The organism is Nonomuraea sp. B12E4, assembly GCF_039871825.1.
In the GTDB taxonomy this organism is placed as follows: Bacteria; Actinomycetota; Actinomycetes; order Streptosporangiales; family Streptosporangiaceae; genus Nonomuraea.
In genome coordinates this window covers 228,858-284,940 of sequence record NZ_JBDPME010000005.1, presented here as the reverse complement: position 1 = coordinate 284,940, position 56,083 = coordinate 228,858, and the positions used below count along the sequence as shown (strand labels likewise).

54 protein-coding genes, 3 tRNA genes and 2 pseudogenes (1 of these 59 running past the window's edge) are annotated in these 56,083 nt (G+C 71.0%); 36 read left to right on the top strand and 23 right to left on the bottom strand.

The annotated features are described in order from the left end of the window. The 5 genes from ABGB18_RS14940 to ABGB18_RS14920 all read right to left on the bottom strand — a co-directional run. Window positions 1–584 carry the 5' end (the start) of a sugar ABC transporter substrate-binding protein gene (locus tag ABGB18_RS14940; protein WP_347696073.1) on the bottom strand. The gene continues 721 nt to the left of window position 1, outside the view, so only the first 584 of its 1,305 coding nucleotides appear in the window; its start codon is at window positions 582–584; its stop codon lies beyond the left edge, outside the window. 9 nt (window positions 585–593) lie between these two features. Further along, entirely contained in the window at window positions 594–1,412 is an 819-nt protein-coding gene (locus ABGB18_RS14935; RefSeq protein ID WP_347696072.1) for a carbohydrate ABC transporter permease, read from the bottom strand. Then, window positions 1,409–2,323, bottom strand: a complete 915-nt coding sequence (locus ABGB18_RS14930) for a sugar ABC transporter permease (RefSeq protein ID WP_347696071.1) — start codon at window positions 2,321–2,323, stop codon at window positions 1,409–1,411. The genes ABGB18_RS14935 and ABGB18_RS14930 overlap by 4 nt, the downstream gene beginning before the upstream one ends. Next, window positions 2,320–3,378, bottom strand: coding sequence for a LacI family DNA-binding transcriptional regulator (locus tag ABGB18_RS14925; RefSeq protein ID WP_347696070.1), 1,059 nt, complete (start codon window positions 3,376–3,378; stop codon window positions 2,320–2,322). The genes ABGB18_RS14930 and ABGB18_RS14925 overlap by 4 nt, the downstream gene beginning before the upstream one ends. Window positions 3,379–3,643: 265 nt before the next feature. Further along, complete coding sequence (locus tag ABGB18_RS14920) at window positions 3,644–4,912, bottom strand: MFS transporter (protein ID WP_347696069.1); 1,269 nt, start codon at window positions 4,910–4,912, stop codon at window positions 3,644–3,646. Between the two features lie 23 nt (window positions 4,913–4,935). Between ABGB18_RS14920 and ABGB18_RS14915 the strand changes: the two genes are divergently transcribed. From ABGB18_RS14915 to mihF, 3 genes are all read left to right on the top strand, one after another. Continuing rightward, entirely contained in the window at window positions 4,936–6,180 is a 1,245-nt protein-coding gene (locus ABGB18_RS14915; RefSeq protein ID WP_347696068.1) for an ROK family protein, read from the top strand. A gap of 189 nt (window positions 6,181–6,369) precedes the next feature. Beyond that, window positions 6,370–6,774, top strand: coding sequence for a heme-binding protein (locus ABGB18_RS14910; RefSeq protein ID WP_347696067.1), 405 nt, complete (start codon window positions 6,370–6,372; stop codon window positions 6,772–6,774). Window positions 6,775–6,875: 101 nt separating this feature from the next. Continuing rightward, window positions 6,876–7,181, top strand: a complete 306-nt coding sequence (gene mihF, locus ABGB18_RS14905; RefSeq protein WP_138697789.1) for an integration host factor, actinobacterial type — start codon at window positions 6,876–6,878, stop codon at window positions 7,179–7,181. 151 nt (window positions 7,182–7,332) lie between these two features. On the opposite strand, the gene ABGB18_RS14900 is transcribed toward mihF, so the two are convergent. Beyond that, window positions 7,333–7,980, bottom strand: a complete 648-nt coding sequence (locus ABGB18_RS14900) for a response regulator transcription factor (protein WP_347696066.1) — start codon at window positions 7,978–7,980, stop codon at window positions 7,333–7,335. Further along, window positions 7,971–9,218: a sensor domain-containing protein gene (locus ABGB18_RS14895; protein ID WP_347696065.1), complete on the bottom strand. Its 1,248-nt coding sequence runs from the start codon at window positions 9,216–9,218 to the stop codon at window positions 7,971–7,973. The genes ABGB18_RS14900 and ABGB18_RS14895 overlap by 10 nt, the downstream gene beginning before the upstream one ends. 185 nt (window positions 9,219–9,403) lie before the next feature. Here ABGB18_RS14895 and ABGB18_RS14890 point away from each other — a divergent pair, with 185 nt between their 5' ends. The 4 genes from ABGB18_RS14890 (at window position 9,404) to ABGB18_RS14875 (ending at window position 14,474) form a co-directional block, all read left to right on the top strand. Further along, window positions 9,404–10,681, top strand: a complete 1,278-nt coding sequence (locus ABGB18_RS14890; protein WP_347696064.1) for an acyltransferase — start codon at window positions 9,404–9,406, stop codon at window positions 10,679–10,681. Window positions 10,682–10,729: 48 nt separating this feature from the next. Beyond that, window positions 10,730–11,230 (top strand): N-acetyltransferase family protein, encoded by a 501-nt coding sequence (locus ABGB18_RS14885; protein ID WP_347696063.1) that lies wholly within the window; start codon window positions 10,730–10,732, stop codon window positions 11,228–11,230. Window positions 11,231–11,277: 47 nt separating this feature from the next. Continuing rightward, a complete protein-coding gene (locus ABGB18_RS14880) occupies window positions 11,278–13,785 on the top strand; it encodes a DUF3516 domain-containing protein (RefSeq protein ID WP_347696238.1) in 2,508 nt (835 codons plus the stop codon). A 191-nt stretch (window positions 13,786–13,976) separates the two neighbouring features. Continuing rightward, window positions 13,977–14,474: a DUF2087 domain-containing protein gene (locus tag ABGB18_RS14875; protein WP_347696062.1), complete on the top strand. Its 498-nt coding sequence runs from the start codon at window positions 13,977–13,979 to the stop codon at window positions 14,472–14,474. Between the two features lie 32 nt (window positions 14,475–14,506). Here the strand turns inward: ABGB18_RS14875 and ABGB18_RS14870 are convergent, their stop codons facing one another. Next, entirely contained in the window at window positions 14,507–14,707 is a 201-nt protein-coding gene (locus ABGB18_RS14870) for a hypothetical protein (RefSeq protein ID WP_347696061.1), read from the bottom strand. Window positions 14,708–14,718: 11 nt separating this feature from the next. Next, on the bottom strand, window positions 14,719–15,672 hold the full coding sequence (locus tag ABGB18_RS14865; RefSeq protein ID WP_347696060.1) for a helix-turn-helix domain-containing protein: 954 nt from the start codon (window positions 15,670–15,672) through the stop codon (window positions 14,719–14,721). Between the two features lie 41 nt (window positions 15,673–15,713). Here ABGB18_RS14865 and ABGB18_RS14860 point away from each other — a divergent pair, with 41 nt between their 5' ends. Further along, window positions 15,714–16,493, top strand: coding sequence for a phytanoyl-CoA dioxygenase family protein (locus ABGB18_RS14860; RefSeq protein ID WP_347696059.1), 780 nt, complete (start codon window positions 15,714–15,716; stop codon window positions 16,491–16,493). Window positions 16,494–16,557: 64 nt separating this feature from the next. On the opposite strand, the gene dusB is transcribed toward ABGB18_RS14860, so the two are convergent. Further along, complete coding sequence (gene dusB / locus ABGB18_RS14855) at window positions 16,558–17,652, bottom strand: tRNA dihydrouridine synthase DusB (protein ID WP_347696058.1); 1,095 nt, start codon at window positions 17,650–17,652, stop codon at window positions 16,558–16,560. 93 nt (window positions 17,653–17,745) lie between these two features. Between dusB and ABGB18_RS14850 the strand changes: the two genes are divergently transcribed. The 5 genes from ABGB18_RS14850 (at window position 17,746) to ABGB18_RS14830 (ending at window position 21,251) form a co-directional block, all read left to right on the top strand. Continuing rightward, window positions 17,746–18,381 (top strand): ACT domain-containing protein, encoded by a 636-nt coding sequence (locus ABGB18_RS14850; protein WP_347696057.1) that lies wholly within the window; start codon window positions 17,746–17,748, stop codon window positions 18,379–18,381. Between the two features lie 61 nt (window positions 18,382–18,442). Beyond that, window positions 18,443–18,514 (top strand) — tRNA-Gly (locus tag ABGB18_RS14845). A gap of 17 nt (window positions 18,515–18,531) precedes the next feature. Beyond that, a tRNA-Cys gene (locus tag ABGB18_RS14840) sits at window positions 18,532–18,605 on the top strand. 1 nt (window position 18,606) lies between these two features. Beyond that, window positions 18,607–18,681 (top strand) — tRNA-Val (locus ABGB18_RS14835). 425 nt (window positions 18,682–19,106) lie between these two features. Further along, window positions 19,107–21,251 carry an NACHT domain-containing protein gene (locus tag ABGB18_RS14830; RefSeq protein ID WP_347696056.1) on the top strand — a complete coding sequence of 715 codons (2,145 nt, stop codon included), beginning with the start codon at window positions 19,107–19,109 and terminating at the stop codon, window positions 21,249–21,251. A gap of 207 nt (window positions 21,252–21,458) precedes the next feature. Here ABGB18_RS14830 and ABGB18_RS14825 read toward each other — a convergent pair whose 3' ends face one another. After that, on the bottom strand, window positions 21,459–22,136 hold the full coding sequence (locus ABGB18_RS14825; RefSeq protein WP_347696055.1) for a DNA-binding response regulator: 678 nt from the start codon (window positions 22,134–22,136) through the stop codon (window positions 21,459–21,461). Window positions 22,137–22,230: 94 nt separating this feature from the next. Between ABGB18_RS14825 and ABGB18_RS14820 the strand changes: the two genes are divergently transcribed. After that, complete coding sequence (locus tag ABGB18_RS14820; RefSeq protein WP_347696054.1) at window positions 22,231–23,163, top strand: oxidoreductase; 933 nt, start codon at window positions 22,231–22,233, stop codon at window positions 23,161–23,163. Between the two features lie 272 nt (window positions 23,164–23,435). Here the strand turns inward: ABGB18_RS14820 and ABGB18_RS14815 are convergent, their stop codons facing one another. Beyond that, on the bottom strand, window positions 23,436–24,326 hold the full coding sequence (locus ABGB18_RS14815; protein WP_347696053.1) for a hypothetical protein: 891 nt from the start codon (window positions 24,324–24,326) through the stop codon (window positions 23,436–23,438). Window positions 24,327–24,413: 87 nt separating this feature from the next. Between ABGB18_RS14815 and ABGB18_RS14810 the strand changes: the two genes are divergently transcribed. The 6 genes from ABGB18_RS14810 (at window position 24,414) to ABGB18_RS14785 (ending at window position 32,454) form a co-directional block, all read left to right on the top strand. Next, window positions 24,414–26,036, top strand: coding sequence for a serine/threonine-protein kinase (locus ABGB18_RS14810; protein WP_347696052.1), 1,623 nt, complete (start codon window positions 24,414–24,416; stop codon window positions 26,034–26,036). Window positions 26,037–26,040: 4 nt separating this feature from the next. Continuing rightward, window positions 26,041–27,615, top strand: coding sequence for a protein kinase (locus ABGB18_RS14805; RefSeq protein ID WP_347696051.1), 1,575 nt, complete (start codon window positions 26,041–26,043; stop codon window positions 27,613–27,615). Between the two features lie 3 nt (window positions 27,616–27,618). Continuing rightward, window positions 27,619–29,202 carry a serine/threonine-protein kinase gene (locus tag ABGB18_RS14800; RefSeq protein WP_347696050.1) on the top strand — a complete coding sequence of 528 codons (1,584 nt, stop codon included), beginning with the start codon at window positions 27,619–27,621 and terminating at the stop codon, window positions 29,200–29,202. A 46-nt stretch (window positions 29,203–29,248) separates the two neighbouring features. After that, a complete protein-coding gene (locus ABGB18_RS14795) occupies window positions 29,249–29,980 on the top strand; it encodes a hypothetical protein (protein WP_347696049.1) in 732 nt (243 codons plus the stop codon). A gap of 57 nt (window positions 29,981–30,037) precedes the next feature. Continuing rightward, window positions 30,038–31,222, top strand: a complete 1,185-nt coding sequence (locus tag ABGB18_RS14790) for a DUF1266 domain-containing protein (RefSeq protein WP_347696048.1) — start codon at window positions 30,038–30,040, stop codon at window positions 31,220–31,222. Between the two features lie 248 nt (window positions 31,223–31,470). Then, entirely contained in the window at window positions 31,471–32,454 is a 984-nt protein-coding gene (locus tag ABGB18_RS14785; protein ID WP_347696237.1) for a LacI family DNA-binding transcriptional regulator, read from the top strand. 103 nt (window positions 32,455–32,557) lie between these two features. Here ABGB18_RS14785 and ABGB18_RS14780 read toward each other — a convergent pair whose 3' ends face one another. After that, entirely contained in the window at window positions 32,558–34,051 is a 1,494-nt protein-coding gene (locus ABGB18_RS14780; RefSeq protein ID WP_347696047.1) for an alpha-N-arabinofuranosidase, read from the bottom strand. 288 nt (window positions 34,052–34,339) lie between these two features. Here ABGB18_RS14780 and ABGB18_RS14775 point away from each other — a divergent pair, with 288 nt between their 5' ends. Genes ABGB18_RS14775 through ABGB18_RS14765 form a run of 3 tightly spaced genes read left to right on the top strand, consistent with a single transcriptional unit; the run spans window position 34,340 to window position 37,421 of the window. Then, window positions 34,340–35,671 (top strand): extracellular solute-binding protein, encoded by a 1,332-nt coding sequence (locus ABGB18_RS14775; protein WP_347696046.1) that lies wholly within the window; start codon window positions 34,340–34,342, stop codon window positions 35,669–35,671. Continuing rightward, window positions 35,671–36,591: a sugar ABC transporter permease gene (locus ABGB18_RS14770; RefSeq protein ID WP_347696045.1), complete on the top strand. Its 921-nt coding sequence runs from the start codon at window positions 35,671–35,673 to the stop codon at window positions 36,589–36,591. The genes ABGB18_RS14775 and ABGB18_RS14770 overlap by 1 nt, the downstream gene beginning before the upstream one ends. Continuing rightward, on the top strand, window positions 36,588–37,421 hold the full coding sequence (locus ABGB18_RS14765) for a carbohydrate ABC transporter permease (RefSeq protein WP_347696044.1): 834 nt from the start codon (window positions 36,588–36,590) through the stop codon (window positions 37,419–37,421). The genes ABGB18_RS14770 and ABGB18_RS14765 overlap by 4 nt, the downstream gene beginning before the upstream one ends. An 18-nt stretch (window positions 37,422–37,439) precedes the next feature. Here ABGB18_RS14765 and ABGB18_RS14760 read toward each other — a convergent pair whose 3' ends face one another. Then, complete coding sequence (locus tag ABGB18_RS14760; RefSeq protein ID WP_347696043.1) at window positions 37,440–38,132, bottom strand: DUF6348 family protein; 693 nt, start codon at window positions 38,130–38,132, stop codon at window positions 37,440–37,442. Window positions 38,133–38,271: 139 nt separating this feature from the next. On the opposite strand from ABGB18_RS14760, the gene ABGB18_RS14755 reads away from it, so the two are divergent. The 5 genes and pseudogenes from ABGB18_RS14755 to ABGB18_RS14735 all read left to right on the top strand — a co-directional run bounded on the left by ABGB18_RS14755 (window position 38,272) and on the right by ABGB18_RS14735 (window position 42,186). After that, window positions 38,272–38,508 (top strand): hypothetical protein, encoded by a 237-nt coding sequence (locus ABGB18_RS14755; protein ID WP_347696042.1) that lies wholly within the window; start codon window positions 38,272–38,274, stop codon window positions 38,506–38,508. After that, window positions 38,505–39,689 (top strand): glycosyltransferase family 4 protein, encoded by a 1,185-nt coding sequence (locus ABGB18_RS14750; RefSeq protein ID WP_347696041.1) that lies wholly within the window; start codon window positions 38,505–38,507, stop codon window positions 39,687–39,689. Before ABGB18_RS14755 ends, ABGB18_RS14750 begins: the two co-directional genes overlap by 4 nt. 52 nt (window positions 39,690–39,741) lie before the next feature. After that, window positions 39,742–39,987 (top strand): annotated as a pseudogene (locus ABGB18_RS14745) (SAM-dependent methyltransferase); the annotation flags it as partial. Window positions 39,988–40,099: 112 nt separating this feature from the next. Further along, window positions 40,100–40,948 (top strand): D-alanyl-D-alanine carboxypeptidase family protein, encoded by an 849-nt coding sequence (locus tag ABGB18_RS14740; RefSeq protein ID WP_347696040.1) that lies wholly within the window; start codon window positions 40,100–40,102, stop codon window positions 40,946–40,948. A gap of 158 nt (window positions 40,949–41,106) precedes the next feature. Next, complete coding sequence (locus tag ABGB18_RS14735; protein ID WP_347696039.1) at window positions 41,107–42,186, top strand: oxidoreductase; 1,080 nt, start codon at window positions 41,107–41,109, stop codon at window positions 42,184–42,186. Window positions 42,187–42,356: 170 nt separating this feature from the next. Here ABGB18_RS14735 and ABGB18_RS14730 read toward each other — a convergent pair whose 3' ends face one another. Further along, complete coding sequence (locus ABGB18_RS14730; protein ID WP_347696038.1) at window positions 42,357–42,986, bottom strand: alpha-ketoglutarate-dependent dioxygenase AlkB; 630 nt, start codon at window positions 42,984–42,986, stop codon at window positions 42,357–42,359. Between the two features lie 171 nt (window positions 42,987–43,157). Here ABGB18_RS14730 and ABGB18_RS14725 point away from each other — a divergent pair, with 171 nt between their 5' ends. After that, complete coding sequence (locus ABGB18_RS14725) at window positions 43,158–43,925, top strand: VOC family protein (RefSeq protein ID WP_347696037.1); 768 nt, start codon at window positions 43,158–43,160, stop codon at window positions 43,923–43,925. Between the two features lie 204 nt (window positions 43,926–44,129). Here ABGB18_RS14725 and ABGB18_RS14720 read toward each other — a convergent pair whose 3' ends face one another. From ABGB18_RS14720 to ABGB18_RS14695, 6 genes are all read right to left on the bottom strand, one after another. Continuing rightward, the gene (locus tag ABGB18_RS14720; protein ID WP_347696036.1) at window positions 44,130–44,675 is read right to left on the bottom strand and encodes a CGNR zinc finger domain-containing protein; all 546 of its coding nucleotides are present in this window, start codon (window positions 44,673–44,675) and stop codon (window positions 44,130–44,132) included. A gap of 90 nt (window positions 44,676–44,765) precedes the next feature. Then, complete coding sequence (locus ABGB18_RS14715; protein ID WP_347696035.1) at window positions 44,766–45,239, bottom strand: SRPBCC family protein; 474 nt, start codon at window positions 45,237–45,239, stop codon at window positions 44,766–44,768. Then, entirely contained in the window at window positions 45,232–45,579 is a 348-nt protein-coding gene (locus ABGB18_RS14710) for a metalloregulator ArsR/SmtB family transcription factor (protein WP_347696034.1), read from the bottom strand. Before ABGB18_RS14710 ends, ABGB18_RS14715 begins: the two co-directional genes overlap by 8 nt. A gap of 28 nt (window positions 45,580–45,607) precedes the next feature. Then, window positions 45,608–46,360: an SDR family oxidoreductase gene (locus ABGB18_RS14705; protein WP_347696033.1), complete on the bottom strand. Its 753-nt coding sequence runs from the start codon at window positions 46,358–46,360 to the stop codon at window positions 45,608–45,610. A 78-nt stretch (window positions 46,361–46,438) separates the two neighbouring features. Further along, window positions 46,439–46,801 carry a DUF2203 domain-containing protein gene (locus ABGB18_RS14700; protein WP_347696032.1) on the bottom strand — a complete coding sequence of 121 codons (363 nt, stop codon included), beginning with the start codon at window positions 46,799–46,801 and terminating at the stop codon, window positions 46,439–46,441. 10 nt (window positions 46,802–46,811) lie between these two features. Then, entirely contained in the window at window positions 46,812–47,492 is a 681-nt protein-coding gene (locus ABGB18_RS14695; RefSeq protein ID WP_347696031.1) for a GntR family transcriptional regulator, read from the bottom strand. 91 nt (window positions 47,493–47,583) lie between these two features. Here ABGB18_RS14695 and ABGB18_RS14690 point away from each other — a divergent pair, with 91 nt between their 5' ends. Both ABGB18_RS14690 and ABGB18_RS14685 read left to right on the top strand, forming a co-directional pair. Then, window positions 47,584–48,909 carry an MFS transporter gene (locus tag ABGB18_RS14690; protein ID WP_347696030.1) on the top strand — a complete coding sequence of 442 codons (1,326 nt, stop codon included), beginning with the start codon at window positions 47,584–47,586 and terminating at the stop codon, window positions 48,907–48,909. A gap of 58 nt (window positions 48,910–48,967) precedes the next feature. After that, window positions 48,968–49,912 carry an SPFH domain-containing protein gene (locus ABGB18_RS14685; protein ID WP_347696029.1) on the top strand — a complete coding sequence of 315 codons (945 nt, stop codon included), beginning with the start codon at window positions 48,968–48,970 and terminating at the stop codon, window positions 49,910–49,912. A gap of 2 nt (window positions 49,913–49,914) precedes the next feature. On the opposite strand, the gene ABGB18_RS14680 is transcribed toward ABGB18_RS14685, so the two are convergent. Further along, window positions 49,915–51,210, bottom strand: coding sequence for an MFS transporter (locus ABGB18_RS14680; RefSeq protein ID WP_347696028.1), 1,296 nt, complete (start codon window positions 51,208–51,210; stop codon window positions 49,915–49,917). Between the two features lie 257 nt (window positions 51,211–51,467). Here ABGB18_RS14680 and ABGB18_RS14675 point away from each other — a divergent pair, with 257 nt between their 5' ends. Then, entirely contained in the window at window positions 51,468–52,175 is a 708-nt protein-coding gene (locus tag ABGB18_RS14675; RefSeq protein WP_347696027.1) for a hypothetical protein, read from the top strand. 43 nt (window positions 52,176–52,218) lie between these two features. Further along, window positions 52,219–52,608, top strand: a pseudogene (locus tag ABGB18_RS14670) (GNAT family N-acetyltransferase); the annotation flags it as partial. Window positions 52,609–52,783: 175 nt separating this feature from the next. Here the strand turns inward: ABGB18_RS14670 and ABGB18_RS14665 are convergent. Further along, window positions 52,784–53,299 carry a hypothetical protein gene (locus tag ABGB18_RS14665; RefSeq protein WP_347696247.1) on the bottom strand — a complete coding sequence of 172 codons (516 nt, stop codon included), beginning with the start codon at window positions 53,297–53,299 and terminating at the stop codon, window positions 52,784–52,786. 471 nt (window positions 53,300–53,770) lie between these two features. Between ABGB18_RS14665 and tnpB the strand changes: the two genes are divergently transcribed. The 3 genes from tnpB to ABGB18_RS14650 all read left to right on the top strand — a co-directional run bounded on the left by tnpB (window position 53,771) and on the right by ABGB18_RS14650 (window position 56,051). Beyond that, complete coding sequence (tnpB, locus tag ABGB18_RS14660; RefSeq protein ID WP_347696026.1) at window positions 53,771–55,150, top strand: IS607 family element RNA-guided endonuclease TnpB; 1,380 nt, start codon at window positions 53,771–53,773, stop codon at window positions 55,148–55,150. A 13-nt stretch (window positions 55,151–55,163) separates the two neighbouring features. Next, entirely contained in the window at window positions 55,164–55,622 is a 459-nt protein-coding gene (locus ABGB18_RS14655; protein WP_347696025.1) for a hypothetical protein, read from the top strand. A gap of 99 nt (window positions 55,623–55,721) precedes the next feature. After that, the gene (locus ABGB18_RS14650) at window positions 55,722–56,051 is read left to right on the top strand and encodes a hypothetical protein (protein ID WP_347696024.1); all 330 of its coding nucleotides are present in this window, start codon (window positions 55,722–55,724) and stop codon (window positions 56,049–56,051) included. The last annotated feature ends 32 nt before the right edge of the window (window positions 56,052–56,083 follow it).

Below are 56,083 nucleotides of genomic sequence, written 5' to 3'. Positions count from 1 at the left end.
GTGCCGTCCTTGGTCATCTTCCTGGCCGCCTCGGAGAACTCGTCCCACGTCCAGGGGTCGTCCACGGTCGGCACGCGTACCTTGGAGGCGTCGAGCAGCTTCCTGCCGGCGATGAGGACCTGCGACTCCTGCAGGAACGGCACCCCGTACACGCCCTGCTCGCCCTGGCCCCCGTCGAAGGTCACGGTGTCCCAGGCGGTCTGCGGGATGTCGTTCTTCAGCTCGGCGGGCAGCTTGCCGGACAGGTCGAGCAGGTAGCCGTCGCTGGCGAAACCGGACAGCGCGGGCGAGTCGTTGTGGATGACGTCGGGCGCGGTGCCACCGGCGAACTGCGTGACGAGCTGGTCGTTGACGTTGTCCCAGCTCCCCTGGACGTAGGTGACCTGGATGTTCGGGTTGGCCTTGTTCCACTCCGCGACGAGCTGCTTGTTCGCCGCGACCGACTCCTTCTGCCAGGCCAGGCTGAGGAAGTTGAGCTTCACCGGCTCGCCGGGAGCGGCGGAGGACCCGCCGCCGCCTCCCCCGCCGCATGCGGCGGCGAGCGTGAGGATCGCCGCCGCGGCCAGAGCGGACCTGATTCGCATATGAGCCTCCTAGCCCTTGACGGCGCCGGCCATCAGGCCGGACTTCAGTCGCCGCTGGATGATTGCGAAGAAGATCAGGCTCGGGATCGTCGCCATGAGCGACGCCGCGGCCAGCGGGCCGAGCCTGGCCACCCCCTCGGGGCCGGTGAACCTCACCAGCGTCAGCGGGAGCGTCATGACGTCGGGGTCCTGAAGGATCACGAGCGCGAACATGAACTCGTTCCAGGACGAGATGAACGAGAACAGCAGCGTGGCCACCACTCCCGGCGCCAGCAGCGGGGCGACCACGCTGGCGATCGACCGCAGCCGGCTCGCCCCGTCCACCGCCGCGGCCTCCTCCAGCTCGCGGGGGACCGCGCGTACGTACCCCTGCAGCATCCACAGCGCGAACGGCAGCGTGAACGTCACGTGCACCGCCACCAGCCCCGGCAGCGTGTTCACCAGGTCGAGATCGCGCAGGATCATGAACAGCGGGATGATGATCAGGATGAACGGGAACACCTGGCTGACCAGCACCCACCCGATCGCCACCCGGTTGAGCAGGCCGCGGTAGCGGGCCATGGCGTAGGAGGCGGGCAGCGAGACCAGCACCGTGATCACGCTGCTCGCCAGCGCCACCACCAGGCTCCGCGCCCCCGCTCCGACCAGGTCCTGCTCGCCGAACGCGGCGGCGAAGTTGGCCCACGTCGGCTCGCGCGGGATCCACGTCGGATCCGCCAGCGCCATCTCCCGCGGCGTCTTCAGCGCCGTGGACAGCAGCCACACCAGCGGGAAGGCCAGGAAGACGACGTACGCGGCCAGCGCGGCGTACTGCGGGACGCGTCTCATCGGGTCTCCCTCATCTGGCGCCACAGGTAGAGCCCGAGCACGGCGAGCACGACGATCGCCATGGCGAGGCCGAGCATCGAGGCATAACCGGCGAACCGGTAGCGGAACGCCTCCTCGTAGGCGAACAGCATCGGCAGCCGAGTCCGCCCGCCGGGGCCGCCCTGGGTGAGCACGTAGACCAGGCCGAACTGGTTGATGTTCCACACGAAGTCGAGCGAGGTGATGGCCACGATCACCGGCCGGAGCTGCGGCAACGTGATGTTCCAGAACCGCCGCCAGCTTCCCGCGCCGTCCATCTGGCCGGCCTCGTAGAGCTCCTTGGGCACGCCCTGCAGGCCCGCCAGCAACACCACCGTGGTCTGCGGCATGCCGGTCCAGACGCCGACCACGATGATCGCGGGCAGCGCGAGGGAGAAGTCGGCCAGCCAGTTGACGTCCGTGCCGAGCAGGTCGTTCAGGATGCCGGCGTCCGGGTGGTAGACGAGCTTCCACATGAGCCCGATGACCACCGGCGGCATCGCCCACGGCACCACCGCCAGCACCCGGGCCACGCCCCGGAACCGCAGGCGCTCGTTGAGCAGCAGCGCGAGGCCGAGCGCGGCCAGGAACTGCAGCACGGTCACCGAGACGGACCAGATCGCGCCGATCTTGAACGACGCCCAGAACTCCTCGTCGCCCAGCAACCGGGTGAAGTTCTCCAGGCCGACGAAGCTCGTCTCGTGCACGCGGGTGTTGCGGGCGTCGGTGAAGGCCAGGCCGATGCCGTACAGGAGCGGTCCGACGCTGAACAGCAGCACCGGGACCAGGGCGGGCAGCATGAGCAGCCACATCTCGCGGGTCTGCCGCGAGATCCCGCGGCCCCTGGTCCGGGGCGGCCGCGGCGGCGCCGCCTTGGTCACGGTCGCCGTCACGACCCGGCCCCTTTCTTCCCGGCTCCCCCGGCCCCCTGGCTCCCGTCGTGTCCGGCGCCCGCCGTGGAGGCGCGTACCACCAGGTGGGGCGGCACGGTGACGCGGCGCGGCTCGTGCTCGCCGCCCTTCAGCCGTTCCAGCAGCAACTCGGCGGCGACCGTGCCGCGCTCGGCGGACCCGAGCGAGACGCTGGACAGCGACGGCCAGGAGGCCGCGGCCAGGTCGGTGTCGTCCATGCCGACCACCGCCACGTCGTCGGGCACCCGCCGCCCGGCCGCCCGCAGCACGTCGAGCGCGCCGAGCGCGATCAGGTCGTTGGCGCACATCAGCGCGTCCACGTCGGGTACGCGTGCGAGCAGGTCGGCCACCGCCCGGCCGCCTTCCGGGCGGTAGAAGTCGCCGATCCGCACCAGGCTCTCGTCGCAGGGCAGGCCGAGGTCCTCCAGCGCCTCCCGGTACGCCGCCCCGCGCGCGGCGCCGGGCACCGTGTCGAGCGGGCCGTTGATCAGGGCGATCCTGCGGCGGCCGAGCGAGTAGAGGTGATCGACGGCCAGCCGGACGCCGGTGCGCGAGTCGGCCCGTACGTTGTCCACCCGCGTGCCCTCGGGCACCGAGCCGATGATCACGACCGGGGCGCGGGCGGCGGCCAGCATCTCCAGGTGGGCGCCGGTGACCCGCAGCGGGCTCATGATCAGCCCGTCCACGTATCGCTCGCCGAGGCTGTGCAGGACGTCGATCTCGTCGGCCACGACGGCGTCGGTGGAGTGCAGCACGAGCCGGTATCCGGCGGCCTTCAGCACGGGCTGGATCTGGCGCAGCATCGCCAGGTAGGCGGGGTTGCCGACGTCGGCCATGGCGAAGGCCACCTGGTTGGTACGGCGCGACTTGAGCGACCTGGCCACGGCGTTGCGCACGTAGCCGAGCTCGTCGGCGGCGGCCATCACCTTGCGCACGGTCTCCTGCCTGGTCGGCAGGCCGTTCAGCACCCGCGAGACGGAGGCGATGGAGACGCCGGCACGCTCGGCGATCGTGTTGATCGTGGGTCCGTCGCCCAAGGCAGTCCTTCCAGTGGTGGAAACGTTTACCGGCAAGAAATCTGTAAACGTTTACCGCGTGCGCCACATGAAACTCGCCCGTAACTTCCAGGTCAAGTCACGATCCCGTAACGCCCCTCCCCATCGAGGCGCGAACGCCTGGGACAGGAGGGGCCGCAGAAGGCCGATCACACGCCGGTCCGGGACCGGAACGAAGACGGGGGACGGCTGGCCGCGTGCCGGTTCCGGGACGGGGGCCGGTCGCGTGCCGGTTCCGGGACGGGGGTCAGTCGCGTGCCGGTTCCCGGGCGGGGTCGCCGCCGGTGAGGGCCTGCGACACCGCCGGCCCGCTGGTGGCGGGCGCGGCCGAGCGGCGGAGGAGGGCACCGATGGCCGGGGAGCCGGCGAGTGCCACCACGGCGGCCAGCGCCGCCGGGATGAACAGGGCCACCGGCAGCGAGGACGACTCGGCCACGTACCCCAGCACGGCGGGACCGAGCAGCAGCCCGCTGTAGCCGAAGGCCGTCACCATGGCCAGCGCGCGTCCCACCCGCCCGCCGGCCGCCCCGACCGCGCTGAACAGGACCGGCACCACCGTGGCCAGCCCGATGCCCGCCAGCGCCCACCCCGTCCACGCGCATGCCACCCGCAGCGGCTCCCCGGCCACAGGCGAGAGCAGGACCAGCGCGTACCCGGCGGTGGCGAACAGCCCGGCGAGCCGGATCGTGCGCACCGACCCGAGCCGGGCCCTGATCGGGTCCCCGAGCAGCCGCACGGTCGTCATCGCCACCGAGAAGATCGTGTACGCCAGCGGCGCCACCGCCGGATCGGTCGCCAGCACCCACCGCGCGTGCAACGAGGCCCAGTCGATGGCCGCCCCCTCGCTCAGGTGCCCGGCGAACGCGGCCACGCCGAGCAACGCGATCAGCCCCCATCCCAGCGGGCTCCCGTTCGCGCCGCCCGCCTCCGCGGCCTGGTCGTGCCCGGGCCGGTCAGGAAGCAGCAGCCGCGCCGCCGGAACGTACAGGAACGGCACCACCACCGCCGCCACGATCAGCAGCACCTGGGGATCGATCCCCGCCCGCAGGATCAGGGAGGTGAGCCCGCCACCGGCCGCTCCGCCCAGGCTCCACGTCCCGTGGAAGGCCGAGATGATCGGCCGCCCGTAGCGGCGCTCGACCTCGACGGAGTGGGCGTTCATGGCGATCTCGGTCACCCCCAGCCCCATCCCGAACACCACCGCCAGGACCGCCAGAGCCCCGTACGAGGGCGCGAGCGCGGGCCCGAGCAGCACCAGCCCGGACACGGGCCCGGCGATCCAGCACATCCGCCGGCTGGAGAACCGGTCCACCAGCGGTCCCGCGGCCGTCATCGACACCAGCGCCCCGCCGGAGATCAGCAGCAGCACGCTGCCCAGCCGGGCGGGCCCGAGGTCGAGCCGGTCGTTCAGCGAGGGCAGCCCGGCCGCCCACAACCCCATCACGAATCCGGCGAGGAAGAAGAATCCGAAAACTCCAACACGAGCCCGTCTGGCGTCTCTGAGGCTTTTGTTCACGGCTAGAGCATAAACTGGGGTTCGTGAATGGAGCCACAACCAGCGGCGAGCTTCGCGCGCACAACCGGGTCCGCCTGCTGCGGGCCGTGCACGACTGCGGGGCCACCCGCACCAGGTCACAACTGACCCGCGACCTGCGTCTGGCCCGGGGCACGGCGTCGGTGCTCGTCGCGGGGCTGGCCGAGGACGGGCTGCTGCACGAGGAGCCCGCCTCCGGGTCCGCGCGGGGCCGCCCCACCCAGATCCCCGGCCCGCACCCGCGCGGCCCGCTGGCGCTGGCCGTGGACGTCCGGGAGGACGCCTGGGAACTGGCGGCCTGCGAGCTGGGCGGCCGTGTCACGGTGCTCGATGTGCGCCCGCACGACGGGACCCCGGAAGGCGCGCTCGGCCCCCTGGGCGAGGCCATCAGGGCGCACGGGGCCCGCCTCGGCCCCCGCGTCGCCGGCGTCGGCGTCGCCCTGGCGGGCCCGGTACGGCACGGCGGCCTCGTGGACATCGCCCACCTCGGCTGGCGCTCGGTGGACGTCCCCGCTCTCCTCGCCCTACAGCCCTCACCCCCCGCCCCGGGGCCGAGCCGCACCCCGCCCGGCGCCCCCACCCCGGGCCGTGCCGAGTCCGGCGCGCAAGCCGGTGGGACGCGCACGCCGGGTGGGCCGATCGTGGGGAACGACACCGCGTTCGCGGCGCTCGCGGAGGCGCGGCGGGGGCGGTTGCGGGGGGTTCGGGTGGGGCTGCACCTGCATGTGGACTTCGACCTGGGCGGCGTTCTGGTGGTGGGCGGCAGGCCGCTGGACGGCGCCGGGGGCTCCGGGGCGGAGTTCGGGCACATGCCGCTCACCGGCGGCGACAGGCCCTGCCCATGCGGGGCCACGGGCTGCTGGAGCATGGACGTCGGCGCGAACGCGTTGCTGCGCCGGGTCGGCCTCGCCTACGGCGGCGGCCGGGGCCGCGAGCAGGCCGAGCACGTGCTGGCCACCAGCGAGGAGGCGGTCGCGGCCAACGCCGAGGCGCTGGGGCGCGGCATCGCCGCCCTGGTGAACGCCCTCGACCCGGAGGTCGTGACGCTGTCGGGCCACGGCGTGGAGCTGTACGAGCGGGCGGGCGACCACCTGCTGGCCGCCTGTGAGCCCGGCCTCATGGCGATCCGCCGCGACCACCCGCCCGAGATCGCCGGTTCGGCCCTCGGCTGGCGCGGCTCGCTCCTCGGCGCCATGGAGTCCGTCTTCGATGAGTTCCTGACCCCGGAGGGCCTCGACCGGTGGCGCTAAACCCACCCTGACCAGGCTCCCGACACGCCCGAAGAGCAAAATGTGACGCATTCCACGTTGAGGGGACAAAACCCTATATAACTCACACCCTTCCCCGGCGACACAAGCGATCTTGCAGCCTCCCACCGGGGCGCTGTACGCATGGAAGAGTCCAAGGGGCGAAAGAATCTTGACCCGAGGGAAGAACCCGTGAATCTCGAGCTCGCGCTCCGCATGACGGAGGCGGCCCTCAAGCAGGCGGTTCGCGAAGGCGCGACGATCTCCGTCGCGGTCGTGGACGAGGGCGGGCATCTGGTGTCTTTCCAGCGTATGGAGGGTGCGGAGATCGCCGGGCCGGTGCTCGCGCCGCGCAAGGCGTACACCTCGGTGGCCCTGCGCAGGACCACCGAGGACCTGGCCGAGCTGACCGCTCCTGGAGGGGAACTGTCCGGGCTGCCCGGAGGCCGGTTTCTCTGCGTCGGCGGCGGTGTCCCGCTCTGGGCGGACTACGGTGAGGGCGAACGCGTGGTCGGCGGCGTGGGCGTCAGCGGAGGCACGATCACGCAGGACGTGAGGTGCGCCGAAGCGGCCGCGTCGGTGTGGCGTACACGTTGAGCGGGCGCTTTCCGCAACACGAATGGCTGGTATCCGCCATGATTAGCCACTGCACCACGGGTACAGAACCCGAACGTTAACTCCCCGAGGAGAGAACTGAGATGGCACTTCCCACTCTCACCCCCGAGCAGCGTCAAGCCGCTCTGGCCAAGGCCGCCGAGGCCCGTGCCGCCCGCACGGCCCTGCTGGGCAAGGTCAAGGCCGGCGAGCTGACGTTCGCTCAGCTGCTGGAGCGCGACGACGACATCGCGAAGAAGATCAAGGTCTCCCAGGCGCTCCGCGCCGTCAAGGGCGTGGGTCCGGCCAAGGCCACCGCGCTGATGGAGGAGGCGGGCGTCGACGAGAAGCGCCGTCTCGGCGGCCTGGGCGCCCAGCAGCGCAAGAAGCTGGTCGACGCGCTCGGCTAGACCCGAGCGGCCAGGTCCGCGCGCACCCCGCGCGGACCGGCCAGCCACCCCTCGGCAGGCCGAGGAGGGACCGGAGAGCGGAGCCGCCCCCGCTCACCGGCGGGCCGGGCCGGGAGGCGGGCAGAAGAAGAGCGGACGAAGTGGAACGGGGTCAGGAACGCAGGTAGGTCAGCACGGCGAGCACCCGGCGATGCTGGTCGCTGTCATCCGCGTAGAGGCCGAGCTTGCTGAAGATGCTCCTGATGTGCTTCTCCACGGCCCCGTCACTGATCACGAGTTGCCGGCCGATCGCCGGATTGGACTTCCCCTCGGCCATCAGCCCGAGGACCTCGCGCTCGCGCGGGGTCAACTGAGCCAGCGGATCGTCCTTACGCCTGCGCACCATCAACTGGGACACCACCTGTGGATCGAACACGGTGCCGCCCGCGGCCACCCGCCGCAGGCCCTCCAGGAACTCCTCCACGTCGACGACCCGGTCCTTGAGCAGGTAGCCCACCGCGCCGCGGGCGTCGGCGAGCAGGTCGTCGGCGTAGGAGACCTCGACATACTGCGACAGGATGAGCACGGGCGCTCCCGGCACCCGGCGGCGCGCCTCCACGGCCGCCCTGAGGCCCTCGTCGGTGAACGACGGCGGCATGCGCACGTCGACCACCGACACGTCGGGCTTCTGCTCGGCTATCGCCCGCACGAGGCCGTCGCCGTCACCGACCGTCGCGACCACCTCGCAGCCGAACTCCTCCAGCAGCCTGACCAGGCCCTCCCTGATCAGGACCGCGTCATCGGCCACGACTACCCGCACGGCACCTCCGCCACGATCATCGTCGGCCCGCCGTCCGGCGACTGCACGGTCAGCTCCCCGTCCACGGCACGGAGCCGGTCGGACAGCCCGGCGAGGCCATGTCCCTTGGCGACATGTGCGCCGCCGACCCCATCATCCCCGATGGTGAGCATGAGAATGTCGCCCACCCGTACGAGCTGGATCGTGCACACGGTGGCGCGGCTGTGCTTGGCCACGTTGGTGAGGGTCTCGGCGCAGACGAAATAGATCGCGTTCTCGATGGCCGCCTGGTAGCGCTCGACCGTCTGCACGTCGAGGTCCACCGGGACGGTGCAGCGCCCGGCGAGCGCGGCGAGCGCGGGCGCGAGGCCGCGGTCGGACAGGATCGGCGGGGCGATGCCGCGCGACAGCGCGCGCAGCTCGTCGAGCGTCTCGCGGGTGGCCGTGATCGCGGACTTGAGGGTGGCCTGCGCCGCCTCGGGGTCCCTGGCGAGCTGCCGCTGCGCCCTGGACAGCTCCATGGCCAGCGAGACCAGCCGCTGCTGCGGGCCGTCGTGGATGTCGCGCTCCAGCTTGCGCAGCGCGTTGGCCTCGGCGGACACGGCCGCGGCCCGGCCCTGGGCCAGGTCGTCGATGCGCTCCTGCAGCTCGGCCACGCCGGTCAGCAGCGCCCGGCCGAGCCCGGCCCGCAGCAGCGCGGCCCCGCGAATCATGAACGGCATGAGCACCGTGAGCACCAGGCCGAGGGAGACGTAGAAGACGGCGTTGACCACATAGCCGTCGCCTAGGCCGAGCAGCTCGGGCAGCTCCTGGTTGCCCTCCAGCCGCGAGGTGATCACACCGTAGATCGGCCAGGTCAGCGCGGCGAGCGGGACGAGCCAGAACACGACGGTGACCACGAACGACAGGATCGCGAACGGGAGAATCAGGATGCCGTGCAGCAGGTCGAGCCAGGACTGTCCGCTCGTCATCGGGTTGACCAGCCGGCGGAACCTGCCCGCGCCCGGCGGGGCGGGCTTGTAGCGGGGGCGCACCGGCGGGCGCCGCAGCACGTCGGACAGCCAGCCCCGCTCGGCGTCCGCGAAACCCCGCGCGACCATCAGCGTGCCGGCCAGCAGCGGCACCCCCACCCACACGACCACGGTGCCCAGGCCGGCGGCGAAGCCCGCGATCATGAGCACAAAGCCGATGACCGCGGTGGGAAAGCTGACCAGCGTATAGCGGGTGTCGAGGAGGACACGCCTTATCAGGGTGCGCATGACCATCACGCTAGGGCCTCGCCCCGCGCCTGACGAGATGGTGCGCAGGTGTCCGGGGGTGGGGTCAGCCCTACCAAGGCAGGTGGTGTGATCTCGCCCCCAAGACGGCGGCTCGCGGCAATGCGCGCGAACCCGCCGAACGGGAGCCTGGGAGCCGTCCACTCCCAGTGAATGGAGGCTTCCCCATGACCGTCCTGCTGGACCACCCCACCGCCCCGGCCGCGGAGCCACGCCGACCGGCCGATGAACGGGTCCCGGCGGCCCGGGACCCGTTCATCGACCTGCTGCGCGTCTTCGGCATGGCGCTCATCGTGTTCCAGCATTGGACGATCCCGGTCATCTCCTACGACGGCGACCGGCTGACCACCGGGAACGCGCTGTCCACGCCCGGTGTGTGGGTCGTGACGTGGATCAGCCAGGTGATGCCGCTGGTGTTCTTCGCGGGCGGCGCGGCGAACGCGATCAGCTTCGGCCGCTGGGCCGGCCCGCCGCAGCGCTGGCTGGCGACCCGGCTGCGGCGGCTGGCCTGGCCGCTGCTGCCGCTGGCCGCGGTGTGGATCCCGCTTCCCCAGTTGCTGCTCGAACTGGGCGTGCCCGAACAGCCGCTCACGGTCGGGTCCCGCCTGACGGGCCAGCTCCTGTGGTTCCTCGCCGTCTACCTGATCGCCGTCACGGCCACCCCGTACGCGCTGCGCCTGCACGAGCGGTACGGCGTGCTGGTCCCCGTGGCTCTGGCGGCCGGGGCGGTGCTGACGGACGTGGCCCGCTTCTCGACCGGATTCGAGGCCGCCGGCTACGTCAACGTCGTGTTCGTCTGGCTGGCCGTGCACCAGCTCGGCTTCTTCTACGTCCAGGGCCGGCTGAGGCGTCCCTGGCTGTCGGCGCTGGGCGGATTCGGCACGGCGGCGCTGCTGGTGGCCTTCGGTCCCTACCCGGGCAGCATGATCGGGCTGCCGGGCGCCGCGGTCTCGAACATGGCCCCGCCCACCCTCGCCATGCTGGCCGTGGGCGTGGGACAGGTCGGCCTGGCCGTGCTGCTGCGGCCGTGGTTGGTGCGGCTGCGTACGGGCCGGCTGCTGGCGTGGGCGGGGCCGCGGATCATGACGGTGTACCTGTGGCACATGCCGGCCCTGATCGCGGTGTCCGGCGTGGTGGTGGTGCTGCTGGGGATCGACACTCCGGCGCCGGGCAGCGCGTTCTGGCTGGCCGGGTGGCCGGGCTGGTTCGGGCTGCTCTGCCTGGTGCTGTGGCTGCTGGTGAAGGTGTTCGCCAGGTTCGAGACGCCGCCCGCGCTGCCGTACGGGGAGCTCGGGTGGGGTTCGATCCTCGGCGCGGCGGCGCTGGCCGGCGGCGGGGTGCTGACGCTGACCGTGGGCGGGTTCGCGCCCGGCGCCGGGCCGTTCCTGGCGCTCCTCGCGCTGCTCGGCGGCCTGCTCATCACGGGACCGCGGGCCCGGGTGTGAGGAGTCGGAAACTCGGCTGTCATCTGCCGCTGCGGAGAATACGACGGTATGACGAAGATGCGTGCCCTGTCCGAAACCGATCTGCCCGCCGTCGCCGCGATCTACGCCCACTATGTCGTCACGAGCCTGGCCACGTTCGACGAGACGCCGCCCGGCCTCGACACGTGGCGGGCGAAGGCGGACGGCATCCTCCGGGCTGGGCTGCCGTTCCTGGTGGCCGAGGTGGACGGCGAGGTCGCCGGGTACGCCTACGTCTCCCAGTACCGCCCCAAGCCCGCATACCGGCACACCCTGGAGGACTCCATCTACCTGTCCCCCGCGTTCACCGGGCGCGGGCTCGGGCGGCTGCTGCTCGGCGAGCTGATCGCGAAGGCGGCCGAGACCCCGGCCCGGCGGCTGATCGCGGTGATCGCCGACTCGGGCGACCCGGCCTCGGCCCGTCTGCACCGGGGCTACGGGTTCGAGGAGGCGGGCCGGCTGAGGGGCGTCGGGTTCAAGCACGGGCGCTGGATCGACACCCTGCTGCTGCAACGGGACCTGCCGGGTTGACCGGAGACGGCCGCATCCGGTTCGACCACGCGGCAAACTTCGGCAGGATAGATGTCGTGAGCCTACTCGTTGACCGTTTGCCCGAAGAGATCGACGCTGATCCCGACGCCATCTTCGACGCGTTCGTCGCGTGGAACGCCGAGCGGGGGCTCACCCTCTATCCGGCACAGGAGGAGGCCCTCATCGAGGTGGTCTCCGGCAGCAACCTGATCCTTGCCACACCGACCGGCTCGGGCAAGTCGCTGGTGGCCGCCGGCGCCCACTTCGCCGCGCTGACCAGGGACGTGCGCACGTTCTACACCGCGCCGATCAAGGCGCTGGTGTCGGAGAAGTTCTTCGACCTGTGCGCCGTCTTCGGCACCGAGAACGTCGGCATGATGACCGGCGACGCCAGCGTCAACCCGGGCGCGCCGATCATCTGCTGCACGGCCGAGATCCTGGCGAACGTGGCGCTGCGCGACGGCGCGGCCGCCGACATCGGCCAGGTGGTGATGGACGAGTTCCACTTCTACGCCGAGCCCGACCGGGGCTGGGCCTGGCAGGTGCCGCTGCTGGAGCTGCCCAACGTGCAGTTCGTCCTGATGTCGGCCACGCTCGGCGACGTGTCGATGTTCGAGGCCGACCTGACCAGGCGCACCGGCCGGCCGACGTCCGTGGTCAAGCACGCCGAGCGGCCCGTGCCGCTGGTCTACTCCTACCGGATGACCCCGCTGCACGAGACGCTGGAGGAGATGCTCAGCACCGGGCAGGCGCCGGTCTACGTGGTGCACTTCACGCAGGCCGCCGCGATGGAGCGGGCCCAGGCCCTCATGTCCATCAACATGGCGACGAAGGCCGAGAAGGAGGCCATCGCCACCATGATCGGCGGGTTCCGCTTCACCACCAGGTTCGGCCGGGCGCTCTCCCGGCTCGTCCGGCACGGCATCGGCGTGCACCACGCCGGGATGCTGCCGAAATACCGGCGGCTGGTGGAGCGGCTGGCCCAGGCGGGCCTGCTGAAGGTCATCTGCGGCACCGACACGCTCGGTGTCGGCGTCAACGTGCCGATCAGGACGGTGCTGTTCACGGCCCTGTCCAAGTACGACGGCAGCAAGGTGCGGCGGCTGCGCGCCCGCGAGTTCCACCAGATCGCCGGCCGGGCCGGGCGGGCGGGCTTCGACACCATCGGCTACGTCTCCTGCCAGGCCCCCGAGCACGACATCGAGAACGCCAAGGCGCTGGCCAAGATCGGCGACGACCCCAAGCGGCGGCGCGGCTACGCGCGCAAGAAGCCGCCGGAGGGGTTCGTGGGCTGGAGCGAGGACACGTTCCAGAAGCTGCAGGAGGCCGAGCCCGAGCCGCTCAACTCGCGCTTCAAGGTCAGCAACGCCATGCTGCTCGCGGTGATCAACCGGCCCGGCGACTGCTTCCAGGCGATGAAGCACCTGCTGACCGACAACCACGAGGACCGCAAGTGGCAGCGGCGGCACATCAGCCAGGCCATCGCGATCTACCGGTCCCTGCTGGCCGGGGGCATCGTGGAGCAGTTCGCCGAGCCCGACGAGCAGGGCCGGCGGGCCCGGCTGACGATCGACCTGCAGGAGGACTTCGCGCTCAACCAGGCGCTGTCCACCTTCGCCCTGGCCGCCTTCGACCTGCTCGACCGGGAGTCGCCGTCCTACGCCCTCGACGTGGTCTCGATCGTGGAGTCCATCCTCGACGACCCCCGCCAGATCCTCTCGGCCCAGCTCAAGAAGGCCAGGGGCGAGGCCGTCGCGCAGATGAAGGCCGACGGCCTCGAATACGAGGAGCGGATGGAGCAGCTCGCCGAGGTGATGTACCCGATGCCGCTGCAGGACCTGCTGCTCGGGGCCTACGAGACCTACCGGCGCGGGCATCCGTGGGTGGGCGACTACACGGTCAGCCCGAAGTCGGTGGTGCGCGACATGTTCGAGCGGGCCATGACGTTCAGCGAGTACATCCAGTTCTACGAGCTGGCCCGCTCCGAGGGCACGGTGCTGCGTTACCTGGCCGACGCCTACCGCACGTTGTCGCGTACGGTGCCGGAGCACCTCAAGACCGAGGACCTGGTCGATCTGATCGAGTGGCTCGGCGAGCTGGTCCGGCAGGTGGACTCCTCACTGATCGACGAGTGGGAAAAGCTGACCAACCCGGCCGCGGCGCTGGAGGAGCAGCAGCAACTGGAGGCCAAGGTGCGCCCGGTCACCGCCAACCCGCGGGCCTTCCGGGTGCTGGTGCGCAACGCGATGTTCCGGCTGGTCGAGCTGTGCGCCATCGAGAAGGAGGACGAGCTGGAGGAGCTCGCCCCGGACGTCGACTGGGGCGCGGCGCTGGACGCCTACTACGCCGACCACGAGGAGATCTTCACCGACGCCGACGCGCGCGGGCCCGCGCTGCTGCGGATCGAGCAGGAGAGCGGGCTGTGGAAGGTGCGGCAGACGGTCAGGGATCCGGCCGGTGACGGCGACTGGGGCATCGACGCCCAGGTGGACCTGGCCGCGTCCGACGAGGAGGGCCGCGCGGTGCTGCACGTGATCGGGCTCAACCGGCTCTGACCGCGACGACAAGTCGTGTGCCGGAACGGACTGGCAAGAGCGTTCCGGCACACGCCTGTCGTCTTTCAGTTTCGAACGGAACGCGTCGGGTTCCTGTCATGACCATGTCCCAAGATCGAGACATTTCCTGGTGCGGGTGCCGGCCGTGACCACGCGTACCAGTACGGCGATCATGGGACAAAATGGTGGGGGTGAGCGACGACGATGAGATCCGGCGTGTCCTCGGCCTGCTCTCCCAGGAGGACACCTTGCGTACGCTGGCCCGCCTGGTGCTGGGCGAAACGGACGGGTTCTCCCCCAAGGTGCTGCACCGGCTGGCGAGCGGCGGCCTGGCGGCCCGTGACGAGGACGGCAAGTGGCGGGCCAGGCCCGAGCGTTTCCGCGAGTTGCTGCGAGCGCGGGCCGAGCCGGCCGCGGAGGTGAGCGCCGAGGAGCGGGTGCTGCGCACGTTCCTGGTGGACGGGCGGCTGGCGAGCATGCCGATGAAGCGTGACAAGCGGCTGGTGGTGCTGCGCTACATCGTGACGGTCTTCGAGCCCGGGGTCCGTTACGCGGAGAAGGACGTGAACGTGGCGCTGAGGGCCTTCCACGACGACTACGCGGCGCTGCGCCGCTACCTGGTCGACGAGGTCCTGCTGTCCAGGGAGGACAACGTCTACTGGCGCACCGGCGGCCCCGTCGAGATCTGACCGGGAGGCCATTCCGGCCCGTGGAGGTCCTGTCAGGCGGGGTCGAGGGTGGGGTGGCCGGGCTCGATGACGAAGGAGCCGGAAGTGCGGGCGGGAGCGTGGGGCTCCGTGACGCGGGACAGCGAGCGGAAGCCGATCTTCATCTCGTCCCTGGTGATCCGGGTACGCGCGCAGCCGCCGCCGTCGGCCATCACCCTCTGCGGCGCGCCCGCGTGCACCTCCCCGCCGACCACCGTCCGGGCGCTCAGGGGCGGAGCCGGGCCCGGTAGTCGCGGGGCGGCAGGCCGTACTCCCGTCTGAAGGCGCGGCTGAAGTGGAACGGGCTGACGAATCCGGAGGCCGCCGCCACCTGGCCGATGTCCAGGTCGGTCACCTCCAGGAGGCCGGCGGCGTGGCGTACGCGCGCCTGGCGTACGGCCTGCATGGGCGGCCGGCCGGTCTCCGCGGCGAACAGGTGGGCGAAGCGGGACGGCGAGAGCGCGACCGCGCGGGCGAGTGAGGCGACCGAGTGCGCGGCGCCGGGCTCGGCGGCGATGATCGCGAGCACCCGCCGGATCCGCTCGTCGCCCTCCTCGGAGCGCCCCTCGGGCCGCGCGGAGGCGGTGGCCAGCACCAGCACCTCCTCCACGGCGCCCAGCACCAGCTCCCGCGCGGGCCCGTCCACGACCACGGCCGGCACCCGCGCCCCGGCCTGCCCCCTCGCCCCCGCGATCGCCCCCCTTCCCCCGCCCGGCGCCGGGCCTGCCGCCCCCGGCGCCACACCGGTCAGCGCGGGCGCGGCGGCGCCCGGGATCCAGTGGGCGTCCTGGAGGGCCCGCTGGAAGGCCAGGTCGATGCGCTCGTGCACGGCCGCGGGCACGCCCGCGACCAGATGGAAACCGTGGGATCGGGCATGCGGCCCCAGCCAGGTCACCCAGGCGGGGCGCGGCTGGAAGTGCACCCACCAGAAGCGCCACCGCCGCGCCCCCGGCAGCGCCCGGTAGTGCTGCGCCACCCCCGACCCCAGCACCACCAGATCCCCCGCCCCCACCTCGAAGGACGCCTCGCCCTGCGCCACGGATCCGGCGCCCGCCTCCGTCCACAGCAGCAGCCAGCTCGGCGAGCCGCCCGGGCGCCGGGTGACGTAGCCCGGGGCCTTGTCGTAGTGGCCCACGATCGTCAGCTCGGCAGCAGGAACAGACAGGTCCTCAGCGGTCACAGGCATACTCTTCCCCGATCCGCGTGCCTAGCGTGGATGACATGAGGCTCAAAGACTTCCACGATCAGGGGTTTCTGCTGGTGCCCGGTCTCCTCGCCCCGGCAGAGGTGGCGGAGCTGCGCGAGGAGTTCATGGCGCTGCACGCCCGGGGGCCGATCCCGGGCCACTTCGCGCCGCGGCCGCAGGAGCCGGACCGGCCGTACGACGCCCTGCGCGACTATCCCCGGATCATGCACCCGCACCAGGTGAACGACGTCGCCCTGCGATATCTGCTCGACGCCCGCATCGGCGCGATCCTCCTGGACATCCTCGGTGAGGAGCCGATAGCAGCCCAGAGCATGTTCTACTTCAAACCGCCGGGTGCCAGGGGGCAGGCCCTGCACCAGGACAACTTCTACCTCCGGGTGGAGCCGGGCACGTGCGTCGCCGCGTGGGTGGCGCTCGACCGGGTGGACCGGGCCAACGGCGGCCTCGAGGTCGTGCCTGGCACGCACCTGATGGACCTGTTCTGCCCGGAGGAGGCCGACCAGGACATCTCCTTCACCAGGGAGTACGTACCGCCGCCGCCCGGCCTCGACCGGGTGCCCGTGGACATGGACCCCGGCGACGTGCTGTTCTTCAACGGCAGCCTGGTGCACGGCTCGGAGCCGAACAGCACGGAGGACCGCTTCCGGCGCAGCTTCATCTGCCATTACGTGGGCCGCTCGGCCGAGCGCATCTCCGAGTACTATCCGACGCTCACCATGTCGGGCGAGCCCGTCCGGCTGGAGCCCGCCACGGGCGGCGGCCCGTGCGGCACGGAGGTCTCAGGCCCGCACTGACGGCCCGCACTGACGGCCCGCACTGACGGCCCGCGCTGACGGCCCGCACCGGCCAGGAGACGCCTCAGCCGCCGGACACGTCGGACTCGGCGTCCTCGGGCACCACGCAGTCCCACGCGTCGTCCAGCCACCCGTCCGGGAGGTGCACCTTGGACCGCTCCCCCGACTTGCCCCGGGGCGTGTCCGTGTTGGGCGGCCAGGGCTGCTCGTGGTCCAGCTTGGCCAGCCCTTCTCGTAAACCGTCGAGCGACTCGGCCGTGGCCAGCTCCCGCCGCAGCTCGCTCCCGACCGTGAACCCCTTCAGATACCACCCGACGTGCTTGCGGAAGTCGGCCACGGCATAACGCTCGATGTCGAAGCACTCGGTCAGCCCCGCGGCGTGCCGGGCCATCGCCTCGGCCACCTCGCCGAGCGTCGGCCGGGCCCGCTCGGGGCTGCCGTTGAACGCGTTTTCCAGGTCCCGGAACAGCCACGGCCGCCCGAGGCACCCCCGGCCGACCACCACGCCGTCGCAGCCGGTCTGCCGCACCATGCGCAGGGCGTCGTCGGCACACCAGATGTCGCCGTTGCCCAGCACCGGAATCTCCGGAACGGCCTCCTTCAGCCTGGCCACGGAATCCCAGTCGGCCACGCCGCCGTAATGCTGCCTGGCCGTACGGGCGTGCAGCGCCACGGCCGCGATCCCCTCCTCGGCCGCGATCCGCCCGGCGTCCAGGTAGGTCAGGTGATCGTCGTCGATCCCCTTGCGCATCTTGATGGTGACGGGCAGCGACCCCGCGTTGGCCACCGCCTGCCGCAGGATCCGCCGCAGCAGATTCCGCTTGTACGGCAGCGCGGAGCCGCCCCCGCGCCTGGTCACCTTGGGCACCGGGCACCCGAAATTGAGATCGACGTGGTCGGCCAGGTCCTCCTCGGCGATCATTTTGACCGCCCGCCCCACGACGTCGGGATCCACGCCGTAGAGCTGGATGCTGCGCGGCGACTCCGACTCCGCGAACCTGATCATCCGCAGCGTCTTGGGGTTGCGCTCGACCAGCCCGCGGGTCGTGATCATCTCGCACACGAACAACCCGGCGCCCTGCTCGCGGCACAGCACCCGGAACGGCGCGTTCGTGATCCCCGCCATCGGCGCGAGCACCACTGGCGGCCAAACCCCCATCGGCCCTATCTTCACTCCGTCAGTTGTAGCGCAGGTCAGGCCGCAACGGTACTCGGCGATAGGCTGTGAGCGACCTCTGCAGGGAGGGGATGGATGCTTCTTCGAGTGCGTGTGGCGCTGCCCGACAGGCCGGGCTCGCTGGCACAGGTCACCAAGGTCCTGGGCATGGCCGGGGCCGACATCACGCAGGTGACCGTGCTCGACCGGGGCGCGGGCATGGCCGTCGACGACATCACGGTCTTCTGCCCGGAGAGCACCACCCGGCAGGACCTGCTCAAGAGCCTGCAGAGCGTCGAGGACGTCGCGGTCGAAGGCATCTGGGTCACTCGCGAAGCCCCCGGCACCTACCCCGAGCTGGAGATCCTCAAATACATCACCACGGCAGGCGACAGGGCCCTGACCACCCTCATCGACTCCCTCCCCGTGCTCTTCAGCGCCGACTGGGCCGCCACCACCACCGAGCGGCGCGTCCTGTACGCGAGCTGGCGCACCCCGCACGAGCCGGCCATCCCGGAGGGCCTCCCGCAGCGCCCGACGGCCATGACCCTCGACGACGGGCTGCACATCATCCACGCCCCGCTGCCCCCGCTGGCCCTCGGCCTGATCCTGGCCCGCTCGGACGGCCCCGCCTTCCACCGCATCGAGGTCCACCGCCTGGCCCGGATCCTGGAGATCTTCCTGAGCCTCCCCGCCACCGAACGGAGTGTGGCCCGCCAGCTCCGCAAATAGGCGGAAGCTCTCCATCGGGAGCATCCGGTCGGGAAAGGCGCTAGAGTTGTGGGGCAACAACGCGGAAGTGGCTCAGTGGTAGAGCATCACCTTGCCAAGGTGAGGGTCGCGGGTTCGAATCCCGTCTTCCGCTCGAAGCGATCTGGCCCGGGTGGCGTGGCCGAGAGGCGAGGCAGCGGCCTGCAAAGCCGTCCACACGGGTTCAAATCCCGTCGCCACCTCCAAGGACGATTAGCTCAGCGGGAGAGCGCTTCCCTGACACGGAAGAGGTCACTGGTTCAATCCCAGTATCGTCCACCAGGCTTCGTAGCGGATCAGGTCCGACTTGGTCAGCGGGAGTTAAAGCCCCGGCTCACAGCGCATGCCGAGAGCGTGGGGCTTCTTGCGGATCGGGAGATCATCGCGGTCCAAGGTCTGCAAGTCATGCGCCCCACCACCCTGGCCGACGCACGAGACATCCTCGATGGCGAGGCGTTCGTCGAGGTTCCCAGTCGTTCACGTTCCTGAGGCCACCGGATGACTCTGGCATCTGGTGACGAGTTCGAGGAAATGTTCACCTCGAGGTGTCCGCGTTCCGCCTCGAAACGCGGACGCGATACCACTTGGCCAAGGATGAGGAGGAGCCGCCAGGTGGGCCGTGGAGCCGAGCGAGCCTTGGCGCAAGACGCCGTCCGGTTTGCGCGACCATCGGTCTCAGGCGGGAAGCGCGTGCCAGCATGGGGAAGGTGACCAGACCTCGCTTCCGCGCTCGCCTCTGGCTGGCGGCCCTGGCCATCGCGTTGATGGCGGCGTCGTTGGTGGCCGCCGCCCTGCTGGCGGTGAACTGGACGGAGCGAGCCCACCCGCTGGACTGGCTCGCGGCAGTCCTGGCCGCCGCCGGGCTCGTGGGCGGAGGGGTCTTGGCGAGACGACCGGCGGCGACGTCCGACACGCCGGTGGTCGCCGGTGCGAAGTCCGCCGCCCAGGTGCTCGCCGACCTCGTCGAACGGCAATGGCGCGACGAAGCCCGCCATCGCCTGGTGGACGACGACCACCCGATGCCGGTGCGCTGGCGGCTCACTTCGGACAAGGCGCTGATGAGCCCGCGCCACCTGATCGCGCCCGAAGGCTTCGTCCTCGACGGGAGCAGCGACGAGATCGCGGCGCTGATCTGTCAGTTCCGTACGCTCAAGCGCCCCCGGCTGGTCATCACCGGCGGGCCGGGCATGGGCAAGACCACCCTGGCCGTCCAGATGCTGCTGCACCTGCTGGCCATCCGCACCGCCGACCTGGACGCCGCCGGTGACGACGCGGTGGTGCCCGTGCCGGTGCTGCTGCCAGTCAGCGGCTGGAACACCGAGACCCACCCCCGCCTGCAGGACTGGTTGACCGACCGCCTCGAACGGGACTATCCCGCGCTGAAGGCCCCCGAGCTGGGCCCAGACGCTGCCGGCGAGCTCGCGCGCGAGGGGCACATCCTGCCCGTCCTGGACGGCCTCGACGAGATCGACACGAAACAGCGCGTCCGTGTTCTGACCGCCGTCAACGCGTCGCTGGGCAAGCGCGGGCAGCTCATCCTCACCAGCCGCCGCGACGAGTTCGAGGAGACCGTCGAGCGGACCGGCCGGCCGGTGTTCCGCGCCGCCGTCATCGTACCCACCGCGCTCACCCCGCTCCAGGCGGTCGGCTACCTGCGCGACTGCCTGTCCGACCCTCCGCCGCCCGCGTGGGCGAAGGTGCTGGACGCCCTGAGCGATGGCGCTGCCCCCGGCCTGGCAGCCGAGGCCGCCACGCCGCTGGGGCTGTGGCTGATCCGCACCGTCTACCTTGACCCCGGAGCCGATCCCAGCCCACTGTCCGGCCCCCTGGGCGGGGACGCCGCCGCGCTGCGCAGCCACTTGCTGAACGAGGTCATCCCCGCCCTCATCGCCGCTCGTCCGCCCGGCGCCGGCCCTGTGGACCACTTCCGGCCCCGTCGCCGCTGGGATCCCGACACCACCCGCCGCTATCTGAGCTTTCTGGCCGGCGCGTTCCCGCCCGCAATGACCCGGGATCTCCCCTGGTGGCGCATCGCCACGACCCTACCCGGCCTGCAGCGGGTCATCCAGGGTGTGGTCGGGCTCGTGGTGGGGCTCGGGGTCGGGCTGACGACCGCGATCACGATCACGATGACGGTCTCACCCGAGGTCGGGATCTCGTTCGGGCTCCCGGCGGGACTCGGGCTCGGGCTGTACGCCTGGAGCCAGAGCGCCAAATGGCCCGACGACACCCCGAGTCACGCGAACCTCCGCCTGCGCGGCCGCATCGTCTCCCTGCTCCGCGTCGTCGGTCGGCGGATCATATACGGTCTCGGCAGCGGGCTATCGGCCGGTTTCGGGGTCTTCCTCATGACCATGACCCCGGTCGGGTCCCGGGCCACACCGGGAGCCGTGGTCGCGGCCGGGACGGCGGTCGGGCTCGCGGTCATGCTCGGGGCCGGCCTGGTGAGATGGGCCGAGTCCCCCACGCTCACGTCGATCAGCACCCCCACCTCGAGCTGGCGATCCGACAGGACGCTCACACTCCTGCGTGCCTTCGGGGTCGGAGGTATGTCGGGTGCGGCGATCGGGTTCGCCGTGGCGATCATGTTCGGCCCGCTGGCAGGGCTGGCCGCCGGGGTCGCCACCGTGCTCGCGAGCGGGCTCACGATCGGGGACAACCATGCCTGGCTGGCGTGCCGTATCGCCGCCGGACGGCTCTGCCTCTCCGGGCTGCTCCCCTGGCGGATCATGCCGTTCCTCGACGACGCACACCGGCTGGGGCTGCTACGCGCGGTCGGGCCCATCTACCAGTTCCGCCACGCCGCCTTACACGACCATCTCGCCGCCACCCCGCCTTCCGGCACCGACTGACCACCGTAAGGCGTCGAAGGTCAAGTGGCGGGGGCTCTGTCCGTCTCCTCGGTCCCTACGTAGCCGGCAACGGGGATCGAAAGCCGGGCCCGCACCGCTCGATAGTCCTCCAGCACCAGGTGGGCGCGTTCCAGAGCACCATGGTGGTGCGTGCGCACGCCGGTTGGGTCGGCCAGGACGGCGTCACTTCACGGGATCGCGTCCGCTCTAGACCAGGCCGAGCTCGCGGGCCCGGACGCCGGCCTGGAAGCGTGATTCGGCGCCCAGCGCGTCCATCAGCTCGGCGACCCGGCGCCGATAGGTCCGCGCGCCCAGGCCGAGCTTGCGGGCGGCGGCCTCATCCTTGACCCCCTGGCTGAGTAGGTCCAGCACCGCGGGCGCGAGCCGGCGGATCTCGGCGACCTGCGCGTCGTGGACCGCGAGGTCGGTCGCCGATCGCCACACCGTCTCGAACAGCGACATCACCCCCTGGATGGTCTCCGGCTGAGTGATCACGCTGTAGCCGCGCCGACCAGCGCTGAGGTCACCGGCCAGGATCACGACCCGGCGGTCGATGATGATCGTCTCGTTGATCTCCTCGGTGGTGACGCGGATCTGCGCCCCGAAGTGGTCGCGGCGCCGCGCGAGCTCGCGCGCGGACGGCAGGTCGAGGAGCAGATCGGACCGGTAGATCTTGCGGATGCGCACGTGGTGCAGGCGTCCCGCCATCGCGTTGGCGAGCGCTTCCGACTTGTGGCCGGCCACCCAGGTCGCCAGGTCGTTGGCCGCACACGTGAGTTCGGTGGCATTCGCGAACAGGTGCCCCGTCCGCCGGAACAGCTCCTCCTCGCCACGCACGATCGACACCCCGTCGCTCACGCGCGTGAGACCGTCACTTATCAGCACACTATCGATTCTGCCCAAATAATCACGCCGCGGGCAGATCGGCAAGAAGTTGCCGTTCCCGGACAGGCGGCGGACGCGCCAGCACGCTGGAGTCATGACTTCCAACGACATCATCGTGAACAGCACCCCGACCGCCGAGGCCGCGGGCACCTGGCGGCTCGGCGACCGGACGGTCAACAGGGTCGGGTTCGGCGCGATGCGCCTGACCGGCATGCCGTGGGACGAGAGGCCCAGGGACCGCGCCGACGCGATCGCCGTGCTGCGCCGCGCCATCGAGCTCGGGGTCAACCACATCGACACCGCTGCCTTCTACTTCCTGCCCACCCGTTCGGCCAACGAGCTGATCAGCACGGCGCTTCAGCCGTACCCCGAGGAGCTGGTCCTCACCACGAAGGTCGGGCCCGGCCGGTCCCGTGACGGCGCGTTCGAGTACGCGCGGCCGGACCAGCTTCGCGCTCAGGTCGAGGAGAACATCCGCCAGCTCGGACTCGACCACCTGGACGTCGTCAACCTGCGCTGGGGCACCGGGTTGGACAAGGAGCCCGGCTCCGTGGCCGAGCATTTCGGCGCCCTGGCCGAGCTGCGCGAGGCGGGCCTGATTCGCCACCTCGGCATCTCAAATATCGTGACGGAGCAGCTGATAGAGGCGATGGCGATCGCGCCGGTGGTCTGTGTGCAGAACCGGTACGGCCTGATCGAGCGGCAGGACGAAGCCCTGGTCGAAATGTGCGCCGCACACGGCATCGCGTTCGTGCCGTTCTTCGCCGTCGCGACCTCGGTCCCCGGCGCCACCCCGCACGGCGGCCATGACGAGACGGGCGAGAGCGAGGTCGCCGAGGTCGCCCAGGCGCACAGGGCGACCCCGGCGCAGGTCCGGCTGGCCTGGACCCTCCACCAGGGCGCCCACGTCCTCGCCATCTCCGGCACCGGTAACCTCGCACACCTCGAGGAGAACATCGCGGCGGGCGCCCTCCGGCTCAGCAACGACGAACTGACGCTGCTCGACGGCATCACCACGACCGCCTGAGCCCGTCCCAGGAACCACGAGAAAGGAGATCCTCCGGGAGGGGATGCGTGTTCACCTCAACCCGGATGTCGTGTCGGACGACATGGCCATGGCGGTCGGGAGCGGGTTGCTGATCGGGGCGAGCGGGGCCGACCCTCGGCTTCCACGGATCCGTGCCTGGTCGCCTTTGCTGCCATGGTGTTGTCCTGCGACGACGCCGTCCGCGCCCATGAGATGGGCTGCTTCATGGGCGGTGGCATTGGCAATATCACCGTCCATGGGGTGGTTCGGCGTCATCCGGTCAAACCCTTGACCACCTCCCCGGCGATCTCCTCCGCTCCCTTGAGCAACTCCTCCTCGGGGATCGGCCGGGAGTCCTTGTTCCCGAAGAGATCGCGTCCCTTGTTGTCGGCGCCGTTGTACCGGATCTCGATCGTGGCATTGCCTCTGAGGAGGAAGATCCAGGCCACCGAGTTGTGCCTGAGTGTGCCCTCGAAGTAGACCGCGTGCGCCTCGTCACCCAGCCCGGAGACGTCCTTCATCTCCCCGTACTCCTGGACGCTCGAGGTCTCGCCGGACATGTCACGCATCAACCGCCACGTGGAGTCGGCGTCGCCCCTCGCACGCTCAAGGTCGGGAAAGACGTTGACCTTGACGGTGATCGAGCGCGCCAGGGTGTAGCCGTTCTTCATGTGGAAGCCCTTCTGCATCCACATGCAGTCCTTGCGTTTCGCGCCGTAACCGTCCTTGGCGACGCCCGGCGCCGACTCGCTCATGGGCGCCAGCTTCGCGGTCAGGCTCTCGGGGAGCAGGTCGCACACCTCGGGCACGTCCTGCAACGGCGAGAATGCGGATGTGACCGTCGGGGAGGCCGACGCCGCGGCTGTGTCCTGCTCCGAAGGTCCGGGCGAGGGGTCGAAGGGATCGAAGGAGGACGCCGGGGAAGGCGCCTCGGTGGGCGGGGAGGCCGGCAGATCCACCTTGCCGGGCTCTGCCGGGGGCAACGCGACAGAGGGCTGCGCCCCCGCGTCGCGCACCGCGATGAGCGCGCCGCCGAGCAGCGCGATCGCCGCGGCCGCCGCCATGACGCCCTTCGCCCAGCCCGGCGGCTTCGAGGTCGAAGGCCGCTCGACGCCTTGGTCCGGCCAGTACGACGCAGGAGGCACAGGAGGGGCTTTGGTCATCTTCGCTCCGAGCTCGGACTCTACCCACGGGCTGATTGAGGCGAGCAATATAGCGAAATTCAAGCGGACATCAATACTGTTGCCTCCGTGCCTGAAGATCCGGAAGAGAGAATCGCGGGCCGCTATCGCGTGCTGGCGGCACTCGGCCACGGGGGTATGGGGACCATATGGCTCGCCCACGACGACCTTCTCGACCGCGAGGTCGCGATCAAGGAAGTGCGTCTTCCTGAGTCGCTCTCAGCCGCCGAGCGTGCGGAGGCGCTGCAGCGGTCGATGCGTGAGGCGATGGCCGCCGCCCAGGTGCGGCACCCGAACATCATCACGATCCACGACGTGCTCGCCCACAACGGCATGCCGTGGATCGTCATGGAGCTGCTGAAGGGCCGTGATCTGAAGGACGCGACCGCCGCGGAAGGCCCCTGGGCGCCGGAACGCGTGGCGGCGCTCGGGTTACAAGTGCTGGATGCGCTTTCGACCGCGCACGCCCACGGCATTCAGCACCGTGACGTGAAGCCGGCCAACGTGTTCCTGACCGACGACGGCCGGGTGGTGCTCACCGACTTCGGCATCGCCCGGCTGGAGGATCAGGCCACGATCACGGAATCCGGCCTGCTCATCGGCTCGCCCGGATACATCGCGCCGGAGCGGCTCCGCGGCGAGCGCGGCGGCCCAGGCTCCGATCTCTGGTCCTTGGCCGCCACCCTGTATGCCGCGGTGGAGGGCGAGGCCCCCTACGTCGGCACCTCCCCCATGGCGGTGATCCGTGACGCGCTCACCATGCCGCCCCGGCCTCCGGCCCGCGCTGGGAACCTTGGCCCGGTGCTGATGACCATGCTGGCGCGCGAACCGCACCAGCGTCCCGAGCCGCGCGCGGCGGCGTACCTGCTGCGGCAGGTGGCGGAAGGCCGTCAGGCCATGGCGCCCCTGCCCACACCACGGAGGAAGGGCAACCGCCGGCCGAACCTCATCTGGGCCGGCCTCGCCGTGGCGGTGTCGGCCGTGGCCGCCCTCATCGCGCTCCCGCTGCGATCGACGCAGGACCCCCCGCAACCCATGCCGGACGCCGGCGCGCTCGCCTCAGCCTCCACCTCCGTTCCGATGCCGTCCGCGACGACCTCCGCCGCGCCATCCACGGGGCAATCCATTGGGCAATCCATTGGGCAGTCCACCGCGCAATCCACCGGGGCGAAGTTCACCGTCCCAGTGGATCTCTGCACGATCATGACGCCGGCGCAGGTGCGCCTGCTGGTCCCGAATGCCTCCCCCAAAGGAAAGCGCGACGACGAAGGATGCGAATGGACGGCGCGCGGCAACGGCGTCGGTGTGGAACCGCTGAAGACGGACCCGTCGGAGAGCGCCTGGGGGCGCGGCGTGGACGAGGTCGCGGAGCAGTTCGTCAACCGGCTCAACGGCGCGGAGACCGGATCTCCGATCATCTGGAACTGGCCGGACATCGGCCTCGAGAAGGCGATCAGGCAGGAGCTCAAGGGCTATCAGAAGGTCACCGGCATCGGGGACGAGGCGTTCAGCTACGAGTTCGTCAATCCCCAGGGCCAGGTGCAGCGGCACGATATCGTCTTCCGTCTGAGCAACATCGTGATCGAGATCAGATACGTCGACGTCAGCAAGGTCCATGACAACGAAGCCCTGCGCAAGGGTGCGCGCGATGCCGCCCGATGGGTCGCGGCGGCGCTTGGACGCCAGGAGTGATTCGATGAGCCAGCCACGACTCGTGGGCGGGCGCTACCAGTTGCTCACGCCTGTCGGCCGGGGCGGGATGGGCGTGGTCTGGCGAGCCCACGACACCGCGATCGGCCGCGAGGTGGCCGTCAAGCAGGTGCACCTTCCACCTCACTTATCTCCTGCCGACCACGCGCGGCTGCGCGACAGGACCCTGCACGAGGCACGTTCCGCGGCCGAGGTCAGGCATCCCGCCGTAGTCGCGATCCACGACGTGGTGGCCGAGGGGGACGAGGGACCGTGGATCGTCATGGAACTCGTCCACGGCCGCTCGCTCGACCAGGTCGTGAAGTCAGGTGGACCGGTGTCGCCGGAATGGGCCGCCTCGATCGGGCTGTTCGTGCTGTCCGCGCTGGCCACCGCGCATACGCGCGGTCTGCTGCACCGTGACGTCAAGCCGGGAAACGTGCTGCTGGCCGATGACGGCCGCATCATGTTGTCGGACTTCGGCATCGCCACCCGGGCCGGCGGGCAGCCGGGTGGCGGACCGATGGGGACGCCGGGGTTCACCGCTCCTGAGGCGCTCACCGAGGAACCAGGACGGCCCGCCGGGCCCGCTTCCGATCTCTGGTCTCTCGGCGCGACGATCTACACGGCCGTCGAAGGCGTGCCGCCGTTCTCGCGTTCGACCGCCATGGCCACGCATGGCGCGGTGATGACCGAGCAGCCCAGGCCGCCGCAGCGGTCGGGCGCTCTCGCCCCTGTGCTCATGCGACTGCTGGAGAAGGAGCCGGCGCGGCGTCCTGACATGGCGATGCTCAGGGCCGCCCTGCGCGACATCGCCGAGGGCACAGCCGCTATCGCCCCGGCAACGCACTCGAGGCTCTGGATCGTGCCCAGGCTTCCGGTGTACGCGTCCGCCGCGACGGTGATCGTCGCGTTCGTCGCGGCGGTCATCCTCATCTTGACCGCCTCGTTCACCTCCGCCGTCCCCACCGCCGCCGTCGCGGCGAGCACCGAACCCTCGCACACCGCGACGAAGCCGTCCGGCACGCCCAGCCCGGCCGGTACGGCGACGCCCACGACCTCGGCCGTCGTCCGTACTCCCGGCGAGTTCACCGCGATTCCCCGGCCGTGTCAGTTGCTCACGAGGGAGCAGGCCACCCAGGTGGTGGGTAAGTACACGACCGTCGGCGTGGAGCCCACGGTCGACTGCGCGTGGATGCGGGTGAGCGACGACAAGGCACTCACGCTGCATCTCACGCTCTTCCTGTACGAACGGCAGGGCGACGGCTACGAGACCAAGCTCGCGGAGGAGCACGTACAGGGCGCCAGTGCGATGGCGGAGTCGCAGGCGAGCCGGACCGGCAGCGGCACCAAGCACGGTGAGGTCTCCGAGATCAGTGGCGCGGGCGACGATGCCATCGCCTGGGAAGTGTGGGAAACCATGTCCACGACCAAGAAGGACACGGTCCGCGCGGTGTTCAGGACCAGCAACATCGTGGGGGAGATCAGGTTGGCGCGCAACGTCCCGGAGGAGCCCGGGCTCCGTGACAAGGCCGAGCAGGCGGTGAGGTATCTCGCCGCGAACCTCGACGCCAGGGCCTGACGCATGCGTATCATCGCCGGTCGTTACCACCTGCTCGCGCCGCTGGGCGAGGGCGGTGCGGGGACGGTCTGGCGGGCGCGCGACGCCGTGCTGCACCGCGAGGTCGCGGTCAAGGAGCTACGGCTGCCCGCCGACCCGGCCCGGAGAGAACGGGCACTCACCGACGCCCTCCGCGAGGCCCGCGCGGCGGCGTCGCTGAGCCATCCGGCGATCATCACCGTGCACGACGTCATCGTCGAGCAGGGACAGCCGTGGATCGTCATGGACCTGCTCGCCGGCCGTTCGCTGGGCGCCCTGGTCAAGGAGCGCGGGAGGCTCCCGCCCGGTCAGGTCGCCACTGTCGGACTGCGGATGCTCGACGCGCTGGAGGAGGCGCACCGGCGCGGCATACTGCACCGCGACGTGAAGCCGGGCAACGTGATCGTCACCGACTCCGGCGAGGCGATCCTCACCGACTTCGGCATCGCCTCGCGCATCAGCGACGCCCCGAGCACGGCCGCAGCTCTCTCGGGGGCCGTGCAGGCAGGGGTGGCGGGCTCGCCGGGGTACATCGCCCCGGAACGGCTGCGTGGCGAGCCCGCCGGGCCGGCTTCCGATCTCTGGTCGCTGGGCGCCACGCTCTACACGGCGGTGGAGGGGCACAACCCGTACCTGCGTGACTCGCTCATGGCGAGCATCGCCGCCGTGATCACCCAGCCACCGCCGCCTGTCGCCACCGGGGTACCGTTCGCAGCGCTGCTGATCGCGATGCTGGAGAAGAATCCGGCCGCCCGACCACATCCCCAGGCGATCAGAGCGGCCCTCCAGCCGATCGCCGTCCCCCTGCCCGCGCGCCTCCCCGCCACGGCCGTTGTGCCCGCCGCAGGAGACGCCACTGTGCCGGTCGCCGGTAGGAAGACCGGGTCGCCGGTCGTACTCGGTGGCCTGGCCGCCGCCACCGGCGCCGTGGTCACGGCGGCGCTGCTGATCAACCCCTTCGACCGGACGACCACTCCCCCATCTCCCCCGCCGAACCGGCCGATCGCCCAGCCGACGGCCACCGTCCCGCGGCCCCCGGTCTCCAGCCCGGCGGCCACGACCACGGCCCCGCCGCAGGACGGCACGTTCACGACGCCGCCCGACGCCTGCGACCTGGTGACCGACGACCAGGCTTCGGAGATCATGCCTGACGCGATCAAGCAGGACGTCGGGCTCAGCACCACCGAGTGCGACTGGATCTTCAGGCCGTCCGGCAACGTCAACCTCAGGATCTCGCACTCGGCCGACGTGCCGGCGGCACGAACGGTGTTCACACACGGGAAGCAGGCACAGGCCTCCAAGAAGGGCGCCGGCTCGGTGATTACCTACCAGGCCGTACGCGGCCTGTCCGGCATCGGCGACGAAGCCTTCGCCCAGGCCTGGTGGGAGACCTCGTCCGTGGGCACCCACAGCATCGTATGGGTGCGCGTCCGCAACCTCGTCATCAAGATCGACTCGGCGGCCTACTCCTCATCCAAGCAGCCACCCCGGCAGGAGGACAGGGCCGTCAAGGTCGCCCGTGCGGTGGCGGACACGCTCGGAAGGCTCTCCTCGACGGGCACCGGCTGACGCCGCCCGCCCGGATCTCTCCCCCTCCACGACCGAAATGAATCAGATGAACGAGAAGACAACCCCGTCCCGTGGCGCACGACCCGGCATCCGAGTGACGCCCGGCCTTCTCGGCGGGGCCATGGCGGTGCTCGTGCTGATGGTGTTCACGATCGCCTTTCTGCTGACGAGGGGGACGCCGGTCGAGTCGGCGGCCGCGCCCACGACGACGCGGGCTCCGCAACCCGGCACGGCGGATTCCCCCAGCGCCACCGAGGTTCCCAGTGCGCACCCCTCGGCGAGCGAGCCGGTCCCCAGCGGACCCGCGAAGTTCTCCAAGGACGTCGACCCGTGCACTCTGGTCGGAGAGGATGTGCTCGCCAAGCTGGTGCTCGCCCCGAGGAAGACGAAGATCTATGTTGAGGAATGCGAGTGGGCAACGTATGGCGGTCTCGCCCAGAGGTATCCCGAGAACATGGGCTTCACCCTGAAGGTGTATCTCAAGGTGTTCCCCGGCGGGGTCGCGGAGGCGCACGAGCAGCTCCTCGCGCGCCGGTACGAGGCGACAGCGGTGTCCCGGGCGTACACCAGGGCCGACCCGGCGATCGGGGACGATTCCTATGTCACGGCGTACACGTCGCCGGGTGGCGCCACGGCGATCGCGGGGGTTCGGCTGAGCAATGCGGTGATCGAGGCCAGGTACGACAGAAAGGTCACCGAGGATCCCGAGGGCAGGCTGACCAAGGGAGCCTTGGAGGTGGCCCAGGAGGTCGCCGGCAAGCTCAGCACCTCGGGGTGAGCACTGGCCCGCACATGGGGCGAACCAGTTGATATTCAGTCGATAAGGTCTTCCAGCATGGGAACACCGATCGAGAACGCTGCCTGGGTGCCCCCCACCGACGTCGAGCGCGCCCTGTGCGACGCCAAGGCGCGGGGCGACTGGGACGCCTACGTACGGGTTCTGGTAAGCGCCGGCACCTTCTCGTACAAGCCGAAGGACCAGATCGACCGCCGCAAGCTGGTCGTGAACTGGCTGACGGAGCAGGGGCCCAACGGCAAGCCCTGCCTGGTGGTCTACACCCGTGGTGAGCTGCCGGGGAGACGGCCGGACGCCGTCGCCTGCGCGGCGCCGCTGCCCTTCCCCACCGAGGAGTGGTGGGGCGGCGAGTTGCAGGGGCTGCTGGTCAACCCGGGCAGCCCGTCCGGCACGTACTTCCCCGACGCCAAGCGCAGCCGCAAGCACTGGAAGTCGCTGAAGAAGGACGTGCCGAAGAAGGGCCACGACGACGACCAGTTGCTCACCAAGTACTCCGGACCGCTACACGGGCCCCTCGCGCACGGCCTGGCCTGCGGCGGGCATCTCGCCGTGCACAACCAGGTGATCTGGAACGAGATCGGCGACGTCTACACCACCTACGAGGAGGACGTCGAGACCCTGCGCGGCTCGTGGGGCGTCACCGACCGGTTCAACTGGCAGGCCCAGGTGCAGACGTTGTTGCAGGGCCACAACAGCCCGCCCGAGCCGGAGTTCCTGCTGCAGTTGAGGAACGATCTCGCCCGCCGGTACCCCGGCTCTCACCGGGACCCGGCGGCGTGGCAGCACGTCGCCGGCACCGCGCTCACCCAGCGGGGCCTGGCCCCGGCTGACATCCAGGCCGTGCTGGGGCTGATCGGGAAGATCACACGATACGAGGAGCGCTTCCGCGCCGACGGAATCCTGCGGCCTGACGGGTTCGTGACCTCGGCCCTCGCCTATGACTTCGGGCGAGCGGTGAACTTCGCGCGCTGGGGCCTGAGCGCCCGCTTCGCGGAGCCGTACGAGGCCGAGCAGGTGGCGGTCACGGCAGGAGGGCTGGCCCGGCAGGTGTACCGGTCGTGGGAGGACTATTCGGCGGGCTACATCCTGGGGCGGGTGCTGCGCTTCGACGACGAGTCGTTCGGCCACATGTACGGCTCCGCGCTCAGCCCGCACCGTATTCTCGTCCAGGACCCCGGCAGCCCGTGGCGCAACATCCCGTTCGTGCTCGATGGCTCCCAGTGAGCCGCCTGCTCCTCTGCTCGGCACGCTCCCACGGCCGCTGCTGCACGGAGATCTTGGTGGACTCGGGGATCGCGGGCACGCAGACCATCGTGCCCCCACCGGCGTGTCGCACCGGCACATCCCGGGCCATGATCGGGCGACCTCGGCGGAGTCCAGTTGATCCGCGCGCTCGTCCCCGCGGCCTGTTAGCGTTACCGCCAAGGGGGTGAGCCACGGTGAGAGCCAGGAACGGGCGGCCTGCGGTGCTCATGGACGTCGCCGTGCTCGCCGGAGTCTCGGCCATGACGGTCTCGCGCGTGCTCAACGCCCCCGACCTGGTGCGCGCCGAGACCAGGGCCCGGGTGCTGGCCGCCGTCAAGGAGCTCGACTACCGGCCCAACCAGGCCGCCCGGCAGCTCGTCACCGGCCGCTCCGGCGTGCTCGGCGTGGTCAGCATCGACACCACCCTCTACGGCCCGGCCTCCACCCTCTACTGCATCGAGCAGGCCGCCCGGCACGCCGGTTACAACGTCAGCATCGCCAGCCTCAGCTCGCTCAACCGCACCTCGATGGAGGAGGGCGTGCAGCGGCTGCGTGCCCAGGCGGTGGACGGCGTGATCATCGTCGCGCCGCACGAGTCCGCCGCCGACGGGCTGCGGCACCTGCCGCCCGAGATGCCGGTGGTGGCGGTCGACGCCGGCGACGACATCCCGGTGCCAGTGGCCAAGGTGGACCAGCGGGTCGGCGCCGCCCGGGTGACCGAGCACCTGCTCGGCCTCGGTCACGACACCGTGTGGCAGGTGGCGGGGCCGGCCGACTGGCTGGACGCCAACGGGCGCATCGAGGGCTGGCGCGGCGTGCTGGAGGCCGCCGGCCGGCCGGTGCCCGAGGTGCTGCGCGGCGACTGGAGCTCGCGCTCCGGCTACCAGCTCGGCCGCCGCCTGGCCCAGGACACGGAGGTCACTGCCGTGTTCGCGGCCAACGACCAGATGGCGCTGGGCGTGCTGCGGGCGCTGCGCGAGGCGGGGCGGCGGGTGCCGGAGGATGTGAGTGTGGCGGGGTTCGACGACATCCCCGAGTCCGCCTACTTCTGGCCGCCGCTGACGACCGTACGGCAGGACTTCGGGGAGGTCGGCAGGCACGCCTTCCACCTGCTGCTGGACCGGATGGCGGGCACCGAGCCGGAGGCGCGGCGGCTGGTCGAGCCGGAGCTGGTGGTCCGGGAGAGCACCGCCCCGGCCCCGGCCCGGTAGCCCGCCCCCGCCCGGGAGCCCGCACCGGGGCGACAGCCGGGCCAGGCAGGCGCCCGGGACGGACGCGCCACGCAGGCACCCGGCCGGCGCGAACGGGCCGGAGTCAGGCGAGTCTGATCACGTTCCAGGAGACCGGCGGCAGCAGGACGCGCATCGGGTCGTGCTCGACGTCCGCGTTCGGCCTGGGCTTGACGCGGTCGGGGTCGTCGGCCGTGTTGCGCGCGTACACGTCGCCGTCCGTCATGGTGGTCGCCTCGACGATCCGGGTGCCTGCGCCGAGCGCCCTGGCGTCGATCTCCAGGGAGAGCGGCCGGTCGGCCGAGCGGTTGACGGCGAACAGCGTGGTGCCCTCCTCGCCGTGCGTGGCCACGGCGTGCACCAGTGGCACCTCGCCGTACTCGGCCGTCTCGTACACGGGCGCGGCCGGCTCCACCCGCAGCACGTCGCCCGCCGCGTACCGGGAGGCCTGGGCGAACGGATGGAACGTGGTCTGCCGCCAGGCCCGCCCGCCGGGCTCGGTCATGATGGGCGCGATGACGTTGACGAGCTGGGCCAGCGACGCGGCGGTCACCCGGTCGCTGTTGCGCAGCAGCGTGATCAGCAGCCCGCCGAAGGCCACCGCGTCGGCCAGGTGGTAGTGGTCCTCCAGCAGCGGGGGCGCCACCGGCCAGCCCTCCGGCTTCGGGGCGTTGTGGAAGCGTGACAGGTACCAGACGTTCCACTCGTCGAAGGAGACGTTGATCCGCTTGCGTGACTTCAGCCGGGCGCCGACGTGGTCGGCGGTGGCGGTGACCGAGGAGATGAAATAGTCCATGTCGGTCGAGCAGGCCAGGAAGCTGCCGAGGTCGCCGTCCTTCTCCTCGTAGTAGGCGTGGCAGGAGATGTAGTCGACGACGTCGTAGGTCTCCTCCAGCACCGTGGCCTCCCACGCGCCGAACGTCGGCATGCTGGAGCCGGAGCTGCCGCAGGCCACCAGCTCCAGCGCCGGGTCCATCGCGCGCATGGCGCGGGCGGTCTCGGCGGCGAGCCGGCCGTACTCGCGGGCGGTCTTGTGGCCGGTCTGCCAGGGGCCGTCCAGCTCGTTGCCCAGGCACCACATCCTGATCCCGTGCGGCTCCTTGGCGCCGCCCGCGACGCGCAGGTCGGACAGCGCGGTGCCGGACGGGTGGTTGCTGTATTCGAGCAGGTCGAGGGCCTCGGCGATGCCACGGGTGCCGAGGTTGAGCGCCATCATGGGCTCCACGCCCGCCTTGCGGCACCAGGAGACGAACTCGTCGAGGCCGACCTCGTTCGTCTCGGTGCTGTGCCAGGCCAGGTCGAGCCGGCGGGGCCGCCTGTCGCGCGGGCCGATGCCGTCCTCCCACCGGTAGCCGGAGACGAAGTTGCCGCCCGGGTAGCGGACCGTGGTCACCCCCAGCTCGCGGGTCAGGTCGAGTACGTCGCCGCGGAAGCCGTCGCCGTCGGCCGTCGGGTGGTCCGGCTCATAGATGCCCGTGTAGACGCACCGGCCGAGGTGCTCGACGAAGGCGCCGAAGGTGCGCCGGTGTACCGGGGCCACCTTGAACGCGGGATCCAGGGTGAGTCTGGCCTGATGCACGAAGGGGCTCCTGGTTCTCGGGCATTACGTGGTCAAGATTGTTAGCGTTATCAGTTGTTCGGGTCAAGGGGTCGGAACCCGCGGAAAGCGGTTGCCCGGAAAGCCTTGACACGCCGGGTGTTACCGCTAACACTCGGGTAACCCCGAAGAACAACGGGTCAGCGCGGCCACCGCGACCCGGGCGGCCCGCTCCTTCGCCTCCACGGGAGGCCCTGTTCGCGGCTGCCCCGACTCCCTGCCCTCAGTGACAACCCGGCCAAGCGACCAGCTCGGCAGGAAGAGGCCGGTGTGCAAGCTCCCCCCGACATTTCCCGCCGGAATCTCCTCGGCGGCGGCCTCGCCCTCGTCGGCGCCGCCGCGAGCGGCTGCGCCATCCCCGTCGGCTTCGGATCCTCCCAGGCCCGCATCCGGTACTGGCACTTCCTGGGCGCCAGTGACGGCATCACCATGAACAAGATGGTCGGTGCGTTCGCCAAGGAGAACCCCGGCGTCTTCGTCGAGGAGAACGTGCTCCAGTGGGGTGAGCCGTACTACACCAAGGTCGCCATGGCCGGGGCCGGCGGCCGCTCGCCCGACCTGGCCACCTTCCACCTGGCGCGGCTGGCCGGGATCGGCGCCGGGCGCATCCTCGACCCCATCAACGTGCGGCTGCTGGAGGAGAACGGCCTGCGCGCCGAGGACTTCAGCCCGCCCATCTGGGAGCGCGCCCATCTGGACGGCGTCCTGTACGCGATCCCGTTCGACGCCCACCCGATGGTGCAGTACTACAACACCGAGATCTGCGGCCGCGCGGGACTGCTCGGCCCGGACGGCAAGCTACTGCCCGCCAACGGCCCCGACGAGCTGGTGGCCGCGCTGCGCAAGGCCCAGGAGGCGATGGGCGGCAAGGCGCCGCTCACCTACGACGCCCTCGGCCTGGGCACGGTCGGTCCCTGGCGCGTGTGGTGGTCGCTCTACCCGCAGGGCGGCGGCACGCTGCTGTCGGACGACGGCACCCGGATCACCATCGACGACGCCAAGGCGCTGGAGGCGCTGCGGTTCATGAGCATGCTGGGGCGGGAAGGGCTCTGCGACACCCACTCGGACTACGGCTCCTCGGTGGCCCGCTTCACCAACGGCCAGGCGGCCCTTCTGTGGAACGGTGACTGGGAGATCACCGGCCTCAAGGAACGCGGCACGCCGTTCAGCATGACCCGCTTCCCCAGCGTCTTCGGCAGCGGGGCCGCGCAGGCCGACTGTCACTCGTTCGTGCTGCCGCACCAGCGCGACCGCGACCCGGAGATCGAGCGGGCCACGTACCGGTTCATCGCCTACCTGATCAAGAACAGCGCCGACTGGGCGGTGGCCGGGCACGTGCCGGCGTACCTGCCCTCCCTGGAGCAGCCCGAATACCTGGCGCTGCAACCCCAGTCGGAGTACCGCTCGGTCATCACCGAGGTCGCGCTCGATCCCCAGGTGTGGTTCGCCGGCTCGGCGTCGCGGTTGTGGATCGAGTTCGGCGACGCGTTCTCGCCGGTCATCGGCGGGACGCGCACCCCGGAGGAGGGGCTGGCCGCGGCCAAGGCCGCGCTCGACCGGCTGCTGTCCGCCCCGAACCCCTTCCCCGGCCAGGAGCGCTGATGACACCCACCGTCGCGCCCCGCGCGACCGCCGCCCCCGTCGCCAAGGCCGAGGTCCGGCGTGGCTGGACGCAGCACGGGCTGCTGTTCGTCGCGCCGTTCCTGGTGATCTACCTGGCCTTCCTGGTCTGGCCGACCCTGCTCGGCTTCCGGTTGAGCCTGTCGAGCGTCAACATCGCCGGCACCAACGACCACTTCGTCGGGTTCGACAACTACGCCGACGCGTTCCGCGACCCCCGGATGTGGCGCTCGCTCTGGAACACGCTCGTGTTCACCGTGCTGAGCACGGTCCCGCTGGTGCTGCTCGGGCTCGCGTTCGCGCTGCTGGTGCACCACCTGCGGTTCATGCGGTGGCTGTGGCGGCTGTCGTTCTTCGGGCCGTTCCTGCTGCCGTCCGCCGTGGTGGCGATCCTGTGGCTGCAGATGATCTACCCTCCCGGCTACGGCCTGCTCAACGGCACGCTGGGCACCGACGTGCTGTGGCTGGGCGACCCCTCGCTGGCCATGTGGTCGATGGTGCTGACCACGGTCTGGTGGACGGTCGGCTTCAACTTCCTGCTGTACCTGGCCGCGCTGCAGTCCATCCCGCAGCACCTGTACGAGGCCGCCGCCATCGACGGCGCCTCCTCCTGGGGCAGGCTGCGCTCGATCCCGCTGCCGCTGCTCCGCCGCACCACCGTGCTCATCGTGGTGCTGCAACTCGTGGCGTCGCTGAAGGTCTTCGACCAGATCTACCTGATGACCGGCGGCGGCCCGGAGGACGCCACCAGGCCGATCATCGAGTACGCCTACGACGTCGGCTTCACCGGTTACCGCATCGGCTACGCGTCGGCCGTCTCGTACATCCTGTTCGTCCTGATCGTCATCGTCTCCCTGGTGCAGCTCCGGCTGTTCCGCAAGCGGGCGGAGGGCTCGTCATGACCAAGCGGTTCAGCCTCGGCCAGCTCGTCATGCTCGTGGTGGCGCTGGTGCTGGCGGCCATCTGGCTGGCGCCCATCGCCTGGGCGGTGGCCACCTCGCTCAAACCCGAGAGCGAGACGACCGTCATCCCGCTGCGGTGGTTCGGCAGCGAGATCACCTTCGACTCCTACGCGCTGGTGCTCCAGACCGGGGGAATCGTCAAGTGGGCGATCAACTCGACGGTGACCGCCATGATCGTGACCTTCCTGACGGTGCTGTTCTCGGCGATGGCTGCCTACGGGTTCGCGCGCACGCAGTTCCGGGGGCAGCGGGCGCTGCTGGCGCTGATCCTGGCCGGGATCATGGTGCCGCCGCACGTGCTGATCGCGCCGCTGTTCTCGGAGATGGTCTCGCTCGGGCTGGTGGACACCTGGTGGGCGATCATTCTGCCGCAGGTGGCCGCGCCGCTGATCGTGTTCATCCTCTTCAAGTTCTTCCAGGACGTGCCGCCGGAGCTGGAGCAGGCGGCGTTCGTGGACGGGGCCGGGCGGTGGCGGGTGTTCTTCACGATCGTGCTGCCGCTGTCGCGGCCGGTGCTGGCGGCCGTGTCGATCTTCACGTTCATCAACACCTGGAACAACTTCCTCTGGCCGTTCCTGGTGTCCACCGACCCGAACACGATGACGTTGCCGGTGGGACTGGCGAACGTGGTGCAGGGGACGTTCGGGTTGCGGTACGCGCAGATCATGGCCTCGGTGGTGCTGGCCGGGCTGCCGCTGCTGGTGGTGTTCGTGATGTTCCAGCGGCAGATCATCCGCGGCGTGGCCCACACCGGGCTCGCCGGGCAGTGACCGGCGGGCCGGCCCGCGCTATCCGGCCTCGTCGTGGATCAGCAGGATGAAGGTACGGGCGTAGGACAGGCCCGTGGCGGGCCGGGGCCAGGGCAGCCCGGCCAGGGCCGCGGAGGCCGGCTCGTGGTAGACGCCGTTGACCCGGATCTCGGCCGTCTCGCTGCCCTCGCCGACCCCGAAGAACGCCTTGACGCCCATCAGGCGCTCGCGCTCGTACGTGCCCTTCAGCGCCGGGGCCAGATGCGGGAGCAGCACGTGGTCCACGGCCCAGCGCTGCACGGCGTCGTGGTCGTCGCCGGTGCCCCACCCGATGATGCCGCCGTGGACGGCGTGCCGGCCGGGGAACCCCGCGGGATCGCCGGGCGGGAAGTGGCTCGCGTGGGTGCCGTCCTGGGCGAGGAGTTCGAGCAGCGCGCTGCCGGTGGTGCCGAGCCACATCTCGATGGCCCGGTCGACGGCCTCCTGAGCGGTGCCGCCGTAGCCGGCGACGCAGTCGCTGACCGTGGTCTCCTCGGGGAGATCGACGTTGAGCACGAAGTCAAGGTCGAGGTGGCCGGGGGTGCCCGTGTGGTCCTCGCCGAGCATGGCCGCGAGCGTGCCGGGGCCCCTGGCGATGCCGTCGCGGACCTCCCAGGGCCGGCCCATGGCCGCGCTCAGCCGCCGCGCGACCAGGCCCAGCACCACGTCGTCCGCCAAGCGCGCCTCGTCCATCGCAACCCCTCGACACCGTCACCGGGGGCAAGGCTAGCGCTTTTGATCATCAACCGACACCGGCGCGGCCGCCCCCGGGGCTCGGCGCCGCCCGCCATTGCCAGGGAATCACCAGGAAGCGCCGGTAGTCTGCGTCGGCATGAACTGGCAGCGCGAAACGCACAAAGCGCTGGTCAGGTTCACCGGATTCCAGATCGCACGGGTGGGGAAGGCCATGCTTCCCCCGCCCGCCCCCGAGATCAGACCGCCCGCGGATCCGCAAACCGACCGGCTGCTCGAAGCCCCGTTCCTCCTGTCCCCCGCGCGGTCCGGCTCGACCCTCGCGCGCTCGAACCCCCCGGCCCCCATGAGCCGCACCCGGGGGTACGTCAGGTGAGGATCCGCTATCTCCTGCTGCACGCCTATGGCACGGGCGGCACCATCCGCACGATCGTCAGCCAGGCGAACGCGATGGCGGCCGCCGGACACGACGTGGAGCTGGTCAGCCTGGTACGGCGGCGCGACAAGCCCCGGTTCGCGCTGCACCCGCGAGCCTCCGTCACCACACTGGTGGACCAGCGCGGGGGCCTGGGCCGGGAGCCGGACTCGGTCGGGCGCCGGGCCTGGCGCCGGATCCGCGGGCAGGTCGTGCCGCTCGGCGAGTTCGCGACCGGCTACTTCACCGAGCGGGTGGAGCGGGCCGCGCTCGACTACGTCTCCGGCCTGCGTGACGGCATCCTGGTCACCACCCGGCCCGCGCTGAACCTGATCTCCGCCCGCCGCACGCCCAGGTCGGTCGTCAGGGTCGCCCAGGAGCACATGAACCTGACGGCCTATCCGGAGAGCCTGCGCAAGGAGATCGCCCGTCACTACGGGCGGTTCGACGCGATCACGGTGCTGACGCGTACGAACCGGCTCGAATACCAGCGGCTGCTGCCCGGCACCCCGATCGTGCAGATCCCGGACGCCGTCCACCGGGCCGAGCAGGAGCCTTCCCGGCAGGTGAATCCCGTCGTGGTGGCGGCCGGCCGGCTGGTGCCGCAGAAGGGGTTCGACCTGCTCATCCAGGCCTTCGCGCAGGTGGTGCGAGAGCATCCGGACTGGCGGCTGCGCATCTTCGGCACCGGGCCGCGCCAGAGCGAGCTCGCCGGGCTCGTCGAGCAGTACGGGCTGGGCCGGCACGTGACGCTGCCCGGGCGTACCGAGCGGCTGGACAAGGAGCTGGCCGGTGCCTCGGTGTACGCGCTGAGCTCCCGCTTCGAGGGCCTGCCCATGGTCATGATCGAAGCCATGACGCACGCGCTGCCCGTGGTCGCCTTCGACTGCCCAACGGGTCCCGGGGACGTGCTGACGGACGGCGTGGACGGGGTGCTCGTGCCGCCCCGGGACGTGGACGCGCTGGCCGCGACACTGAACCGGGTCATCGCCGACCGGGACCTGCGGCTGCGCCTGGGGACGGCGGCGGCCAAGACGGCGCTGTCGTACGGGCCGGACCAGGTGATGCCGCAGTGGGAGGACCTGTTCGAGAGACTGCTGCGAGGAGGACGCGCGATCGACGACCTCTGGACCGGCGGCTGACCGCCTCCCGCCGACCGCTGACCGCGCGTTCGGAGGCCCCCGGGCGAACCCCGGCGCGGTGGTCGTCGGCGTGGACAACGACCCCGTCGTGCTGTCTCACGGGCGGGAGGCCGGCGACGGCGTGCACCTGGTGCCGGGCGACGTACGCGAGCCCGGGCGGATCATCGCGGACCTGGACGGGATCGTGGACTGGTCGCGGCCGGTGGCGATGGTGTTCGTCGCGGTGCCGCACTTCGTGCCGGAGCCGCTTAAAATCCCATATATCCAGAAAAGATCTACGTTTTCTGTTTTCCCGTGAAAATCGGGGTTTTCACGTCGTCTGTCACGAAATGTCAGTCATTTCGTCAAAAGCAGTGCAAGGCGCGCGGCAGCCTGTGGCCATGCGTAACCGGAAAGCTCGTCTCGCCACCATGGCAGGCGCTCTTGCCCTGGTCACAGGGCTCGCCGTGCCGGCCTATGCGCAGGCGCCCACCCAGACCGCCGCCACCACGGTCGCCGCCGCGCCCTCGGTGTACGGGCGCGCCGCCTACCTGATGGACGCCTCGTCCGGCGATGTCCTGTACCGCAAGAATGCCGGCGAACGAATGCCCATCGCCAGCCTCACCAAGACCATGACGGCTTATGTCGTCCTGAAGTCCGCCAAGCCCACGGACCTGGTCCAGATCCGCGCCCAGGACGTCGACTACGCGGTCGATGGCGGCGGCACCACCGCCGACCTGCGGCCCGGCGACCGCATCCCGGTCGGCGAGCTCATGTACGGCCTGCTGCTGCCCTCCGGCGCCGACGCCGCCCACGCCCTGGCCCGCACGTACGGCCCCGGCGTCAAGGGCTTCGTGGCCAAGATGAACCAGACCGCCCGCAGCCTGGGCATGAACGACACCCAGTACGTCAACGCCGACGGCCTGCCCACACCCGACGGCGACGGCTACTCCACCGCCAGGGACCAGGCGGTGCTGGCCACCGCGGCACTGAAGAACCCGCTGATCAAGGCGGCGGTCAGCAGCCGGCGGCACACACTGGACGCCAACGCCGACCACCGCTCGTACCACTGGCGCAGCACCAACCACCTGCTCGGCGACCCCGGCGTGATCGGCCTGAAGACCGGCTACACCCGGGCGGCCGGTTACTGCCTGGCCTACGCCGCCGACCAGGGCGGGCACCGGCTGGTCGGCGTGCTGCTCGGCGAGTCGAGCTCCAGCCGCCGCTTCTCCACGGCGGAATCGCTCCTGTCCTGGGGCGAAACCCGCCTGTCGGCATAACCCCACCCAGACCGCGCCATCGCCGGCCACGACCACCTTGACGGTGGTCGCCACGGAGCCTCCTGGGCCACGGGGGCGCACCGCTGGGCGGCCGTGTGCGTTGCCCCGAACGGGGGACCCCATGGACGGTGTTGATCTTTTGGGCTAGTTTGCCCGGCATGAGGCTTCGAATCGCGCTGGGTGCGCCGTCAGCGGCGGCGGCCGCCGTACTTGCCGCCGTCGTACTCGCCGCGCCGCTCCCCGCCCACGCCGTCCAGCGGCCGGAGCTCGGCTGGGACGTCAAGCCGACCGGAGTGACGGCCCGCCTGCGCGGGCTGTCGCCGGTGAGCCGGGGCGTGGTGTGGGCCTCGGGCTCGGGGGGCACGGTGCTGCGGACCGTGGACGGCGGGCGCTCCTGGCAGAACGTCTCGCCGCCCGGCACGACCGCGCTCGAGTTCCGCGACATCGAGGCGTTCGACGCGCGCCGGGCCGTGGCGCTGTCCATCGGCGCGGGTCCGGACTCCCGCGTCTACCGGACCGACGACGGCGGGCGTACGTGGACGGAGACGTTCAGGAACGACGAGCCGCAGGCGTTCTACGACTGCATGGCCTTCTTCGACCGGCGGCACGGGCTGGCCATGAGCGACCCCGTGGACGGCAGGTTCCGGATCCTGGCCACGGCGGACGGCGGGCGGAGCTGGCAGGTGCTGCCGTCCGGCGGCATGCCGCAGGCCCTGCCCGGCGAGGCCGGGTTCGCGGCGAGCGGGCAGTGCCTCGTCACGGCGGGCGGGCGGGACGCGTGGCTGGCCACCGGCGGGGCCGAACGGTCGCGGGTGTTCCACTCGGGCGATCGCGGACGCACGTGGACCGTGACCGACACGCCGATCCCGGCGGGCGACCCGGCGCGGGGCGTCTTCGCGCTGGCCTTCCGCGACCCGCACCGGGGCATCGCGGTCGGCGGCGACTACCGGATCGAGCAGCGGTCACCCGTCGCGGGGGCGGTGACCCGGGACGGCGGCGCCTCCTGGGCCGTCTCCGCCACGCCTCCTCCCGCGTACCGGTCAGGGGTGACCTGGCTGCCGCACCAGCCGTCCGCGGCCGTGGCGGTGGGGCCCTCCGGGAGTGATGTGACGTACTCGGACGGGAGGAAGTGGGAGACGTTCGACGAAGGCTCGTTCGACACGGTGTCGTGCGCCCGGGATCGGTCGTGCTGGGCCGCGGGCGAACAGGGCCGCATCGCCGAACTGACCACCCGCTGACCGAACCTCGCTCCGGCGCCGTTTTCCCGCGCGGCGAGCGGCCACGCGCGGCGGCCTCCCCTCCCCGCCTCGCGGGGGCGATGCACGCATCAGCGCGCTGCCGCACCGCCACGCCATGGACGGTCGCGCGGGCGGCCGCGTGGTTTCCGCCTTGCGGGTGGGTGCGCTCGTCAGCGGACGCCGTGGGGGCGGAACTGGATGCTGATGCGGGGGCCCGCCGGGCGGGAGGTCTTCTGGATGGCGTGCTCCCAGGTGCGCTGGCAGCTTCCGCCCATCACGATCAGGTCGCCGTGGCCGAGGTCGTGGCGGAGGGAGTGGCCGCCGCCGCGGGGTCGCAGGAGAAGTGAGCGGGGACAGCCGACCGAGATGATCGCGACCATGGTGTCCTCCGTGCTCCCCCGGCCGATCGTGTCGCCGTGCCAGGCCACGCTGTCACGGCCGTCGCGGTAGAAGCAGAGACCGGCCGTGCGGAACGGCTCCCCCAGCTCCTCCCCGTAGTGGGCGTCGAGGGCGTGCCTGGCCTCCTCCAGGATCGGGTCGGGCAGGGCCTCGTCCTCGTCGTAGAACTTCAGCAGCCGGGGGACGTCCACCACCTGGTCGTACATCCGCCGGCGCTCCGCCCGCCAGGGGACCGACTCCACCAGCCGCTCGTAGAGCTCGTCGGCACCCGTCAGCCACCCCGGCCGCAGATCGATCCACGCGCCGCGGCTGAGCCGAGTCCTGCGGACCGTGGCGCCGAGCGGGCCGACCTTGAGCTCTTCGTCAAGATCTAGCAGAGACGCTTGGAAAATCGGTGCCATGGCGTCGAGTCTATGCCATAGTTCAAACACGCATTCGACTGCGTTCGGGCTCGCATCTGCCCGCGGGTCGTGCCAGGCCGGCAGTCGCCGGAAAGGAGTGGCGTCGCCTCTCAGACCGCGCCGCGAGGCGAAGAGGCCACCCACCGCTTCGTCACACGAAGGAGCGCATGCATGCTCACCATCGACTACCTTCCGGGCACACCCTGCTGGATCGACGTCAACAGCCCAGATGTGGCGGCTTCCACCGCGTTCTACACCGGGCTGTTCGGGTGGGAGGCCGTCTCGCTGGGTCCCGCGCACATGGACTACCGCTTCTGCCAGACCGGCGGGAAGACCGTCGCCGGCATCGGCAAGGCCACCGAGCGCAACCCGGCCCGGCCCTGGACGGTCTACTTTCACACACCCGACGCCGACGCCGTCGCCAAGACGATCGAACAGGCGGGCGGCAAGATCCTCGCCGCACCGTACGACATCCCGGGTCAGGGCCGGATGGCGATGTTCGCCGACCCGGCGGGGGCCATGTTCGCGGTGTGGCAGCCGGGGGCGACCAAGGGGCTCGGCCTGGTCGCCGGCCCCGGCTCGCTGGGCTGGATCGAGCTCTACTCCCCTGACCCCGCCGGCATCCGCTCCTTCTACGAGGCGGTCTTCGGCTGGCAGGTCGAGGAGATGCCGATGGGCGACACGCCATATCCCATCATCTCTCCCGCCGGGGGCGGCGAGTCGTCGTCCATGGCGGGGATCTGGCAGACCGAGCCCGGAGACGGCGCGCACTGGCTGCCGTACTTCGAGGTGTCCGACTGCGACGCCACGATGACCAAGGCGCAGCGCTTCGGCGGCACGGTGCGGAGTCCCGCGACGACGGTGGAAGGGGTCGGCCGCATGGGCGTGCTCGTCGACCCCTTCAGCGCCCGGTTCGCGGTTCTCGCCAGTTCGGGCTGAGCTCTCCCGTGCGAACTCAAGACGGCCGGTCTGTGCGGTACGCAGTCCGCACAGACCGGCCGTCAACCCGAGCCCCGAGCGATTTCCCAGCTCAGGGGCTACCTGCGAGTTCCTCATTCCCCTGAGTGCGGGCCCCTTACATCGGGCCCGCGCTCTCCTGTAACGTCTTCATAGTGTAATACCGTTACATGGGGTGCCGGCTGGTCAGCCTTCCACGCTGGAGGCGGTGCGTGAGCGGTGGGCGGCGACGCGTTCGCGGGTGGCGCAGCGGGTGCTGCAGTAGCGGCGCGGACTGCCGCCGCCGAAGTCCAGGTACGGCCGCCCGCAACTTCCCGAGGCGCACAATCCGCCGGGAACCCGCTGGTAGTCGGCGAGCAGCACGGCCAGCGCCAGCGCCGACGACACCAGGAACCACTCGCCCCACGGCGCGTCGTCCCCGCTGTCGACGTGCAGGTGCCAGCTCGTCGCGCCGTCGTGGCTGGTCAGCCTGGGTGCCCGGGCCGCGCCGGCGAGCAGCCGGTTGAGCAGGGCAGCGGCTTCGCCGGCGGTCGCCGCGCCGAGCACCTCGCGCAGCCGGGCCGCCGCCGCCCGCATGGCGGTCACGTCCGCCGCGGCGAGGTCGATCTCCCCGGCCTCGCCGTGCTCGCGCAGGACACGCGTCACCGACTCGATCGAGGGCTGCTCGTGCAGCAGCGCCACGCACAGGTCGACCGCCCTGGCGGCCATCGCCTTGGTCGAGTGAACCTCCACGCAAGCAGCGTATGCCCGTACGCGGGAGCCGCGGCGGGAACTCTCGCGAGTCCCACAGAGCTCCCCCGGCCGCCGCCGACGATCTGGGAGTCAGGGGCGGGTGGTGAGGAGCTCGGCGAGGCGGTCCATGGATTCGCGGCCGCCCCTCGGGCCGTCGGCCCGGACGATGGCGTCGCGGGCCTGCACCGACTGGTGCACGGACTGGGCCACGTAGCGTGTGCCGCCGTCCACCGCCTCCAGGGTGACCGTCTCCAGTGCCACCTCCTCTGGCGTGCCCTCGTACTGCCAGGTGCGGACGAACCGCTCGGGCACCACGATGTCGTGGTAGACACCCCGGAAGTAGTATTCCCGGCCGCCCGAGTCGACGTTGGCGTAGCGCCACTGGCCGCCCGGCCTGACCTCCATGCGATCGACCCTGGTGGTGAGGAGACGCGGCCCCCACCATCGCGGGATGAGCTCCGGATCCGTCACCACCCGGAACACCACGTCCGGGGGCGCGTCGAACATCCGGACCATGACGACGTCCTGCCTGCCCGGCTCGATGACGAACTCGGTGTCACCCATGGCCGCCTCCTTCCTGCCTGCGCCGGAACTTCCCGATCTCCTCGTCGAGGCGGTCGAACCGGTCCGTCCAGCGCTCACGGTAACGGTCGATCCAATCCGACGCGGTCTCCAGCGGGGCCGTCTCCAGCCGGCACGGCCGCCACTGCGCGTCGCGGCCCCTGCTGATGAGCCCGGCCCGCTCCAGCACCTTCAGATGCTTGGAAACCGCCTGGAGGCTCATGTCGAACGGCTCGGCCAGTTCGTTGACCGTGGCCTCCCCGTCGGCCAGCCGGGCCAGGATGGCCCGCCGCGTCGGATCCGCCAGTGCGGCGAAGGTGAGGCTGAGCTGGTCGTCTGGCATCCGGGCCGGTCCTTCTCTCGGTGTCCGATCAATGATCCACGATCGCACCACACGAGATGTTGACGGTCGCGGAGGTCATGGTCCTGGCCCGGTCGGAGGCCACGAACGCGGCGACGTCGCCCACGTCGGCCAGCGTCGCCACCCGGCCCAGCAGGGTCGCCTCGCGCAGCCCCGCGGCGATCTCGTCCTTGGGGGCGAAGCCGTCCGGCATGCTCTCCGGCACCCCGCCGGTGATCATCGTGACGACGCGGATGCCGTGCGCGCCGACCTCGCACGCCCACTGCCGTCGGATGCCCTCCATGGCATCGAGCGCGACCTTGAAGCCGCCGAGCCCGGGCAGGGTCTGAGGGCCGCCACCGCCGAACATGAGGACCACCCCGGATCCGCGCGGGACCATGTGCTTGACGGCGGCCCTGATGGTCAGGAACTGCGTGCGCGCGGCCACCGCGATCGGCTGGACGAACTCCTCGGCGGTGATCTCGGTCAGCGGCTTCTGCACGTCCTGGACCGAGATGGCGTTGAAGGAGATGTCGATGGCGCCCGCCCGCTCGGCCACCGAGTCGGTGAAGGCGCCGACGGACCGCTCGTCGAGCGCGTCCACCCGCGCGCTCTCCGCGGCGCCGCCGGCGGCGCCGATCTCGCCGGCGACCTTGTCGAGGATGGCGAGGGTGCGACCGGCCAGGAAGACGCGGGCGCCCTCGCGGGCGAAGGCCCGCGCGGCCGCGCCGCCGATCGGACCGCCCGCGCCGTAGACGACGGCCACCTTGTCCCGCAGGAGCATGGCATTCAACCTTTCGGTTAATCAACTTGTAAGTTGAATATAGGGCATGAGCCGCTCACGTCAAGAGCAGGGATCAGGTCAGGGCAGGGGGCGGCGACCGGCGAACCCCAGGTCCGCGCGGTGGTACCAGCCGAGCTCCGGCTCGCCCTCGATCCAGCACAGCCGTACGTCCTCCCCGTCGAGCACCGCGGGGAAGTCGATCAGCACCGGCGCGATGCCCTTGACCTCGATCCCCCGCTCGGTCCAGCCGCTGAGGATGTCCTGGATGCGCGCCTCGTGCGCCTTGAGCTCGGGGAGGCCGCCCCGTTCGGAGATGCCCCTGATCTGCCGGTCGGCGGTGATCTCGGCAAGGTCGGCCCGGGCCGAGATCACCTCGCGAGCCTCCTCCATGAGGCCGGGCAGCAGCGAACGGGCCTCGTCAACGGTGAAGATCCGGTCCATGCGCAGAACGTTAGCGGTTCGGCTCGTACGCGTGGATGAGGAGCCGTTCGGCGTGGTCGAGGTAGTCGTCGAGATAGGCGGCGGCCCGCTCGGGCTCCCCGGCCTCGATCAGCCCGAGCAGCGTGCGGTTGCGGTCGACGAACGGCTCGTGGAAGGCCCGCGGATTCTCCATCACGTGGAAGACCAACCGGAGCTCGGCCAGCAACTGGCGCATGGCCTCGTCGATCCTGGGGCTGTCGTTCAGCGAGACGAGCGCCTGGTGGAAGCGGATGTTGGCGGTGCCGACGCCCTGCCAGTCGTCCCGCCCGGCGGCCCGCTCGGCATCCAGCACGGCCTCCTTGAGACCCTCCAGGGCCCGCTCGTCCGGCTTGCGGCGGACCGCCGCCCCTTCGAGCACGCGGCGCACCCGGTAGAGGTCGGACACGTCCTCGGCGGACGGCAGGCGGACGAAGACGCCCCGGTTGAGCTTGTGGTCCAGCAGTCGCTCGTGGCCGAGCAGCCGGAACGCCTCGCGCAGCGTGTTGCGCGACACGCCGAGCCCTTCGGAGATCGTCTCCTCCGACAACCGCTGGCCCGGCTGGAAGAAGCCCGCGCTGATGCGGTCGCGCAGGATGTCGGCCACACGCTCGGCCGTGCTGCTGCGTCCCAGCCGGGGCCGGTCTCGGGAGAGGTCGGCTGCCACGTTGTCCACAATTCAGAGGAAATCATGGAGCAAACCTCTTGTCGAATTGTTCAACGATCCTTACGTTGAGAGCAACCCCCTCAATTCAAGGAGCAATCGAATGTCAGGCTCCCCGCAACAAACCCGGCGGGTGATCCTCGCCAGCCTGATCGGCACGTCGCTGGAGTGGTACGACTTCTTCCTGTACACCACGGCTGCCACCCTGGTCTTCCCGCAGCTCTTCTTCCCCTCCCTGGACCCGTTCAACGCCACGCTGGCATCGCTGACGACCAACGCCGTGGCGTTCGTCGCCCGGCCGCTGGGCGGCATCGTGTTCGGCCACTTCGGCGACCGGGCCGGCCGCAAGACCGTGCTCGTGGTGACGCTCCTGGTCATGGGCATCTCGACGTTCCTCATCGGCGTGTTGCCCGGCTACGCGAGCCTGGGCGTGGCCGCGCCGGTCCTGCTGGCGCTGCTCAGGTTCGTGCAGGGCCTGGGACTCGGCGGGGAGTGGGGCGGCGCGGTGATCATGTCGCTGGAGCACGGCGACGGCCGCCGGCGCGGTTTCAACGCGAGCTGGCCGCAGGTGGGCGTGCCCGCCGGATACGTCCTGGCCACGGGCCTGCTGACGATCCTGTCGTTCGCGCAGTCCGACGAGGCGTTCCTGTCGTGGGGCTGGCGGGTGCCGTTCCTGCTGTCGGGCGCGCTGGTGTTCGTGGGCCTGTGGGTGCGGCTGAGGATCACCGAGTCGCCGCTCTTCGCCGAGGTCGCGCAGCAGGGCGCCAAGGCGAGGATGCCGCTGCTGGAGGTGCTGCGCACCCACCCGCGGGCGCTGCTGTCCGCCTTCACCGCGCGCATCGGGGTGGACGTGGCCTTCTACACCTTCACCGCGTACATCATCGTCTACATCACCGGCCAGTTGAAGCTGGACCGGTCGGTGGCGCTGAACGCGGTACTGATCGGCTCGGCGCTGCAACTGGTGCTGATCCCGCTGTTCGGCTCGCTGTCGGACCGGCTGGGCCGGCGGCCGGTCTACTTCGCCGGCGTGGTGGCCGCGGCGGTGTGGGTGTTCGCGTTCTTCCCGCTGCTCGACAGCAGGTCGTTCCCGCTGATCGCGCTGGCCGCCGTGGTCGCGATGATCACACACGCCATCATGTACGGGCCGCAGGCGGCGTTCATCGCCGAGCTGTTCAGCACGCGGCTGCGCTACAGCGGCGCCTCGATGGGCTACCAGGTGGCCGGCATCGTGGGCGGCGCGCTGGCGCCCATCATCGCGGTGCAGCTCTACCAGACCTACCAGAGCACGCTGGCGGTGTCGGTCTACGTGGTCATCGCCCTCGCGGTCACGGCCGTGGGCCTGGCCATCGCCCCGGAGACCCGCGACCTCGACCTGACCGAGTCCGTCCCCGGGGACAAGCAGCCCGGCCCGGTGGGGCCGTTCGCCTAGAACGCCGCGAAAGCCGCGGGCGGCGGCTGCCAACGCCGCCCGCGCGAAAGGGGAACGCATGAGAATCGCCCTCATCGTCGTCGCCGCCCTGATCGCGGTCCCCGTGCTCATCGGGGCCCTGGGAGGCATGGAGAGCACGAGCGGCGGCGAGGTCGCCGTCATCCGCGACGGCGGGCCGCTCGACGACAACAAGGTACGCCAGGTGATCGACCCCGGCTCGGGCATGACCTGGACCGGCCTGTGGTCCGCCACCCACCTCTACCCGGCGCAGCAGCGGTTCTACACGATCACCGCCGACGCCAAGCGGGCCACCAACCTCGGAGTGGACGTGGTCACCGTGCCGAGCAGCGACGGCGTGAACCTCGGCATCGAGGGCACCCTGTACTTCACGCTCAACCTCGACCACGAGACGCTGAAGCAGTTCGACGACAGGTACGGCACCCGTACCTTCCGCGCCCAGGACGACCGCTCGCTCTACGCGTGGGAAGGCGACGAGGGCTGGACGGCGTTCTTCGGCCAGGCGGTCCGGCCGGTGATCGACAACGCGCTGCGCAGCCGGCTCGGCGCCATGCGCTGCGCGGAGCTGGTCCCCTCATGCTCGCTGCTGCGGAGCTCCGAGGGGGCCACGGACCCGAAACCGCAGGACGGCAACGCCGCCATCGCCAGGGTCCAGGACGAGGTCAACGCCGCGCTGGCCCGCGACCTGCCCGCGACGCTGGGCGGGGACTTCTTCTCCGGGCTGCGGTTCACGCTGGTCAAGGTGACGCTGCCGGGCGAGGTGCAGCAGGCGGTGAACCGCTCCCTCGCGGCCTCCGCGGCCGTGGCCGAGGCGCAGGCGAAGGTCGCCCAGGCCAGGGCGGAGGCGGAGGCGAACCGGGCCCGGCAGGACGGCTACGACAAGTGCCCGGCCTGCGCCGAGATCGAGAAGCTGAAGTCGCTGCCCCAGGGCATCACGGTGTACGCGCCGGGAAACCCGCAGTCGGTCGTCGTGCCGTCCCGCTGAGCCTAGCCCGCCACCTCCGGGGGCGCGGCCTTCGGCGTGCGCCACCGGCCCTTGAAGGCCACCATCGACGCCAGGAAGACGACCTGGCCGGCCAGCGCTACGGCCAGCCAGGTCTCCCATCCGCCGGCCTCCACGATCGGCGGCGAGACCACCAGCATCACCACGATCATGACGCGGACGACCATGCCCCAGATGCCCAGCGCGGAGCCCTGGAGCCGGGATTCGACGTCCTCGGCGTCCTCGGAGAAGTTGGCCATCCAGGGCACGTACGCGATGCCCATGAACAGGAAGAGCAGCGCGTACACGATCGTGACCTGCGCGGTGGGGACGCCGGGGCCGGCCAGGGAGATGAAGTAGGCCAGCGCCCCCGCCGTCAGCACCGTTCCGACAGCGGTGAACGGCTTGCGCAACTGCCGGCGGTCGGACAGGCGGCCGACCACCACCACGGCCGCGGCGTTGAGCACGATGCCCAGCGCCACCACCCGGTTGGCGACCGCCGCGTCCATGCCGAACGCGTCGGACAGGATGGTCTGGCCGAAGATCGCGAACGTCCAGTAGAGCACCTGCCAGCCGGTGTTGCCGAAGACGTGTGCCCACAGGTGCGGATGCCTCAGCAGCTCCCGTACCCGGCCGTGCGCGGGGCTCCCCGCGGCCGCCACGGCCTGCTCGGCCTGGAGCACCTGGGCCCGCAGCGCCCCCGACGGCTCGGCGATCTTCCACACGATGACCGCGCACATCGCCAGCGACACCACGCCCATGATGATCGCCTGAGACTGCCACGCGTTGCCGAACAGCGGGAGCGTGAACCCCGCGATGAACGAGGCCAGGAACGACGCCCCCACCGGCCCCCAGGTCCAGAACGCGAACGCCTGCGCCCGCCCCATGCGCGGCGAGAAGTCCCGCACCAGCGAGGCGGTGATCGTGATGCCCGCGCCCTCGATGAACAGCATCAGGCACCGGACCCAGAACAGCTCCGCCACGCTGTCCACGGTGGCGAGCAGGAAGTTGCAGGCCGCCGTGACGGTCAGGGTCGGCACCAGGATGGTGACGCGTCCCCACCGGTCGGACAGGATGCCACCGAACCCGGCCGAGACCCCGCCCACCAGCACCGACAGCGCGGCGATCTGGCCGTAGACGGTGAGCGACATGCTGAGGTCGTCCATGAGGAGGGGCAGGATGGTGGCCAGTGTGGTCTCGAAGTTGGCCACCAGGCTCGCCAGGACGGCGACGGCGAGGAGAAGGATCCGGCGCCGGCCCACGGGGTAGACGCTCAGCTCGCGAACATAGAACGGCTTCATTCCCATCCTCCAGGGGACGGTCCTGTAACTGTCGCTCTAGAACGCGTTTCTAGTCGCTTCAGGGTTTCCGTTTCTAACAGATAAGTCAACGTAGGAGGCGATAACAAGGTCATCTCGATCACGAGGCGCCGGGTTGTGACGCAATCGCCATCGATTCATCGAACAACCATCCTCGAATGCGCATAAACTGCGCGCCTGTGAGCCTGCCTGTACGTGAACGTTCCCCGCGGCCGGGTGGCGGTCGTCACCGCCGTCCCGTGCCCACGTCCCTGCCGCCGGACGCCCCTCTGCTCGTGCTCGCCACCCCTGGGGGCACCTCCGGAGTGGCCGAGGAGATCGCGGCCGTGGTACGCGTCGACAACCCGCAGATCGAGGTGCGCCTGACGAGCGTCACCGACCTGGCCGACTCCCTGCCCGCCGGCCGTGACTCCGTGGTCGTGCCCCTGCTCACGTGGGACGACCCGGTCGTCCTGGCGGAGATCGGCAAGGCCATCGCGGCAAGCGGATCCAGCGCCGTCGCCACCGAGGCGCTCGGCCCCCACCCGCTGCTGGCCGAGGCCCTGCACATCAGGCTGGCGGAGCGCGGGCTGGCCCGGGCCGACCGGGTACGCCTGCTGAACGTCTCCAGCCCCGTCGACGCCGTCATCCTGGCCACGGTGGGCGGCGAGCGGGCCGTGCACTCCGTGCAGGCCACCGCGGTGCTCCTGGCCTCCAGGCTCACACTGCCGGTGGTCGCCGCCTCCCTCGACAGCGAGCCCGGGGTCGGCGTCGCGGCGCAGCGGCTGCGGGCGGCCGGCGCGCGACGACTGGCCGTCGCGCCCTGCCTGATCGGCCACGAGGCCCCGGCGGAGATCGTCGAGCAGGCCGCCACGGCGATCGACGCCGGACACGCGCTGCCGCTCGGCGCCCATAGCGCCGTCGCCGAACTTGTCGCCCGGGCTTACGGAAGCCAGCTCGCTACTTGACCGGGTCTTGTAAAGATCACTGAAGTCGCTTACGTTCTTGCGCATGCGGCCCGTAGTGTGCGAGGGCGAGCGGCTCGGCCTCTGTGACATCACGGAGGCCGACGTGACCGCCCTGCATGCCATCTACGGTGACCCGGTGGCGACCCAGCACCTGCCGTTCGAGCCGCGCAGCCCGGCGGAGGTGGCCGGCCTCGTCGGCCAGGCCCTGGAGGCGGCCGCCGCGGAGCCGCGCCGCCTCTACGTCCCGACCGTGGTGGACGCCTCCAGCCGCAAGGTGATCGGGGTGGCCCGGCTGCGGGTCTCAGGCCGGCATCCGCACAGCGCCGAGATCGGGTTCGGGCTCCATCCCGACCAGTGGGGGCGGGGTATCGGCACGGATCTCGTACGGCTGCTGCTGGTGTTCGGGTTCAAGGAGCTGGGGCTGCACCGGATCTGGGGCGCCCGCTCCCCCGCCAACCTGCCGGCCCAGCTCGCGATGCCGACGGCGGGCATGGCGGAGGAGGGCCGCATCCGGCACCATGCACACGCCGCAGGGGTGGCGCGACTCGATCGTGCACTCGGCGCTGCAGGACGAGTGGACCAACCGCTGAATTCGGCACCTGGCGAGGTCAGACGCGCCATCCGGCGAGGACCCGTTCGGCGACCTGGCGCGGAGTGCCACCGGTGCCGTCCACGCAGAAGTCGCCCAACCGGGCCGCGTCAAGCACCGCCGCCAACTCCCCGGCCCTCCGCAGATGCCAGTCGAGCGCCTCGGGCTCGTGCCGGTGGCGTTCGGCCAGCCGCCGGTGCGCCTCGGGGAGCGCGAGGCGGATCCGGCAGACGGAGAGAGGGACGCCGAGGGCCTCCTCGTGGCGGCGGTGCTCTTCGCGGTCCTCGATGACGCCCGCCAGCACCAGCCGCCGCACCCCCTCGGCCAGGAAGTTACCGGCCACGGCACGCAGGTTGCGCAGGGTCACGGCGCCGCCCAAGGGGTCGTCCGTGGGTGCGGGCCAGAGGCGGCGCAGCCAGTCGAGATCGATGACGGCGTGCGGCTGGCCGAGCTCGGCGAGCAGATCGCCGACCGCCCCGGCAACAGAGGTCTTGCCCGCGCCGACCGTACCGGTGATCAGAAGAGCCACGGCCATCCGCGATCCTACCCACCCCCACCGCCACGGGCTGGGGGAACCGCAGACACTCTCGCCCTCACCCGCGATCCCAGGTCCTCTCACCCCACCCGCCCCCACGATGCCGGGGCCTCACACCTCGCCCCGTACTCACGATCCGGAGCACGCGGGCCTCCTCGCGCTCGCCCCGCCCCGTACTGACGATCAGAGCAGTCGCGACCGTTTCGCAGTCGCGCCCGGGGACTCGCGGGAGGCCGGAGTGGCGGGCGCAGGAATTGTCAGTGCCGCACCCTACGATGAGGCTCCTCATGGAGAGCTCTGAGCTGTTGGTCATGTTGTCAGCGCTTGTCAGCATTCATCAAGATGTGTCGATGGAGGGCCGTGGGGTGAAGCAGCCGATTGGCGTTCCAGGTATCGCTCAGGTGTTCTATCCGAGCCGGACTACTGGTAATCTAACGGTCACGTTCAGTGAACATTTCGGGGGTGTGGTCGATGCTGGTCGTGCAGGCCTACCGGTTCGCCCTCGACCCCACCCCCTCTCAGGCCCGCGCGCTCGCCTCACACTGCGGCGCGGCACGCGTCGCCTTCAACTGGGGACTGGCCCGCATCAAAGCCAACCTGGACCAGCGGACCGCCGAACGCTCCTACGGACTGCAAGAGGACCAGCTCACCCCGCCGCTGTCGTGGTCGATGTACGCGCTGCGCAAGGCCTGGAACGCAGCCAAACACGAGGTCGCGCCCTGGTGGGCGGAGCATTCCAAGGAGGCCTACGCCTGCGGCCTGGACCGGCTGGCCACCGCGTTGAAGAACTGGCGTGAGTCCAGGACCGGCAAGCGCAAGGGCCGGAAAATGGGATTCCCCACCTTCCGCGCCAAACACACGGCGGCGCTGTCAGTGCGGTTCACCACCGGCGCGCTCCGGCTGTACGGGCACACGCACGTGGTGTTGCCCGTACTGGGCAGGATCAAGACCCACGAATCCACCCGCACCCTCGCCCGCCGCCTCCGGGCCGGAACGGCGCGGATCACCTCGGCCACCATCCGGTTCACGGCCGGACGCTGGTTCGTCTCCTTCGCGGTGCACACCCAGCGCCCCGCGCGGACGCCCGCACGTCCGGACGCCGTGCTGGGCGTCGATCTCGGCGTCAAGACGCTGGCGGTGTTCTCCGACGGGCGGCCACCGGCCGAAAACCCGAAGCATCTGGCCGCCGCGCTGCGCAAGCTACGCCGCGCCTGCCGGGCCGTCTCACGCAAGCGTGGCCCGGACCGGCGGAGCGGGCAGCGGCCGTCCAGGCGCTGGGTGCGTGCCAACATCCAGCGCAACCGGATCCACCACCGGGTGGCGGCGCTGCGCCGCGACGCGATCCACAAGCTGACCACGGGCCTGGCCCGCACCTACGGCACCGTGGTGGTGGAGGACCTGCATGTCGCCGGCATGGTCCGCAACCGGCGGTTGGCCCGTGCGATCTGTGATGCGGGGTTCGGTGAGATCCGCCGCCAACTGGCCTACAAGACCGCCTGGCAGGGCGGGCGGCTGGTGGTGGCCGATCGCTGGTTTCCCTCCTCGAAGACGTGCTCGGGATGTGGGGCAGTGAAAGCCAAGCTGCCCCTGCGGGTGCGTACGTTCGCCTGTCCCTCGTGTGGGCTGGTCATGGATCGCGACGTCAACGCCGCGCGCAATCTGGCCGCGCTGGTGGAGCGGCGTGTCGCCGGGAGTGGCCCGGAGACGCGAAACGGACGTGGAGCCGACCGTAAGACCCCGCCCAGCGGGGCTGGTGGCTGTGAAGCGTCAACCCCGCTCCGGGATACCGGGCAAGACGGGGACCTTCGTCCAGTGATGGGCGAATCACTGAGAACAGTCGAACCCTCGTGAACGGATAGTCATCATGCTCGACGACGCGCTGATCGTGCCCCTGTTCGTCACCACGGACCTGCCTCCCGAGGCGGAGCTGGCCGAGTTCGGCGAGCTGCTCGCCGAGACGGCGCGCGAGCTCGGCCAGGACGGCGCCGGCTACGCGGGCTTCCTGGCGGGCAAGGTGTTCTGGCTGGACCGGCCGGTGCTGCCCGCGCAGCGCCCCGCGGCCGAGCTGGAGCTGCGCTTCGCGGGGATGCTGGGCTACGTCGCCGCCGCCGGGCCAGGGCACACCTCGCGGGAGGTGGTGGGCGACGTGCGCCGGGCGATCGGCGCGGCCGTCGCCCGGCGTTACGGCGACGTGGGAGTGGCCCCGGCCGTGTTCCTGATCCGCGACCAGGACGTGCGCGAGCGCACCCCCGGCACGGCCCTCTACATCGACACCCGCGACGCGCAGGCCGAGCTGGTGACCGCGACCAAGTCCTACCTCTAGCCGCCCGCTCCTCCCGGACGTCCGACCCGGCCCTCTAGCCAGGTGCCGTCACGTCGTGCGATCGTGAGCGATGATCCCTTCTGGCGAGGAGGTTGCCGCATGGCCGTGGTCGGCGCCGTCTGCTTCGGGCTCGTGCTCGGCTGGATCACCTGTGGGACGTGGGGGCGCGGACGGGGTGCGGCGGGACTGGCCGACCTGACCGCGGTGCTGGCCGCCGTGGGCGGGGGCGCGGTGACGGCGCTGCTGGACTTGCCCGACGCGTTCGGCGGCTACGCGGTGGGGCTGGTGGTGGGCTTCGCCGGCTGCCTGGTCCTGTCCACGCTCATGCCGGACTCGAAGTGGCTCGGCGTTCAGGCACCCCCGGTGAGCCGGGCGACGGACCCGGCGCTCGGGCAGCCCGAGCGCCGGAACGACCCGCGGGGCGGCTGAGGGCGCCGTCCCGCAGTCGGGCGTCCGCAAAT

Bases quoted from the DNA above. Each gene is read 5' to 3' on its own strand.
- ABGB18_RS14755 (WP_347696042.1), top strand. From the start codon at position 38,272: ATGAACTGGCAGCGCGAAACGCACAAAGCGCTGGTCAGGTTCACCGGA.
- mihF (WP_138697789.1), top strand. From the start codon at position 6,876: ATGGCACTTCCCACTCTCACCCCCGAGCAGCGTCAAGCCGCTCTGGCC.
- ABGB18_RS14890 (WP_347696064.1), top strand. From the start codon at position 9,404: ATGACCGTCCTGCTGGACCACCCCACCGCCCCGGCCGCGGAGCCACGC.
- ABGB18_RS14800 (WP_347696050.1), top strand. From the start codon at position 27,619: ATGCGTATCATCGCCGGTCGTTACCACCTGCTCGCGCCGCTGGGCGAG.
- ABGB18_RS14895 (WP_347696065.1), bottom strand. From the start codon at position 9,218: ATGCGCACCCTGATAAGGCGTGTCCTCCTCGACACCCGCTATACGCTG.
- ABGB18_RS14690 (WP_347696030.1), top strand. From the start codon at position 47,584: ATGTCAGGCTCCCCGCAACAAACCCGGCGGGTGATCCTCGCCAGCCTG.
- ABGB18_RS14805 (WP_347696051.1), top strand. From the start codon at position 26,041: ATGAGCCAGCCACGACTCGTGGGCGGGCGCTACCAGTTGCTCACGCCT.
- tnpB (WP_347696026.1), top strand. From the start codon at position 53,771: ATGCTGGTCGTGCAGGCCTACCGGTTCGCCCTCGACCCCACCCCCTCT.
- ABGB18_RS14860 (WP_347696059.1), top strand. From the start codon at position 15,714: ATGAGGCTCAAAGACTTCCACGATCAGGGGTTTCTGCTGGTGCCCGGT.
- ABGB18_RS14785 (WP_347696237.1), top strand. From the start codon at position 31,471: ATGGACGTCGCCGTGCTCGCCGGAGTCTCGGCCATGACGGTCTCGCGC.
- ABGB18_RS14790 (WP_347696048.1), top strand. From the start codon at position 30,038: ATGGGAACACCGATCGAGAACGCTGCCTGGGTGCCCCCCACCGACGTC.
- ABGB18_RS14885 (WP_347696063.1), top strand. From the start codon at position 10,730: ATGACGAAGATGCGTGCCCTGTCCGAAACCGATCTGCCCGCCGTCGCC.
- ABGB18_RS14820 (WP_347696054.1), top strand. From the start codon at position 22,231: ATGACTTCCAACGACATCATCGTGAACAGCACCCCGACCGCCGAGGCC.
- ABGB18_RS14710 (WP_347696034.1), bottom strand. From the start codon at position 45,579: ATGCCAGACGACCAGCTCAGCCTCACCTTCGCCGCACTGGCGGATCCG.
- ABGB18_RS14770 (WP_347696045.1), top strand. From the start codon at position 35,671: ATGACACCCACCGTCGCGCCCCGCGCGACCGCCGCCCCCGTCGCCAAG.
- ABGB18_RS14730 (WP_347696038.1), bottom strand. From the start codon at position 42,986: ATGGCACCGATTTTCCAAGCGTCTCTGCTAGATCTTGACGAAGAGCTC.
- ABGB18_RS14850 (WP_347696057.1), top strand. From the start codon at position 17,746: ATGCTTCTTCGAGTGCGTGTGGCGCTGCCCGACAGGCCGGGCTCGCTG.
- ABGB18_RS14935 (WP_347696072.1), bottom strand. From the start codon at position 1,412: ATGAGACGCGTCCCGCAGTACGCCGCGCTGGCCGCGTACGTCGTCTTC.
- dusB (WP_347696058.1), bottom strand. From the start codon at position 17,652: ATGGGGGTTTGGCCGCCAGTGGTGCTCGCGCCGATGGCGGGGATCACG.
- ABGB18_RS14795 (WP_347696049.1), top strand. From the start codon at position 29,249: ATGAACGAGAAGACAACCCCGTCCCGTGGCGCACGACCCGGCATCCGA.
- ABGB18_RS14650 (WP_347696024.1), top strand. From the start codon at position 55,722: ATGGCCGTGGTCGGCGCCGTCTGCTTCGGGCTCGTGCTCGGCTGGATC.
- ABGB18_RS14765 (WP_347696044.1), top strand. From the start codon at position 36,588: ATGACCAAGCGGTTCAGCCTCGGCCAGCTCGTCATGCTCGTGGTGGCG.
- ABGB18_RS14740 (WP_347696040.1), top strand. From the start codon at position 40,100: ATGGCAGGCGCTCTTGCCCTGGTCACAGGGCTCGCCGTGCCGGCCTAT.
- ABGB18_RS14700 (WP_347696032.1), bottom strand. From the start codon at position 46,801: ATGGACCGGATCTTCACCGTTGACGAGGCCCGTTCGCTGCTGCCCGGC.
- ABGB18_RS14665 (WP_347696247.1), bottom strand. From the start codon at position 53,299: ATGGCCGTGGCTCTTCTGATCACCGGTACGGTCGGCGCGGGCAAGACC.
- ABGB18_RS14655 (WP_347696025.1), top strand. From the start codon at position 55,164: ATGCTCGACGACGCGCTGATCGTGCCCCTGTTCGTCACCACGGACCTG.
- ABGB18_RS14725 (WP_347696037.1), top strand. From the start codon at position 43,158: ATGCTCACCATCGACTACCTTCCGGGCACACCCTGCTGGATCGACGTC.
- ABGB18_RS14705 (WP_347696033.1), bottom strand. From the start codon at position 46,360: ATGCTCCTGCGGGACAAGGTGGCCGTCGTCTACGGCGCGGGCGGTCCG.
- ABGB18_RS14735 (WP_347696039.1), top strand. From the start codon at position 41,107: ATGAGGCTTCGAATCGCGCTGGGTGCGCCGTCAGCGGCGGCGGCCGCC.
- ABGB18_RS14680 (WP_347696028.1), bottom strand. From the start codon at position 51,210: ATGAAGCCGTTCTATGTTCGCGAGCTGAGCGTCTACCCCGTGGGCCGG.
- ABGB18_RS14715 (WP_347696035.1), bottom strand. From the start codon at position 45,239: ATGGGTGACACCGAGTTCGTCATCGAGCCGGGCAGGCAGGACGTCGTC.
- ABGB18_RS14760 (WP_347696043.1), bottom strand. From the start codon at position 38,132: ATGGACGAGGCGCGCTTGGCGGACGACGTGGTGCTGGGCCTGGTCGCG.
- ABGB18_RS14815 (WP_347696053.1), bottom strand. From the start codon at position 24,326: ATGACCAAAGCCCCTCCTGTGCCTCCTGCGTCGTACTGGCCGGACCAA.
- ABGB18_RS14685 (WP_347696029.1), top strand. From the start codon at position 48,968: ATGAGAATCGCCCTCATCGTCGTCGCCGCCCTGATCGCGGTCCCCGTG.